This window comes from Flavobacterium xanthum (assembly GCF_900142695.1).
Taxonomy (GTDB): domain Bacteria; phylum Bacteroidota; class Bacteroidia; order Flavobacteriales; family Flavobacteriaceae; genus Flavobacterium; species Flavobacterium xanthum.
In genome coordinates this window covers 1-57,671 of record NZ_FRBU01000017.1, presented here as the reverse complement: position 1 = coordinate 57,671, position 57,671 = coordinate 1, and the positions used below count along the sequence as shown (strand labels likewise).

Sequence of the window (57,671 nt, the reverse complement as noted above, 5' to 3'; positions counted from 1 at the left end):
TTTTGCCATATTTGTTTCTAATAATGAAAATTATTCTGTTTTCAATAACATGACCTATCATTTTAATTTAACGATTCCAACAGAGTTAAATAAGGAAGGTGAAATTAAAGACAAAGTAGATTTTATCAAAAAACATCAGCGTACGATTCGGTTATTTCAATGGTTGAGTCCGTTGTTTATGATCAAATTTGGATCCTCTGACTTTTTATCCCATAATGACAGTAGCGTTAACTTAACCAAGGCATCACAACGTTGTGCTATGTCAAGGTATATAGGGATTGGAACGTATGACACTAATGTTATGAAAACTGGAAAAATAGTCCAAATGGATTTTGATGCGCATCCAATGCACGATAATCCGTTGTGGTGGGTGAATCGCTATTCTGAAATATCAGATTATGAGAAAATCGATAAAATTGGACTTGATGTAAATTTTCACAAACACAAAAATCACGGTATTGAGTTTCGAATATTTGATTATTTTAATGAAAAACACCTCAAGGAAGTTTTAAATTTTCTGATTTTCATTATGGATCATGCCATATTAAACGAAATCGAAAATCCGATTTGCGATTTAGAATGGAATAACTTTGTCTATGAATCTATTGTTCATGGAAAAGAAACGGCAGTCCCAGCAAACCTTATTTCCCTTTTAGAAAACATATTGTCTATAACAATAGAATCTAATGATCCTATCGCAATCTATAGTCAAATATATGCTAGTTTACATGATAGATATTATGAAAATGGTTTTTGTAGTTCCTTGCTAATCACTAAAATTGCAGTAGCAGTATAAAGGTTAATAGAAATTAAATATTACAAAAAAGACTTCTGCACCACTAGAGTACAGAAGTCTTTTTTATTTAAAATGCATTTGCTACTTAATCATGATAGTAAAAGATAGCAGATGAATATCCTTTTTCAGGATCTTTACTATCCCACCAATCCTTTCTAACTTCTGAAAAATAATTATAATTATCCATTCCTGCTTGAGATTGCAGCGGATAAATGACCTTGCCCTCTAACCGAAATGCCTTTTCAGTTTCGGTTTCTGGAACAACCACTACAACGTGCCCTGACTTATTTAATATGAATCGTTTAGCACAAATGACACCTACACCTCCATTAGCATTGACTTTCTTTTGGAGTACATCAACATCACTGACTCTTTCCCAACCAAAAGCATTAGCCGATTGCAAAAACCAGTCATAAATATAATTAGAATAAAAAGGCCTCACTGTTTCTCCAAAAACTAAGGGCACTTCGTTTCCGTTTTCAAGCGCTTCTATTGCTGTATCCGTCCATCTTAGTCTGGGAATATAGACTTTGGCAAAAAAGCAATAATCAAAGGTGTAGATATTACAGTAGGTATCAGAATCATCTTTTTCATATCTGTAATTTTTTGAGACATCGAGCGTTTCTATTATTTTTCGAATGGAAGATAGCTTGGATGCAACACTAGTTAAGTCTCTGAAAGGAATAGCTGGATCACCAAGCGGCTTGTAGGTTTCTAATTTGTTGTCCAGACTTCCTTTAGAACCTGGTTCAAAATTAGGCACTTCGATATCTGCAATTTCATCTGTCGTTTCATCTACATGTTCAATATCTTGCGAAAACACAAAACCTTCTTTGTCAGTATTCAAAAGCTTTACCTTCCACCAATCTGAGGTCGTTTTCTCAATTAATTTAACAGTATGTCTAAAAGGGATTTGTGTTAAAATTTTAGAATTATCATTCGCCGAAGGAAAATCCCTAAGATTTAATGACGAAGTTGCTACTCTATATTTCATATTAATCTAGTTTATTATCTAAAAATAATTAAATCGCAAAATACTAAAAACAACCAAGAAAGCATCAATAGAAACTACTATTTTACCATATTTTTAATAAAAAATCCAATTGCAAAAATTACTGGCATATTTACCTCAGCCTAATACAAGATCTTCCTTTTTTCCTCCAAGCCAAAATTGATGCTTTTTGGTACTTCTTTTTTTTAATACATTTTCAACAACCTCGTCGATTTAATTTCTATTAACAAGAAATTATTATGCTGTAATCTCGTCTGCTTTGTCAAAATGAACATTGTTATTAATCTTAGAAATTTTTAGTTTGCCATGCCCTCTTTCTTCTTTGCTGTTTTACTAATTTATTGACTACTTACCATTTCTTACTTTTAGGAAAAAAAATGGTAGTTCCAAATTAAAATAAAAGTCCAATCGTTGCTAAATAACTTCTTATTTATGAAAGGAAACACATCACTTGTTTTTATTGCCAATTAACTTTTCAAACTGTCTATTGTAGTATTAGCAATCACGGATTGATCCTGCAACAAAACGTCTTCCTCAGTTGCATATTCATCTTTTGCTTTTATCAGAAGCCACAAATTCTCTTTTTTAGCTTTCAATTTCACTAATACGAATTCCCCTTTCAGTTTTTTGCCCTCTATTATAAATCGGACCTGGCCTTTTTGCAAATAGGCATTTAGATTCCCATAATTTTCATCGTCAACTAGAATATAAGTTCCATTATCCCAAACTATAACGTTACCCGCACCGTAATTACCTTCAGGAATGATTCCTTCAAAATTACGATAATCATAAGGATGATCTTCCACCTGTATAGCTAGTCTTTTATGGGCAGGATTCATTGATGGACCTTTAGGTATCGCCCAACTTTTTAAAACTCCTTCACTTTCTAACCTAAAATCATAATGCAAGTGAGATGCAGCATGTTTTTGAACAACAAAAATCATTTCCGCCACTGATTTTTTTATTTTACCTTCTGGCTCAGCGGTGGATGCAAAATTGCGCTTTTGATTGTATTCATGTAAAGTCATTGCACTAGGATTCTAGTTTGTTTAAAAATGCAAGATTAAATCTTATCCCCTGTGTTCTCTTCTAAATCATTATGATTGTCGCCACCAATACTATAATGGTTATTTTCTTCATCCTCACTCCCTATTTTCTCTTGTTCATCATCTAATTCTGAACCGGGTATATCCAAGTCGGCTCCAGTCTTATCATCCTCAAAATCTTTTTCATTAAAATCCGTAACATTATTAATTTCAACAGGTATTTTCTTTTTAGAAATATCCTCTGGATTAATATCGCTTTCCTTGTGAAATTTATTGTAAATATCTTCACTTGGTGGATACAAAAGGGAATCTGGTACTTTGTTTTTATCTAATTTTTCTGACTTAGCTGCATTTGACTCTGATTTATCATTTTGATTTTCCATTAGACTATTTATTTAATTATTGATTACTAAGTTACTCATTTTTGTTCAAAAGTGTATTTTATTTAACTCTAAAAGTAGCAATTCCTAACAAAAACAAGAGACAAATCCTCCCTAGATTTATTAAATTAACATTAATTCCAAAAAAAATGAGGACAGAATCATTAGCCCATTCCTTTATCATTTCGAAAAAAGAAAGACGCTACATAATTTTGAAACATTTGCTTTAATCTTCATTTAATGACTTATATCATATAATAAGCAGTATTAATTAGCGACCTTTAGATTTATTAATTATTGATTTATAGCTAATTATATTTATTGTCGATTGACAACTAAATAAATTTTAATAGTGAACGAATTGAAAATTTAAAGCCTTACGATTAATTTAAAAATGATTTGGAACTATAACCTTTAATAAAAAATGAAAATGAAACAGACTAAAACAATGAAAGCACTTGTATATGATGGACCAGGTAAGATTGAATTAAAAGAGGTGCCATTTCCTAAAATTGAAAAAAGCACTGATGCAGTGGTAAAAATACTTAAAACGACTATTTGTGGTACAGACTTAGGTATATTACACGGAAAAACTCCATCGGTGAAACCGGGAACTACATTAGGTCATGAGGGAGTTGGTGTAATAGAAGAAATTGGTACTTCTGTCCGGAATTTTAAAAAAGGAGACCATGTCATAATCTCCTGTATCACATCAGATGGCAGTTGCGAATATTGTAAAAAACAAATGTACGCTCATTGTGAGGACGGCGGTTGGATTTTAGGGCATCTTATTAATGGCACACAGGCAGAATACGTTCGGATTCCACATGCTGATAACAGCCTCTATCTGATACCAGACGGATCTGATGAAGAAGCGCTGGTAATGCTGAGTGACATTTTACCTACAGGACATGAAATTGGTGTGATTAATGGCGGAGTAAAACCAGGAGACACCATTGCGATTGTAGGAGCCGGTCCTATAGGAATGTCAGCCTTACTGACAGCTCAGTTCTACTCTCCGGCAAAAATCTATATGATCGACATCGATGAAAATCGTTTGGAAATGGCTAAAAAATTTGGCGCTACGCATACCATTAATTCTACCAAAGAAGATGTCACAAAAAGAATTCAATCAGAAACAAAAGATGGTGTAGATGTGGCTATTGAAGCCGTTGGAGCGCCAGCTACCTTTGATATATGCCAAAAAATTGTTCGCCCCGGTGGACACATTGCCAATATCGGAGTGCATGGAAAGCCAGTAGAACTGCAAATTCAGGATTTATGGATCCAAAACATCACGATAACAATGGGATTAGTAAACACCAATACTACTCCAATGCTTTTAAAAACAGTTTCCTCCGGTAAATTAGAACCTTCTAAACTGATAACTCATCATTTTAAATTGAAAGAGGTCCTAGAAGCGTATGAAGTATTTGGCAATGCAGGGAAAGAGAAAGCAATGAAAGTAATTATTGAACCGTAAAAACGAGTAAAAATTTAAATTATTTTTTTTGTTATCATGCTCTGATGGGTAGCAATTATAAGATTTATTCTATCCCTAATGAATAAGTGAAAAGTAATGCAATCGAGAGGGATTCTCCATACTCCATCTCCTTTGCGGTACTTTTCATTTTATAATTACAAAATAATAAAACCACTAAACCCTCAAAACTTAATGCTAATTTAACACCAAAAGTAATCGTTGTTACCTAATTAATCGTAATATTGCAATATAAATATATTACGATGGGAGTAACTAAAACAGAACATTTTACGGAGGAGCAAAACGAACTGGCTGTACTTGCCAAAGCATTAGGTCATCCTGCTCGTATTGCCATAATTGAACATCTTATAAAAGTTGATAGTTGCATCTGTGGAGAACTTGTAAACGAATTGCCTTTAGCACAACCTACTGTTTCGCAACATTTGAAGGAACTAAAAAATGCCGGGTTAATCAAAGGAAATTTCGAAGGGGCTTCAATTTGTTATTGCTTGAACGAAGAAGGGTTTGAGAAAATAAAAAGTTTTTTTACCCTTATCAATACCTATTTAGAAAACAGGAAAGACCAATGTTGCTAATTTTTAAATTATAAAAAAATGAAACTATCAGAAATTAAAAAAGAATTGAACGCGTTAGAAAACGTTGCTTTTATATTACCAAACGGAACCTATGTTCCAGAACATTTTCACGTAACGGAAGTAGGCTTAAGTACCAGAAACTTCATTGATTGCGGCGGAAAAGTTCGAAAAGAGAACGTTGTGAATTTCCAGTTGTGGGATGCCAATGATTTTGATCACCGACTTAAACCAAAAAAATTATTGGATATCATTGAATTGTCTGAAAAAATTTTAGGAATTGAAGATCATGAAGTTGAAGTGGAATTTCAAGGAGAAACAATTGGTAAATACGACTTGGGTTTCAACGGAACGGACTTTACTTTAATCAACAAACAAACCGCTTGTTTGGCTGAAGACCAATGTGGCATTCCTGCTGATAAACAAAAAGTAAAATTGTCTGCAATCCCAACTCAAACGAATAGCTGCACGCCAGGTGGAGGCTGTTGCTAATTCTTAAAACTATAAAATGAGCCCAATTAAAACCATCTTCTTTTCAGAAATTGAACAAGTAATCCGTGCTTTTGATTACGAAAATATATCTTCAGAACGTAAGATTATTTTACAACCACTTCTTGATTTTATCCAAAATAAAGTTTCCAAAGAGCAAGAAATAAGGCTAAACTTTATTTGTACGCACAATTCCAGAAGAAGTCATTTGTCCCAAATTTGGGCACAGACGGCCGCGGGGTATTTCAATATTAAAAATGTTTTTTGTTATTCCGGTGGTACAGAATCTACTGCATTATCCCCTATGATTGCCACAACATTAAAGCAATCTGGATTTCAAATTAATACTATTTCTGAAGGAAATAACCCAATTTACACCATAAAATTTGGAAAGAATGAACCTCCAATTATTGGTTTTTCTAAAACCTATGACGATGATTTTAATCCAAAAAGTGAATTTGCAGCATTATTAACTTGCTCTCAAGCGGATGGCGGATGCCCTTTTATTGCTGGTGCAGAAGAAAGGATTCCTATCACATTTGAAGACCCGAAAGTTTTTGATAACACGCCACAACAACAGCAAAAATACAAAGAGCGCAGTTTACAAATTGCAACAGAAATGTGCTATGTATTCTCCCAAATAAAATTATAAAATGGCATTACATAAAAAAAGATTAAACTTTCTAGATAAGTACCTTACCCTTTGGATTTTCATAGCCATGATAATTGGCGTTTCCATTGGTTATTTTATTCCTTCAAGCGATGACTTTATCAATTCCTTCTCCAGCGGAACCACTAATATACCTTTAGCAATTGGACTAATTGTAATGATGTATCCACCATTGACCAAAATTGATTTCTCAAAAATTCCATTAATTCTTGACAAACCAAAATTATTGACAGCCTCTTTTTTAATTACGTGGATTGTAGGTCCTTTTTTAATGTTTTTATTAGCAACCTTCTTCTTGAAAGATTATCCTGAATATATGACAGGTTTAATTATAATAGGAATTGCGCCGTGCATAGCTATGGTAATTGTATGGAACGAATTAGCCGAAGGAAATAGAGAATTAACAGCCGGTTTAATTGGAATAAATAGTTTACTGCAAGTATTCTTTTTTAGTTTATATGCTTATTTCTATTTGGAAATCATGTTGCCATTATTTGGAATAAAAGGTTTAGAATTGAACATTTCTATAGCTGAGATTGCGATAACGGTTGGGATTTATTTAGGAATTCCATTTGCATTAGCGGTAATTAGTCGCTACACCATCAAGAAGTTCATTGGTGACAAATGGTTCAATCAAAAATTTATTCCTTTTGTATCGCCACTTACATTGATCGCTTTACTTTTTACAATTGTAGTTATGTTTAGTTTAAAAGGGGAAATGATAGTTGATTTGCCTATGGATGTGTTTCGAATTGCGATTCCACTTGTCATTTTCTTTACCATTATGTTTTTCCTGATGTTCTTTGTTTCAAAAAAGATTGGAGCAAATTATAGAGACGCTGTAGCGCTTTCCTTTACCGCATCTGGAAATAATTTCGAATTAGCAATTGCTGTTTCCATAGGGGTTTTCGGAATCAATAGTGGCCAGGCATTTGCGGGTGTTATTGGACCTTTGGTAGAAGTTCCTGCATTGATAATTTTAGTGAATGTCTCTTTTTGGTTGAAAAATAAATATTATTCAAAACCAGTAGTAGTCACAAAAACTGAAAATCCCTAATTGTATGAACAATTTATAGTTCTTAAGGTGTGTCCCAGATTCTCCTATTGGACGATATTAATAGTGAAGCTTCTTTGACGCGAAAAAACCAAAACAACATACAATTTAAACAGATTCAAACAAAATGAACAAAATTTTAGATGTCATAGTCGTTGGCGGCGGACAAAGTGGACTAGCTTGCGGGTACTATCTCCGGCGCCATAAAGTGAACTTCCTTCTCTTGGACAAAGAGGAAAAATGTGGTGGCGCTTGGCTTCATGCTTGGGATAGCCTAACCCTTTTTTCTCCTGCTGAACACAGTTCCTTACCGGGATGGCTCATGCCAAAATCTAAAAATCTATTTCCTCTAAAACAAGAAGTAATTGATTATTTATGCCAATACGAAAAGCGTTATGACTTGCCAATTGAGAGATCCGTAACTGTAGAAAGCGTGCTTTTAGAAAATAAAATTTTCAAAATACAAACCAATAAAGGAATGTATTTTTCCAAAGTTATTATTGCCGCAACAGGCACTTGGAGCAATCCTTTTATACCAAAAATAGCAGGAATAGATACCTTCAAAGGAATTCAGATCCATTCGGCACAGTACAAAAATTCAGAATCCTTTAAAAATTTAAAAGTCCTTGTTGTGGGCGAAGGCAATTCAGGCGCACAAATTGTAGCCGAAGTTTCTAAAGTTACCAATGTTAAATGGTCTACTAGCAAACCACCTCAATATTTACCAGACGAAGTAGATGGTTTTTATCTTTTTAACGTAGCAACTGCAAAATACAATGCGGAAAAAGAAGGAAAACCATTTAATGCAGCCAATTATGATTTAGGAACTATTGTAATGGTACCGCCAGTTAAAGAAGCTCGATCTAGAGGTGTTCTCCTCTCTAGCGGTGGTATTAAAAGTATTTATAAAGAGGGCGTGATTTGGAATGACGGAACTAAAGAAGATTTTGATGCTATAATCTGGTGTACGGGTTTTGGGTATGCCACGTCTTTTCTAAAAAATAGTGTTTCAACAGACGATAGAGGCATTGTAAAAGCAGAACAAAGCAAAGCAACAGAAGTTGATGGATTATGGTTAGCGGGTTATGGAAGCTGGACTGGTTATGCATCGGCAACACTTATAGGCACAAACAGAAATGCCAAACAAACTTGTAGCGAAATTTTAGCCTATTTGCACAACCAATAATTTAGTTTTTCTAATAAACGCTCCATTAGCGGCGCCTTAAATTAAATTATTGCCTTTTGAAAATTTCTACCGCATCAGTATTAAATTTATTTTTTAACCACGCAGTCAATTTCTTCTTTTCGATTGTGTCTAAATCATTTTTACTTTCATAAAGCACCACAGTAATCACTTTTCTATCTTCTTTATTCTCATTAAAAATATGATTTGCTATAGCAATATTGATAATTTCAGGAAACAAAATTCTAGTTTCCCCTAAAATGGCATTGTTATCAAATTTTAAAGAAACGATTTGGCTTTGCAACTTAGCTATAATCAAATCTTTCTCGCTCATGGTTTTGTTATTAAAAGTAATTTCATTTAAAATATCCTGTTTCAAATCAGTTGTATCTTGAATAATATTTAAAACAGTGTTATTTAACTCGTACGTTTTTAGTTTTACGTTAAGTTCTTTTATTTCATCCTTATCGAGTCTTCTTCTTAAAAAAGCAATATCTATTTTTTTTGGATTTGACGTAAATTGTGTTTTTTTATACAATACTGTGTATCCTTTATCTAAGAATTCCAATTTTAAAAATAATTCTACTTTTTGCTTGTATTTTTTTTCTTGAAAAAGTTGGTAGGCAAAAAAGACACTCGGTACAATCAAGGCTAAAGTCAGAAATGAAATCATATATTTCACTCTCTTCTCCGTTCTTAAATCAGTTTGTTTAACAATTGGATATTTTAAATATTTGACAATTATAAAGGTTGCAATGCAGATAAAAACGCAATTAATAGTGTACAAATACATTGCTCCAAAAAAGAATTTAAAATTCCCTAAAGCTAAACCATAACCTGCCGTACACAACGGTGGCATTAATGCAGTTGCAATGGCCACTCCAGGAATAGGATTTCCCTTCTCTACTCTTGTGATCGCTATAACTCCCACTAAACCTCCAAAGAAAGCAATGAAAATATCGTAAATATTAGGTGACGTCCTGGCTAAAAGTTCGGATTGGGTGTCTTTGAAGGGACTTAAGAAAAAGTAAATAGTAGATACTAATAAACTTACCACCGTAGCGATGAGTAAATTTTTAAGTGATCTTTTGAGCAAATTAAAATCATAAATTCCCAAGCCAAAACCAGCTCCAATAATTGGTCCCATCAAAGGAGAAATAAGCATTGCACCAATAATAACGGCAGTTGAATTTACATTCAAACCTACTGAAGCAACTACAATGGCACAAGCTAAAATCCATAGATTCGATCCTCTAAAAGAGATGTTTGATTTTACATTATCCAACACTTTCTTCTTGTTTTCTTCGCCGCTATGTAAGTCAATAAAATTTACTACTTTATTCATTTCCCTCGTTTATTTCTTAATTGAATAGCATCTCCAACCTCACCATTTTGCCTTTGCTGTTATCCGCCAAAGTAGCAAGATAACCATTTTTGAACTAATTGAAAACTTTCACTTTCAATCTTCTAATTGGCCACACAATTTAGCTGCTTCATTCATAGATTTGAAATAAGTTAAACTCATTCAATCTTAAAATTAGGAAAAAAAATTCAAGTAAAACAATCTCCATTTTAACATGATAAAAAACAGTAATAAGGAAAAGCCATTCGTAAAGCATTCACAAATTTAATTTGATAAACGTATATTATTATGAAATCTGTACTTTTATGTTAAAAAAACTAAATTATTGCTAATTAAACGGCAAAAAAACATTTTTAACACCTACAATACACCTTATTTAACATTTTATTTGGATATTTGAAGTAACTAATCTTAAATAATCCGAAAATGAGAATTAAATTCAAACATTTTTTGAGCGTCTTACTTGTACTTTTTGTGCAATTAATATATGCTCAAGAAAGTACCCTAACTGGTAAAGTTACCGATATGGGCGGTCTTCCAATTCCTGGAGCTAACATTATTGTTAAAGGAACTAACATTAGCGCGCAAACAAATTTTGATGGGGAGTTTACCATAAAAGCGCAAAGAGGACAAATTTTAGTAGTGAGCTTTGTAGGGATGAAAACGGTAGAGGTTGCTGCAGCTACCTCAATGCTGATAAAGCTCGGTGATGCCTCAAATCAACTAGAAACAGTTGTTGTAGTTGGGTATGGAACCCAAAGCAAAAAGAAATTGACGGATAATATTGCTCGTGTAACAGCAAAAGACATCCAACAAATTCCAGTATCCAATGTTCAAAATGCCTTAGTTGGTAAATTAGCAGGGGTACAAATTACGCAAACTAATGGTAAAGTAGATGGAGGAATAAACATTCGAGTACGAGGTGCAGCAAGTATTAGTGCAGGTACACAACCCCTTTATGTTTTGGACGGCATCCCTTTAGTGACTACTAATGAATCTAGTAATGGCGCACCAACCAATCCATTACTTACATTAAGCCCAAACGAAATCGAATCTATTGATGTTCTTAAAGATGCATCATCAGCAGCTATTTATGGCGCTAGAGGAGCAAATGGTGTGGTTTTGATTACTACAAAAAGAGGTAAAGAAGGGAAGGGAACATTCTCCATCAACCTTTCTCAAGGAGTTAGCCAAGCTACTAATAAAAGAAAATGGCTGAATGCAGATCAGTACATTGAATTGTTTACTGAGGCATCCATCAATGGACTTGGTGATGCTGCTGAGGCTGAAGATACTTTTGAGTTCTTAGCACAAGGAACAGACTGGAGAAACCGAGAAGTAGATACAGACTGGCAGGATACTGCTTTTCAAGATGGATATAATACCGATGCTGATTTTTCAGTATCTGGAGGAGATGCTAAGACAAGATATTTCTTTTCTGGTGCTTACAACAATACCACTGGTATTATAAATAGTAATGCATTAGAAAGAATAACAGCGAGAAGCAATGTGTCTCACAAAATATCAGACCGTTTTACAGCTGGTATGAATTTAAGTTTTTCAAGATCCCAAATTGATCGTGTGCAAGATGACAACTCTTTTACAACACCTTTACAAGCTGTTGCACAATCGCCGCTATCTCCTGCTCGTTTAGCAGACGGAACTGCTAATCCAAATACCTTATATGCGAATTACTTATTAGCCATTGATAATGCTTTTTGGAAAACACTTATGCGAAGAGTTACTGGTAAAGTATATGGAGAATTTAAAATCCTTCCCTCTTTAAAAGCCAATTCAGATTTTTCTTATGACCTATTATCACAAACAGAAGATGCTTGGTTTGGTAGAAATACGCCTTTCATGGCCACTGATGGAGAAGTTTTTGCAACTTCTGTAAATAATGAGACGTATATCTACAGTAACTATTTGACCTTTGATAAAACCTTTGGTGAAAAACACGATATTAATGCGGTAGCTGGTATAGAATTTAATAAATTCAATCGAAGATTTCAAAGTGTTACTAGTATTTACTTTCCAAACGACTCCTTTCAAACCGTTGATGGTGGTGCAGAAGTAAATGCAGGATCTGGAAATGAAACGGATTATACCTTCGTTTCTCAATTTGGTAGACTTACCTATTCATTTGCTGATAAGTATATTTTCAAAGCCAGTATTCGTCGTGATGGTTCTTCCCGTTTTGGTAAAAATGAGAGATTTGGTACCTTTCCCGCATTTTCAGCTGGTTGGATTATTTCAGAAGAGAGCTTCTTAAAAGATAATACTACGCTGACTTTCTTAAAACTAAAAGGAAGCTGGGGAAAATTAGGAAATGCTGAATTGGGTAATTTTGCTTCACGCCAATTGTTTGGATCAAATCCTTACAACCTAAAATCAGGACTTTCTTTTGCTCAAGCTGGAAATGATAATCTTACTTGGGAAAAATCAACTCAAATTGATTTCGGTGTTGAATTTGGTTTGCTGAATAGAATTAGTGTTGAAGCGGATTATTACAGAAAAAACACAAATGGATTACTTTTTAGTGTTCCGTTATCCATTAGTTCTGGAGCAACTTCAATCAACCAAAACATTGGTGAAGTACAAAGTAGTGGAGTAGAATTTACCCTGAATACAAAGAATATTGACTCTGACAATCTTAAATGGAATACAAGTTTCAACATTACAACTAATGAATCCGAAGTATTATCCATGCCTAATAACAATAAGGATATCGTAGGAACCTTCACTATTAACCGCGTAGGAGAAAATATTTCATCCTTTTATCTTGTAGAATATGCTGGAGTAGATCCTGCTAATGGAGATGCTTTATTTGTTAAAAACACGCTTAATACAGATGGCTCTTTAGACAAATCAACAACCAACAATTACGCTACAGCTAAAAGAGTGATATCAGGAAATCCTTTTCCTACCTTAATGGCTGGTTTAACCAATACAATCAACTACAAAGGAATTGATTTTTCTTTTACATTCCAGGGAGAATGGGGTGCTAGTATCTATAATTCTGCTGGTATTTATCAATCCGTTGCTGCAGATTATTTTGACAATCAAACAATTGATCAATTGGATCGCTGGCAAAATCCTGGAGATATTACCAATGTTCCCCAAGCCCGATTATACGGTAGTAATGGAACTGGAGCATCTACACGATTTTTAGATAAATCTGATTTTGTTCGTTTAAGAAACTTAACATTAGGCTACTCTTTATCTGGTAATGCTATAAAAGAACTTGGAATGACAAGCGTACGACTTTATGCAACAGGTGTTAACTTACTTACTTTTACAAACTATTCTGGTTATGATCCTGAAGCAAGAAGAGATGATACGGGTATTGGAGAAGAATTTTATTCTACACCACCTGCGAGAACAATTGCATTGGGAGTGAACATTAATTTTTAAAAATAAAAAAATGAAATCAAATAAATTAATCTTAATTATTCTTTTCGCTACTTTTTTCGCAAGTTGTGATAGTGAATTAGAAATTGATCCAAGACAAAATGAGGATGCAACAGTAACATTAAGTACTGAATCCGGCATTATGAATATCTTAATAGGTGCCTATGCTACAGCTGCAGATGGTGATGTTTATGGCGGTCGAATTTTGACTTCAGCAGATTTATTAGCGCAGACTGGAATCACTGCAACAACCGACTTTAGATGGAGAGGAACTTTTGCAGAATGCAGACAAATGTATTCCAAAACAATGTTAGTTAACAATGGTTTTGTTCAGCAAATTTACACTAGAAATTACCAAATCATTAATGCTGCCAATACCGTTATAGAGAACATAGATAAAGTACAGGATCCTGCTAAACGAGCAACCATGGTTGCTGAAGCAACTTTTTTGAAATCGTTAGCTTATTTTGATCTGGTTCGTTTTTACGCAAAACCTTATGAAGCAGGCCAAGCCAATAGTCAACTAGGTGTTGTCATCAGACCAAACGCCATCTATGATTTTACTACTGATTTAGCAAAAGAAAGAAGCACTGTAAGTGAAGTTTACGCACTAATCATTACAGGCTTAAACCTTGCTTATAATGATCTTCCAGAAGAAAATAGTTTTTATGCTGACAAGTATGCTGCCAAAGCTTTATTGGCCAGAGTGTATTTACAACAAGGAAATTATCCTGCTGCTAGAGATGCTGCTCATGATGTTATTGAAAATAGTGGTCGCACGCTATCCACTAAATATGCTAATGCTTTCAATCATGATGTGAATCAAAGTGAGGATATTTTTGCAATCCAAATCACAAAACAAACGGGAGAAAATGAAGTAACTAATTTATATGCTTCTGAAAATAATGGTGGTCGTGGTGGTGATATCGAAATTAGATCTAATTATCTGAATAAATTTACTGACCCTGCTGACGAAAGACGCAATTTCAATTACATCAATCCGGACAACGGAAGACGATTGACTTCTAAGTATACAAATCAGTTTGGTGATGTACAATTAATGCGTCTTGCTGAGATGTACTTGATTAGAGCTGAAGCAAATTTCAGAGAAGGTACGTTCCTTGGTAACACGCCATTGGCGGATATCAATTTACTTAGAACTCGCGCAAACGCTACAAACTTTTTGACCGTGAACTTAACTTCTATATTAAGAGAACGCGAGTTGGAATTAGCAATGGAAGGTTTTGCAATACATGATCTAAAAAGAACAAAAAGTTCTATTGATGTATTTGCCGATGGTTCTAAATTAATTCCTTACAATGACAATACTTTAGTATTTCCAATTCCTTTAAGAGAAATGGATACCAATAGTAAAATCACCCAAAATCCTGGTTACGGAAGTTAATAGAGTTTAGGACCACGCAGAGTAAAATACAATTCGTCTGGCCTATTTTCCAGAAATCATAAAAAATTAAAAGCCCGAAAATCAATTAAGATTTCGGGCTTTTATATTTAACAGCTCTTAAAATTATTCGATTGGCACACTAAGTTCGGATGTAATAGCCTCTAATACTTCAAAAGCAGTTTCAGCCATTTTATTTCCTTTAGTATCCAATAGCGGATTTATTTCTACAAATTCGATACAAACTACCTTTTTGGTTTGAATAATTTGATTAATTATGGCAATGATTTCGTACTGATCAAATCCTTTAGGAACTGGTGTTCCTGTTCCGTAGGAAATCATATCGCAATCCATAGAATCCACATCAAAAGAAATATATAAAACTTCACAATGAGCGACTTTGGTCAACGCCTCCGAAACACATTTTTGTAATCCTCTAAAGCGTACTTCGTCGACCTTATAATTTTTGATGTGCAGTTTTTCAATTTGCTTATTCTCTTCTTCCTCGGTATCGCGAACACCAAAATAGATTAGATTTTCAGCCAAAACTTTAGGTCCCTTGTACCCTATATTTTTCATATCTTCCCAATGCTGCTGCGTTTCTGGAGCAACATCATTATTCTGACAACTCAAATTATCATCAGCAAGAGCCGCAGACAAAGGCATTCCATGAATATTTCCTGATGGTGAAGTGTAAGGCGAATGTAAATCAGCATGAGCATCAATCCAAAACACACCGATATTTTGCTCTGGATACGCTGCTTTAATTCCACTTAAAGTTCCTAATGCCGAGGAATGATCTCCTGATAAAACTATTGGAAAATAATTTCCTTCTAGGTTTTTCTTTACTGCATTACAAACTCTGGTGCATTGCTCTACAACATGCTCAATTCGTTTAGCAGAGGAGCTTCTATTTTTGTCGTATATGGATTCGTTGTGTGTCCTTACATCTTCAAACTCAAATTGATTAAAATAATCACTATCCTGATTGATTGCTGCAATTTCGATAGCATCAATCCCTAAATCGGATCCTCGTGTACCAGCACCTATATCCGATCTATTTTTTATTAATTTTATCGTTTTTCCCATAATCTATAAATTATCTAAAATCGTTTAAGGCTCTTTCGATAATAGCCAAACATTCCTGTATCTGCGATTCAGTAATCACTAAAGGTGGGGCAAATCGAATTTTATTTCCGTGAGTTGGCTTAGCCAATAGACCATAATCTCTAAATTTCATGCAAATATCCCAGGCTAAATCAGATTCCTCACCACTATTAATCACAATAGCATTTAGTAATCCTTTGCCACGAACCAAGGTGATTATAGGATTTCTTGAAACAATCTCGTTAAGCCCAGTTCTTAAAACTTCTCCTAAGTGAGCGGCATTTTGCGCCAAATTTTCTTCTTTTACCACTTCAAGTGCAGCAATAGCGACAGCGGCAGCAACAGGATTCCCTCCAAAAGTGGAACCGTGTTGCCCTGGTTTAATAACATTCATGATGTGATCATTAGCTAAAACTGCTGAAACCGGATAAACACCACCTGAAATCGCTTTTCCTAAAATAAGAATATCTGGTTTTACTTCTGGTCTTGCTTCACAACCATTTTTACAATCACAATTCCCACAAGTTGCTAATAACCTTCCAGTACGAGCAATTCCGGTTTGTACTTCATCTGCAATAAATAATACATTATGTTGTTCACAAAGCGCTTTTGCTTTAGCTAAGTATCCTTCGGTAGGAACATAAACACCCGCTTCGCCTTGAATTGGTTCTACTAAAAACCCAGCAATATTTTTGGAAGATTGCAGTACGTTCTCCAAAGCCTCAACATCATCATAAGGTATTTTGATAAATCCAGCAGTAAAAGGGCCAAAGTTTTTACGGGCACTTTCATCATTTGAAAAGGAAATAATGGTTGTTGTTCTTCCGTGAAAATTATTTTCACATACAATGATTTGCGCTTGATTTTCAGAAATTCCTTTTACCTCATACGCCCATTTTCTGCATAATTTCAATGCCGTTTCCACTGCTTCTGCACCCGTGTTCATTGGCAATACCTTATCAAAATTAAAGTACTTAGTTACATATTCTTCAAACGGTCCTAATTGATCGTTATGAAAAGCACGAGAAGTCAACGTTAGTGTTTGTGCTTGTTTTACCATAGCACCTACAATTTTTGGATGACAATGTCCTTGATTCACAGCAGAGTATGCCGATAAAAAATCATAATATTTTTTCCCGTCCACATCCCAGACATGAACCCCTTCACCTCGCTCTAAAACTACTGGTAAAGGATGGTAATTATGAGCTCCATATTGATTCTCTTTTGCTATCAACGCTTCCGATTTTGAAGAAAGGTTTTGTTCTGTATGTGTCATGATGTTTTTATTTTAAAATAGTAATGCACAAAACTACTACTTTTTTTTAATTTAGCAATAAAAATAAATGTTTTGACTTTTAAAAAGATATTATTTGAAAATATTTCTTTAATTTACATTAAAATAAGTCATTATTTTAAACAAGCATTTCGATTTACAACTATTTTCGAAATAAATAAAATTAAGTACATTTATACTTCTACAAAACCTTCATCATTAATAGTAACAATAACATGGATATATTAGACGAATTCGATATCAAAATCATCAAAGAACTAGAAAAAGATGGAAGAATGGCCTATTCAGCCATTGCGACTCATTTAAAAATATCAAATACCATGGTGCACCAACGGATCAATAGATTAACTGAACAAGGAATTATTACTGGTATAAAACCAATAATCAATGAAAAAAAAGTGGGCTATGATTGGGGTTCTTTCACCGGAATCACCTTAAATAAGGATCAAGATTCAAATCGAATTATTGAGGAATTGAAAAAAATTCCAGAAATAACAGAATGTTATTATATCACGGGCTCATTTACTCTTTATGTAAAAATCATTGCCAAAGACCACGAACACATGCGCAGTGTCCTTTATGAAAAAATAGACACTATTCCTGGCATTGCCAAAACCGATTCCATAATTGAATTGGGTTGCGCTTTTAAAAGAAATGTATCGTTATAGCAAAGAATCTATTTGACTTTCGATTAAACAAATAAAATACTGATGAAAAAACATTTACATTCTTTTCTATCGCTTAAAGTTCGAATTAGCTTATTTGCTTTTTTGTGCAGCTTCACCATTCAGGCACAAAATACAAAAGGAAAACTATTCATCATTGGAGGCGGACACCGATCAGATGCGCTTATGACACAATTAATCAGCATTTCTGAGTTGAAGAAAAAAGATTATGTGGTTGTTTTGCCCATGTCAAGTGAAGAACCGGATAGTGCCTACATTTATTTTAAGGAACAATTCCAAAAACTGACATCAAATCCAATTATCATGCTGAATTTTGATACCACATCAACCAATAATAAAGTGCTGAACGATTCTTTACAAAACGCAAAACTAATTTTCATTAGTGGAGGAGATCAAACTCGTTTTATGGATGTGGTCAAAAATACGCCAACATATACCGCCATTCACCGAGCTTATGAAAATGGAAGTACAATAGCGGGAACCAGCGCTGGAGCTGCGGTTATGTGCGAGCACATGATTACAGGCAACCAAAAATTAGAACCTAAATACTCCGCTACTTTTGATAACATCAGGCACGGAAATCTAGAAACTTCCTTAGGTTTAGGTCTAATCAAAAACGTAATTATCGACCAGCATTTTCTAAAAAGGAGCCGTTACAATCGCTTACTTTCTGCTTTAGTTGAATTTCCAGAACACATAGGAATTGGTATTGATGAAAGCACTGCTCTGATTGTTCGTAATAAAGAAATCGAAATTGCTGGCGATAGCGAAGTAATTGTGTTCAAAAAACCGAAAGGAATAACCAAGTCCAAAAAGGCCAATTTGGTCAGCATCAAACGCCTAGAAATGGCTGTTTATATTCAAGGTCAAAAATTTAAAATCCAATAAAATGAAATATTTCAAGAATCATTTACCGCTGCTTATTTTAGTTTTTTGTTTTAGTTTTCCAATATTTTCACAAAACGTAACAACTAAAGAAGTAGCACGGCTAAAAAAACTCTCTCAACAAGTCACCATTATTAGAGATAATTGGGGAATTGCTCATGTATATGGTAAAACTGATGCTGATGCTGTCTTTGGTATGTTATATGCACAATGTGAAGATGATTTCAAGCGGGTCGAAATGAATTACATCGAAAAACTAGGACGCCTTTCCGAAATTAAAGGACAAGCTGTTTTGTACAATGATTTAGAAATTAAACTTTTAATCGATACCGAAGCAGCCAAAACCGATTATATAAAAGCCGCTCCTTGGTTGAAAAAACTATTAAACAGTTATGCTGATGGCATTAACTTTTACCTCTACAATCATCCCGAAGTAAAGCCCGCTTTATTAACTCATTTTGAACCTTGGTTTCCCTTGCTTTGGACTGATGGGAGCATTGGGGCTATTAGCACCGCTGGCCTTTCCACTGGAGAATTAAAAGCATTTTATTCTGGAAATACAGATAAAGTCGCTTATATCGAACGTGAAAAAGACGTGCAAACGGGTTCAAACGGATTTGCAATTGCACCTTCAAAAACAGCTTCTGGAAATGCTATTTTATACATTAATCCGCATACTACTTTTTATTTCAGACCAGAAATCCAGATGAGCAGCGAAGAAGGATTAAATGCTTATGGAGCTGTAACGTGGGGACAATTCTTTATTTACCAAGGATTTAATGAAAATTGTGGCTGGATGCACACCTCATCAAATGTAGATGTAGCCGATATGTACGCAGAAAAAATCACAACTAAAAAAAACAAACTGTTTTACGAATACGATAAGAAATTGTTACCCGTAATCGAAAAATGGATCACTATCAAATATCTAGAAAACGGAAAACTAATTCCAAAAACATTCAAAACTTATGCCACCAATAACGGTCCAATTATGGCCAAAAGAGATGGAAAATGGATTAGCTTAAAATCAAATAACCGCTCCATGAAAAGTCTAGAACAAAGTTGGGTGCGTACCAAAGCGAAAAGTTTTGAAGACTACAAAAAGGCAATGGATTTAAAAGCCAATACATCTAACAACACCGTTTATGCTGACAAAGAGGGAAACATTGCCTACTGGCATGGCAATTTTATTCCCATTCGCGATAAAAATTTAAACTGGTCAAAAGTGATGGACGGCACAACAAAAGCAACACAATGGAAGGGACTACATGACGTTTCAGAAACCGTTCATTCTTATAATCCTATAAACGGCTGGCTGCAAAACTGTAACTCTACCCCTTACACTGCAGCTGGAGACCATAGTCCAAAAAAAGAAAATTATCTTCCTTATATGGCGCCTGACGGAGAAAGCTTTAGAGGATTAAATGCGGTGCGATTATTAAGCAAAGGAACTAAATATACATTAGATAAAGTAATTGCTGACGGATACGATACTAAACTAACGGCATTCGAAGTTCTAATCCCCTCGTTAATCTCCAGTTTTGAAAAAAATATTAGTACAGAAGATGCACTATATAATGAATTAATTGAACCGATCAGCCAGTTAAAAAATTGGGATTATTATGCCAAAGAAAATTCTGTTGCAACCACATTAGCCATCGAATGGGGTTATAAATTGGATAAGATTATTCAAAAAGTATACATTGACGAAGGTGAAATGGACCAAGTAGAAAATACCCGTAATTTTGCAAAAAATGCACTTCCTGAACAATTGATTCCTCAACTAAAAATGGTTGTCGACGAACTGAAAATAAAATTTGGAAGCTGGCAGATCCCTTGGGGAGAAATGAATCGTTTCCAGAGAAGTTCGGGAGAAATAAATCTGATTTATAATGACGGTTTAGAAAGCCTACCCATTGCTTATGGCCCAGCAATTTGGGGGAGCTTACCTGCTTATAAAAGTTCCTACCAAGACACCAAAAAACGCTATGGATTTAACGGGAATAGTTTTGTATGCGCGGTAGAATTTGGACCAAAAGTAAAAGCCAAATCATTACTAGCAGGCGGAAATAGCGGTGATCCAAAATCAAAACATTTTTACGACCAAGCAGATCGGTATCGAAAAGGACAATTCAAAGAAGTATTGTTTTATAAAGACGAGGCACAAAAAAATGCCGAGCGAAGCTATCATCCTGGCGAATAAACATTCTGTTCTTCACTATAAGAATTCAAAATACAGTTATAAGATAAAAAAATTAAAGTCTTACTTTCATAACTGCTTAATTAAGAAATTTGTATCATTAAAAATAACAATTATGAAAAATACTCTTTTTATTCTTTTAGGATTATTATTGTTCTCCAATGGTGCATTTGCCCAACTTAAAGCAGTAAAATATACGGATGGAAATCAAAAATTAAATGGATTGTCAGTTGCTCCAAAGAAAGGAAACAAAACGAACCCTGGTATTCTAATTCTTCCCGCCTGGAAAGGGATCGATACGCATGCAAAAGAATCCGCAGCAAAGCTTTCTAAAATGGGATATTATGCCTTCGTCGCTGATATTTATGGTGAAGGAAATTATCCGACAATTACACAGGAAGCAGGAAAACAAGCTGGTTTTTACAAAAACAATGTTGCTGATTATCACAGACGCATCCAACTCGCATTAAATCAATTAGTAAAAGCAGGTGCTAATCCAGATAATATCGTTGTAATAGGCTATTGTTTTGGGGGAACAGGAGTACTTGAGGCAGCTAGAGCAGGAATGAAAATTCAAGGAGCCGTTTCTTTTCACGGTGGTTTAGGACGTGATGCTTCCCGAATTAACAAACCAATAACTGCACAAATTTTAGTTTTACATGGTGCAGATGACACCTACGTGCCAGCAACAGAGGTAGCCGCTTTTCAACAAGAAATGCGAGATACCAAAGCAGATTGGGAAATGATTTATTATGCTAATTCAGTTCATGCCTTTACAGATCCTGAAGCAGGAAACGACAATTCTAAAGGTGCTGCTTACAACGAAAAAGCAGCTAAGAGATCGTGGGAACGGATGAATTCTTTTTTAAAAGAAGTTTTAAAATAATTTAGTAAATATATTTTTTTCAAAAACAGGATAAGTTGTAGATTTTTGTTAGTTTTATAGTCTTGAATTTTTCGAAAATATAGAATTTATACTGTTTTTTTTTATGTCAAAAAGTAAGATCCGAAACGACAAAACCTGCCTTAATTGCAGATACGTGGTAGAAAATAAATTCTGTCCTAATTGTGGACAAGAAAATACCGATACCAGAAAGACGTTTCACCACCTCTTTATCCATTTTTTTGAGGATTTAACACATTATGATAATGCTTTTTGGCGCACTATAAAAAATCTTTTATTCAAACCTGCTGCGTTGACTAAAGAATACCTTTCTGGAAAACGACTTTCTTATTTAGCTCCCGTTCGACTTTACATTTTTATCAGCTTTATTACCTTTTTAATAATAGCCCTTTTTCCAAACAATAGTAATACAGCAGAGAAAAATATACAAAAAGAGCCTAGTATTACCACTAGAAATAAATCTTTTCAAAATATTATTTCCAAAAATGATTCAATTAAAAACACCCAAACTGCATCAAACGATGAAGATCAATTATTTAATGTGGGATATGAATCCGTAGCACAATTAGACTCAATCCAACAAAATGCCACTGAAGAAGAAAAACTTTCTGATTTCAACTATTGGATTATTAAAAAAATTCAAACTGTCAAAGAAGAAAACACTCAAGCAGAAATTATTAAAAAATTCATTAGTTCTTTCACGCACAACTTACCCAAAGTTCTTTTCATTTACATGCCGCTTTTTGCTCTTTTTCTTTTGTTATTCCAAAATAAAAAACAATGGTTTTATTTTGATCACGGCATTTTTACCTTACATTATTTCTCTTTCTTATTATTAATCCTATTACTATTGTTCCTGATTAACGAAGGACTATCCTTTTTTCAGAAATCCAATTTTGCTTCATTTCTACAAATAATTATTAATTTTATCGGAATTGGATGGATGGTTTACTATTTTTACCCTGCACATCACTGCTTTTATGGTGAAACAAGATTTATTTCGTTTCTAAAAAGCAGTGTATTATTCTTTATTAATATAGTTCTTATAATTATAATTTTAACACTTTTTGCCCTTTACACCTTTATCAATTTACATTAAAAAAATGAAAAAAATCTCTTTATTAAGTCTGTTCACCATTTTAACCTTAAGTTGTGCCTCACAAAAAAGCAGTTTCGCTCAGGTGGAACCAACAAAATACATGAATACAATTACTGCTGACGAATTAAAAACACATCTTTATATCGTGGCTTCCGATGAAATGGAAGGCCGTGAAACTGGATCTGCAGGACAGAAAAAAGCAGGTGTTTACCTCATCGATCAATACAAGAAAAACGACATAAGCTTCCCAACTGGCGCTTCAGACTTTTACCAAAAAATCCCTGCTGCTTTTCTGAATGCAAAACGCAACGAAAATTTAGCAGACTCCGAAAACGTTTGGGCCTACATTGAAGGATCTGAAAAATCGAATGAAGTGCTTGTAATTTCAGCGCACTACGATCACGTGGGAACAAAAAATGGAGAAATTTATAATGGTGCTGATGATGATGGATCAGGAACTGTTGCTTTACTTGAAATTGCGCAAGCATTCCAAATTGCTAAAAAAGCAGGGCATGGCCCAAAACGCTCTATCCTTTTTCTTCATGTTACCGGCGAAGAACACGGCTTGCACGGTTCCAGATATTACTCTGAAAATCCATTATTTCCCCTAGCAAGCACAATAACCGACATCAATATAGATATGATAGGCCGACGCGATGAAGCCCATGCAACCAGCAATAATTATGTTTATGTTATTGGAGCCAACCGATTGTCATCCGATTTAGACAACATTTGTACCATTGCAAACGCAAAATATACTCAATTGAATTTAGATTACAAATACAACGACCCAAAAGATCCAAACCATTTCTATGAGCGATCTGACCACTACAATTTTGCTAAAAACGGAGTTCCTTCTGTTTTTCTTTTCAATGGCGTACATGCGGACTATCATAAACCAACGGACAGTCCAGACAAAATTGAATATGATGCATTAGCCAAAAGAGCGCAGTTTGCCTTTGTTACCGCTTGGGAACTGGCAAACAGAGAAAACAGACCAGTTGTAGATAAAAAATAGAATGAATATTTGGGCATATCCTCGCTTTCACTGGCGTTACAGCGTGGTCGGGCTATCCATTACAATCTTTATTGTCTCGTTAAAAAACGAGACAATAAAGGATTTCCTTTACTATCCCTTATGCAAACAAAAGACCCATAAAAAAAAGCTTTGAATCACTTCAAAGCTTTTTTTTGTCACGTATGGATTAGACTCTTTCGTCAAATTCAATTTTGTCTGAACTGTTAATCTTAAATAAGGATTCCTCCAACGGCAGCGAAAAATAAAAAGAAGAACCAATTCCCTCCACACTTTCAACCCATATTTCGCCATCATTCTTTTCTAGAAATCCCTTGACCAATAACAAGCCTATTCCAGCACCTTTGTTATCTTTTCTTGCTTTTGAAAGTGTACTCATTTGAGGCGTAAAAAGTTTTTCTACTACCTCTTTAGACATTCCAATTCCGGAATCCTTTATCTGAATTATTACTTTTTCTGTTTCAATTTTCGCCAAAACGGTAATTTCCCCTCCAGGTAAAGAATGCTTGATGGCATTAGAAATTATATTTTGAAAAACAGAAAGTATCATTTTTCCATCTGCAAAAACACTAGTATCTGCTTCGATTTTATTGCAAAGAGTGATAGAATTCAAAGAGGCTGATTCTCGTAAAGAATCAAAAACCTTTTGTACATAAGTAAAAGGGGTAATTTTTGTTGGAGAAAACACTTCAGATGCATACTTTATTCTAGCCCATTCAACTAAATTATCTAGCATATTTAACTCATCGACTGCAGTTTTATGAAGTAAATCAAGCATTTCTTTTGCTTTCTTGGATTCTAATCGGTCAAAATTTGTTTTCAAATATTCTGCCGTTCCTATAATTCCAGATAATGGACTTCTTAAGTCGTGGGATACAATTGCAAGTACATTTTCTTTGTGTGCATTTAGATCTTCCAGTTCTTTTACATATTTCTTGATGGCATCTTCTGATTTCTTTCGTTCCGTCAGATCGCGCAGAATTTTAACAAATCCCAACCTTTCGCCGTCCACACCAATGAGTGGAAAAACCAAACCGTAAGCATAAAACACTTCTTTGTCTTTACAAATATGCCATCTATTGTCTGTAGCTCTCCCCTCTGATAGCGCAGCTTGAATTTCGGTTTGCGGAATACCATCTTTTATATCTTCTTCCGTGAAAATTATATCAAAACTTTCTCCTATAATTTCATCCGATTCATAACCGAAAATTTTTGCAGCTCCAGAACTCCAGCTATTTATTATAAATTCATTATCGAGAGTGAAAATCGAATAATCTTGTAAACTATCAATTATTTGGCTATAAAACTCAGCTGTTGGAATGTATTTCTTTTTAAGAATTTTAGCATTTATTTTCTCGTTTTCCATTGAATTATATAAATAATATTTTAAATTTTGAAAGCTTATTATCAATTGATTTGATTGTCTAGAGCGCTCAAAGATAAACAAAAGAAAATACGATTGCTTTAATACAAAGAATATAAAACCTAACGGGTCAATATAGACTGAAATAGCTATTCTATTAATCTAATGAATCATACAATTCAAAATAATTTAATTGATGTTAACATGATTTTATTCTCTTTTACTAGGTTCAAACCGATAGTGAATGAGCTACAATCTCACGAAACTTTAATCCACAAAAAAAGCCTCTCATTTCTGAGAGGCTTTTACCTTTTTGGGTGGGAGACGGGGCTCGAACCCGCGACCCTCGGTACCACAAACCGATGCTCTAACCAACTGAGCTACAACCACCATACTGCTTAGCGGTGGCAAATATACAACATAAGTTTACTTTTGCAAATAATTTTTTTAAAAATTTACATCTATTTTAGATCAAATCTCCTAAGCTATTGACTGCCAAATATCTTTCTACCGTAAAACCTTCTGCATGTTCTACTCCAGAAAGCCGTCCCAAATCTCTAGAACGGTAATTCAGGCTTTCCAAGAAGTTTTTACTCGTAATTGGAGACTCTGGCTCGTTCGAATTGGCAACATAAAACTGAGAACTGTAAGCCAAGATTGCTGCAATCTTTTTATCTGTAAAACCCGTAATGTCAACCACAAAATCAGGCTCTATATTTTTCCATTGAATGTAATGATATACAATTTTAGGTCTCCAGGCAGTCTGCTTCTCTCCCGCTACTGTGGTTTCTATTTTCATCAATCCAGATAAAAAACAAGCATCTGAAACTAGCTTGCTTCCTTTAGCATGATCAATATGTCGGTCATCAATTGCATTACACAAAACAATTTCAGGCTGGTATTTCCGAATCATTTTTATGATTTCCAATTGATGCTTTTCATCATTGACAAAAAACCCATCTCGCATTTCTAAATTTTCACGTACAGAAACTCCCAAAATTTTTGCAGCAGCATTAGCTTCCTGATCTCTTATGGCAGCAGATCCGCGAGTTCCTAATTCGCCACGGGTTAAATCAATTATTCCCACCGTTTTCCCCAACGAGATTTCTTTTAAAATGGTTCCTGCACAACCCAATTCCACATCATCAGGATGCGCACCAAAAGCCAATATATCTAATTTCATTTTATTTGTTTTTTTTTAATATAGAACCTTACTAATTATCTAAATGGAATCTACTACAACACTTGTTTCATTGTAGCAGATTTATTCACGCTTTCCTTCCATTCATTTTCTGGAACACTATCTTTTGTAATACCACAGCCTACATACAAATGCGCATGAGTGATTGCGCGTTTCGAATCCTCTTTGATTTGCATGCATCGCAAATTCACATACAAATCTGATTTTATTTCTCCAGTATTGAATCCTTTTTTGTTTAATTCACCTAAAAAACCGGTATAATATTCTCGGTCATAGCCTTCATTTTCCAAAATAAAATTTTTAGCGACTTCCTTAGGTAATCCACATACGGCAGGCGTTGGATGCAAAACAGAAACAACTTCTTTCAAGCTTGAATGCTCATTAATTACGCCTTCAATGTCTGTTTTAATGTGTGCTAAAGTTCCAGCTTGTGCAGTGTACGGACTAGATACAGCTACTTCTGATGTCAAATCCTTTAAATTATTCAAAATAAAATCAGTAACAAACTGCTGCTCTTCTATTTCCTTTTTTTCCCAAACTACTTCTTTTGAAGGCTGGATTTTTTGCGTACCTGCTAATGACATTGTATAAAAAGTATCTGAATTGGCCTTCAGTAATCGCTCCGGTGAAGCCCCCATCCATAAACCTATTTTGGGATGAAACCAGCAATAGCAAAAAGCAGTGGGATAATTTTGAATTAATTTTTCGAAAATTGAAACTAAATCAAAATTTGACACATTGACAATTTCTTCCCGAGACACTACTACTTTTTTCAAAGTCCCTTTTGCAATAGCGTCAATTCCCTTTTGCACCAGCCCTTCAAAATGTTCTTTGGCTTGAATATCTTTTGAATCTATGAAATCCAAGGCATTATTTTCATCAGAAGAAGGTACCAGTGTTTCCCATTTTACCGATTGATTTCTGGGAATCAATATCATTTGGCTTCCTTGAAAAGGAGCGAAAACAAATCCCGTCTCCTCAAAATTCTCGGCAAAATATAAGTGATCGTTATTTTGAAAAAAACCAATTAATTTGATATTATTTGGTTTCCGATACAATACAAAAGGCAAATTTTGAGCTTTTTGCTGTTTTACTTTTATAAAAAAATCAATCATTTCTACTATTTTAAAATATAAATTCTATTGAAAATAAGGGTTTTATCATCTGCCAGATTTTGTCAAAATCCTTTTTGTACTTTTCCTTACATTTCTTTTGGGCTTTAGTCACAAATAAAATGCTACTATTTATCTCCGCTTTTTCTTTTTGGCAAAATCATATTGGTTAATTTGCAAAGCGAAATTAAAGCATTCTTTTCATCTGTAATTCGTATTTCCCAAAGGTGAATACTTCTTCCTTTGTGGACAATCCTAGCGGTTGCCGTTACAATTCCGTCTCGTTTAGCTTTCAAATGATTGGCTGAAATTTCAATTCCGCGCACCTCGCTTAGTTCAGAATTTACATAAAGCATAGAAGCGGCACTGCCTACACTTTCTGCTAAAGCCACCGATGCTCCACCGTGCAATAATCCCATTGGCTGATGTACAGAAGGATTAACGGGCATTGTAGCTACTAAAAAATCTTCTCCTGCGTCAGTATATTCAATACCTAGTGTTTGCATTAAAGTATTTTTAGAAACGTGATTGCAATACTGCAGTATTTTTTCTTTGTCGAATGTCATGTTATTGGCTTTTAAAATGTAAAATTAATTAAAAGATAAGTCACAAAACAGTAAATACAATTGTTATTCTAATTTCGAAAATAGATTTTTCCTATTTTTACAAAAAATATAACGAGATGCGTCCTAGAATAATATTGTTTTTAATTGCAATTGTACTTGCGGTATGTTCCTGTCGCTCTGATTTTGAGACCGTAGCCAGCACCGGTGATTTAGAGTTTTCCAAAGACACAATTTACCTGGACACCGTATTCTCGAATATTGGTTCTAGCACGTACCGACTCAAAGTGTACAATAAAAGTAAGAATGACATTACTATCCCAAGTATTAGTTTAGGCAAAGGATTGAATTCTAAATACCGTATGTCCGTTGACGGAATGCAGGGAACAGAAGGGAAAATTTTTAACAACGTAGACCTTTTAGCCAAAGACAGTTTGTATATTTTTATAGAAACTACCGCTAATATTGCAGATGCAAATCCAACTGATTTTTTATATACGGATCAAATTCAGTTTGACAGTGGCGAAAACCTACAAAATGTAGAACTAGTAACACTGATTCAAGATGCCGTTTTCTTATACCCCAACCGTTTTGCCGATGGAACGACGGAAACACTTCCTATTGGTAACGAAAAAATAGATGGGTTTTATCTGGACGAAAATGATCCTGTGAATGGAAATGAATTGGAATTCACAAACGACAAACCGTATGTGATTTATGGGTATGCAGCCATTCCTTCGAATAAAACAGCCACTTTTGAAGCCGGAACTAGAGTGCATTTTCATGCTAATTCTGGACTTATTGTAGCCAATAAAGCTTCGATACAAGTCAATGGAGCACTTTCTACAACGGACAAGCTCGAAAACGAAGTTATTTTTGAAGGCGATCGTTTAGAACCTAATTTTTCAAACGTACCAGGACAATGGGGAACGATTTGGCTTACTGACGGCAACACCAATAACACAATAAAAAACCTCACCATAAAAAATGCGACCATTGGCTTGTTGATTCAAAATAATGATGGCACCACAGTATCAATCAAAAATACACAAATTTACAACTCAGCAAACTACGGAATTTTGGCGCAGACCGCAAATATCAATGCCGAAAACGTAGTCATTAACAATGCTGGACAAGCGAGTTTAGCTTGCACGTATGGAGGAAATTATAAATTCTCTCATTGTACTTTCAACAATAATTGGAATAGTTCGCAACAAGTGGCCGTTTTTATTAGCAACAATATTACGGGAGCAATTCCTGAAGCGCGAGATCTGACTGCTGCTACTTTTAATAATTGTATCATTTATGGCTCCTATTCAAATGAGATGATTTTGAATAAAAAAAGTGAAGCTACTTTTGAATACCAGTTCAACCATTGTCTCATCAAATTTGACAACGTGTCCAACCCATTTACCACCAATCTCAATTATCAATTTACTACGGACACAGCACATTATAATGGTATAATTTTGAATAAAGACCCTAAATTTTTGAGTGTTCCACAGCATAAATTGAACATTGATGCAACATCTTCTGCTTTCGCAAAAGGGAATTCGGTTTATTTGATTCCCTTAGATATTTTAGGAACTACTAGAACGCTACCCCCTGATTTAGGAGCGTATCAAAGCAAAGCCTTTCCCAAATAGAAAACAGTAATTATTAACTGCATATAAAAAAACACTTCATTTAATTAAACATCTAGTAACATGAATCTGTGATATAAATAGTAGTTTTGACCAAATTCCGATTACAACATAAAAATTCATTTTAAAACCAAATTAAACCAAGAATTAAACTATGAAACAAATCTACTCTTTACTCTTATTATTCATTTTTACAGCTGGTTTTGCACAAGCGCCAGATGGCTACTATGCAAATGCCACAGGAACAGGTTATACGTTGAAAACTCAATTGTACAATATTGTAAAAGACCATACGGTACAAACGTACGCAGGATTATATATTACCTATGAAACGTCAGATATTGATAATTTCTTTGAAAAAGATGGTTCGGTTTTAGACATGTATTCCGAGAATCCAGCGGGAACAGATCCATACACGTACAGCATTGCAACTGAACAGCGATGCGGATCTAGTGGTTACGCTAAAGAGGGAGATTGTTACAATCGAGAACACATTATTCCACAATCTATATTTAGCGAAGCATCACCAATGGTTTCGGATGCGCATTTTATTACTCCTACTGACGGAGAAGTGAACGGAATCCGATCCAATTATCCCCATTCTGTAGTAGCAACTGCAACTCAAACTACTCTTAACGGAAGTAAACTTGGAGCCAGTACAACTGCTGGTTATTCAGGTCTTGTTTTTGAACCCATTGATGAATTCAAAGGGGATATTGCCAGAATGTATTTCTATTTTGCCACTCGTTATGAAAATACAGTTGCCGGATACAATTACCCAATGTTCAATAATTCAACTAGTAAAGTATTTACCACAGCATTTCTAAATCAATTGTTGGCTTGGCACAATCAAGATCCAGTAAGTGCTAGAGAAATTACGCGTAACAACGCCATTTATGCACGTCAAAACAATAGGAATCCTTATATTGACAATCCAAGTTATGTAACAGCTGTTTGGACTACAGAACCTACAGATACAGAAGCTCCTACTGCTGCTACAAATTTAGCAGTGACTGACATTACTTCAAATTCAGCAAGATTAACTTGGTCTGCAGCCTCAGACAATATAGCTGTTAAAGGGTATGATATATATGTAAACGGCACTTTTAAATCCACTGAAACTGGATTAACCGCAACTGTTTCTGGTTTATTAGCTTCTACTACTTACAACTTTTATATCATTACGAGAGACGATGAGAGAAACTCATCTGTAGGGAGTGCAACAGTAACAGGAACAACTACTGCTACCCCAGCAGGAGGATCCGTAGCTACAGAGCTATTCTTTTCAGAATATGTTGAAGGAAGCAGTTTTAACAAAGCATTAGAAATTGCCAATTTTACTGGAGCTGCAGTTGACTTGACAGGGTACTCCATTAGAAAACAATCTAATGGTGCTGGAGCATGGAGCGCTGGATTAAGTTTGACTGGAACGCTTAACTCAGGAGCTGTATTCGTTTTAGTTGATCCACAAATTGCCGTTAGTTGTTATACAGCCTCTAGTGCCAACTTATCATCTGCTCAAGAAGCTTTTAACGGTAATGACCCAATGGGCTTGTTTAAAAATGGGATCCTAATCGATATTATTGGAACATTTAGCGGAGGAGCATCAAATTTTGCTGCTGATGAAACGCTAAGAAGAAAACCAAGTATTGTTGCACCAAACACAACTTTCAATAAAGCAACAGAATGGGATCTTTATGCCAAAGATACTTGTAATGGGATTGGAAGTCATTCCTTAGCTACTTTATCCAACGATGATTTTGAGGCTAGTGCTTTTACAATCTATCCAAATCCATCAAACGGTAACTTCAAAATAAATTTCGAAAATCCAAATGAAAACTACAACGTTCAAGTATTTTCAGTTTTAGGTCAAAAAGTTTTTGAAAAAGATTTTACTAACAGCTCGGCTATTACCGTAAACAATCTACAAAAAGGAGTATACGTGATTAAGATCACAAGCAACACGCAATCTAGTACTAAAAAACTAATTGTGAATTAATTAATAAAACAAATAATATGGGGGAAGCGGCATTTATTGCCGCTTTTTTTAGACCCAAAATACCGAATTTTAACTTCTTCATCTCTTGTCAATAATAGGCTTAGAAAACTAATCCGACTTTAGACCGTAATTTAAATTGCCATTTTCCAAAAAATATTAGTAAAATATATTTTATTTTAACGCTGCTATTTATGTTAAGAAAATCATAATAAAATTCATAATTCCTTAACATAAAACACAATAAAAGTTATAAATTTGCGCAACTTCAGTAAAATAAAAATTAAAAATAAAGCTTTATTGCCTGAAAGTAACCCCAAATTAACCAAATAAAATTACCCTATGAAAAAAATCTACTCTACATTATTACTTCTTGTTGTAACAGCAGCTATAGCGCAAATACCAAGCGGCTATTACGCCACTTCGACTGGAACCGGCTACACCTTGAAAACGCAATTATACAACATTATCAAAGGACATACTGACCCAGGATATGCAGGATTGTATACCACGTATCAAACATCAGATAGGGATTATTACTATGAAAATGACGGTACAATTTTAGACATGTATTCTGAAAAACCAACAGGAACAGATCCCTACTCGTATGGTGCAGGGACAACACAAAGATGCGGTACTTATAGCGTAGAAGGCGATTGTTACAATAGAGAACATATCATTCCGCAATCTACTTTTAATTCTGCTGCACCAATGGTTTCCGATGCGCATTTTATCACCCCTACAGATGGAAAAGTAAACGGGCAGCGTTCTAATTATCCACACGGACCGGTAACATCTGCAACTTGGACTTCTTTGAATGGAAGTAAACTTGGAGCAAGCACAACTTCTGGTTATTCCGGACCTATTTTTGAGCCAATTAGCGAATTCAAAGGGGATATTGCACGGATGTACTTTTATTTTGCAACCCGTTATGAAAATACTGTAGCTGGTTATTCTTATGCAATGTTTAATAACTCAAGTAACCAAGTATTTACTACAGCATTTTTAAATTTACTTATTTCTTGGCACAATCAAGATCCAGTTAGCGCGAGAGAAATAGCACGCAACAATGCTATATATGCAATCCAAAAAAATAGAAATCCTTTTATTGACCATCCGGAATATGTACAAGCAATATGGAACCCAACAGGTGATACACAAGTTCCAACTGCTCCAGCTAACCTAGTATCCACTACAAAAACAACGAACTCCATTTCATTAAATTGGTCAGGATCAACGGACAACACTGCTGTAACTGGCTATAATGTTTATATGAACAGCGCTTTAAAAGCAACGGTAACTGGACTTTCCACTACTATTACTGGATTAACAGCTTCAACAACTTACGCTTTCACTGTAAAGGCTAAAGATGCAGCAGGAAATATTTCTGCTTCAAGTAACACTATAAACGTTACAACAACTGCAAGCGGTTCTACTGCGACTGATTTGTTATTCTCAGAATATATTGAAGGTTCTTCGAATAATAAAGCATTGGAGATTTCAAATGCAACGGGTGCTGCAATTAATTTATCAATTTACAGTATCAAAAAACAAACGAATGGAGCCGGTGCTTGGAGTGCAGGATTAACATTAACTGGAACGTTAAATAACGGAAGTAAATTTACTATCGTAAACAGTTTAATGGCGTCCAGTTGTTATCCAATAAGCGCTGCAAACATCTCTACATCGGCAACTGAGATTGCTTTTAATGGAAATGATGCTATAGGTTTATTCAAAAATGGTATCTTAATTGACATCGTTGGAACTTTTAATGGCGGAACGGCAAACTTTGCAGCGGATCAAACCCTTCGAAGAAAAGCTACTGTTACTTCTCCTACAACTACTTTCAATAAAACAACCCAATGGGATTCTTACACTTCAGACACGTGTAACAATTTAGGAAGTCGCATCGTTGCAAAAGAGTCTAAAACAGAAACTATTTTAGATATGGATGCAATTGTTATTTATCCAAATCCATCGCATGGAACTTTCTCTGTCAATCATTCGAATAAAATGTATTCTATTGAAATTTATTCTATCATTGGCCAGAAAATTTACAGCGAAGAAAACAGCACCAAATCAGAAATTACGGTGCCGAACATTGCGAAAGGAACATACTTAGTTCGCGTTACTATCGATTCGGATTCAGTCATAAAAAAATTAATAATCAACTAATTCAAACAGCGGCAAATTTGCCGCTTTTTTTATAGCCAAAATTTAATCTTAATTGTTTAAATTTGCACCGCAATACAACAAACTACATAACAATGATCCATTTCTTTGAAAACCAAAGCAAAACTGTTTTTGCTGTACACACGCAAAACATATCGAGCGCAGACGAGATATCGGCTCAAGACATTTCAAAATTAAACTGGCTTTTTGCCAACTCCAATAAAATAGAAAAATCCGTATTGACGGATTTTTTTGTTGGTCCTCGGGCCACAATGATAACGCCTTGGAGTACCAATGCCGTTGAAATAACCCAAAACATGGGTATCACTGGAATCATTCGAATCGAAGAATTTCACAAAGTGACGGAAGATTTTGCGGATTTTGACCCGATGCTTTCCCAAAAATATACAGAATTAAATCAGGAAATTTTCACTATCCGCGTGCAACCGGAACCTATTCTGAATATTGAAGATATAAATGGCTACAACAAAAAAGAAGGCTTGGCATTAAGTCTTGAGGAAGTAGAATACCTAGATAATTTAGCTATAAAATTAAAAAGAAAACTAACCGATTCTGAGATATTTGGCTTCTCCCAAGCCAATTCAGAACACTGTCGCCATAAAATTTTTAACGGAACATTTGTGATTGATGGCGAAGAAAAGGAAACATCTCTTTTCAAATTAATCAAAAAAACATCTCAAGAAAACCCAAACGATATTGTTTCGGCATACAAAGATAATGTGGCTTTTGTAAAAGGGCCAAGAGTGCAACAATTTGCTCCAAAATCAGCTGATAAAGCTGACTTTTATGAAATAAAAGAATTTGATTCGGTTATTTCGTTAAAAGCAGAAACACATAATTTTCCAACCACCGTTGAGCCGTTCAATGGCGCTGCAACTGGTTCCGGAGGAGAAATTCGCGATCGTTTAGCAGGTGGACAAGGTTCATTACCATTAGCTGGAACTGCAGTTTACATGACTTCGTATTCTCGATTAGAAGATCAAGAAGCTTTTCAAGGCAAACCTTGGGAGCAAGGAATGGAAGAAAGAAAATGGTTGTATCAAACGCCAATGGACATTTTGATCAAAGCTTCAAATGGAGCTTCTGATTTTGGAAACAAATTTGGACAACCACTTATTACAGGTTCTGTTTTAACTTTCGAACATCAAGAAAACAATCGCAAAATTGGATACGATAAAGTAATCATGCAAGCGGGAGGAATTGGATACGGAAAATTAGACCAAGCCATTAAGAAAAAACCACAAGAAGGCGATAAAATCGTTATTCTAGGTGGAGAAAATTATAGAATTGGAATGGGTGGTGCTGCGGTTTCCTCTGCGGATACTGGCGCTTTTGGTTCCGGAATTGAGTTGAATGCGATTCAGCGTTCGAACCCAGAAATGCAAAAACGCGCTGCTAATGCCATTCGTGGTTTGGTAGAAAGTGACCATAACCCAATTGTTTCCATTCACGATCACGGCGCTGGTGGACATTTAAACTGTCTGTCGGAATTAGTAGAAGAAACCGGTGGATTAATCGATTTAGATAAATTGCCTGTAGGCGACCCTACCCTTTCGGCAAAAGAAATCATCGGTAACGAATCTCAAGAAAGAATGGGATTAGTTATTGGTCAAAAAGATATTGCTTTGTTACAAAGAGTGGCAGACAGAGAGCGTTCTCCTATGTACCAAGTAGGTGACGTAACAGGCGACCATCGTTTTACGTTTGAATCTAAATCAACAGGTGCTAAACCGATGGATTATGCTTTAGAAGATTTCTTTGGAAGTTCTCCAAAAACGGTAATGAATGATAAAACAATTGCTTACAATTATCCTGCTTTAGAATATGATGTCAAAAATATTTCTACCTATTTAGAGCAAGTTTTACAACTGGAAGCCGTAGCTTGTAAAGACTGGTTGACCAATAAAGTAGACCGTTGCGTAGGTGGTAAAGTAGCCAAACAACAAACAGCTGGACCCTTACAATTGCCTTTGAACAATTGTGGTGTAATGGCTTTAGATTATCAAGGAATTGAAGGCATCGCGACTTCTATAGGTCACGCTCCTATTTCAGCCTTGATTGATCCTATTGCAGGAAGTAGAAATGCAATTGCCGAATCATTATCAAATATTGTTTGGGCACCAATTAAAGGAGGCTTGGACGGTATTTCCCTTTCGGCTAACTGGATGTGGGCTTGTAAAAATGAAGGTGAAGACGCTCGTTTATACGCCGCTGTGCAAGGTTGTTCGGATTTTGCAATCGAATTGGGAATCAATATTCCAACCGGAAAAGATTCACTTTCAATGAAACAAAAATATCCAAATGAAGAAGTAATCGCACCGGGAACGGTAATTATTTCGGCAGGTGGGAACTGTATCGATATTAGAAAAGTAGTAGAACCTGTTCTTCAAAAAGACGGCGGTTCTATTTATTATATCAATTTATCGCAAGACGATTTCAAATTAGGAGGTTCTTCCTTTGCACAAACCTTGAACGCTATAGGAAATGAAACACCAACAATCAAAGATGCGGCTTTCTTTAAAAATGCATTCAACACCATCCAAGAGTTAATTTTAGACAATCAAATTCTTGCAGGACATGATGTAGGAAGTGGTGGTTTGATTACTACATTATTGGAAATGTGTTTTGCCGATGTGAATTTAGGTGCAAAAATAGATTGCTCTGTTTTTGAAGAAAAAGATAGTGTTAAATATTTATTTGCTGAGAATATCGGAATCGTTTTCCAAGCGAAAGATGATTCTACTATTGAAGCTAAATTAAACGCTAATGGAGTTGCTTTCTACAAATTAGGAAATGCTACAACCAATGCTACTCTGGATCTTGGATCTTACCAATTGGATATAGTAAAATACAGAGATATTTGGTTTAAAACTTCCTTTTTATTAGACCAAAAACAATCTAAAAACGGAATGGCTCAAGAGCGTTTCGATAACTATAAAAACCAACCATTACAGTTTACATTCCCTAAACACTTTACTGGTAAGTTACCTGTCACTTCGAGCGCAGTCGAGAAGCCTAAAGCAGCTATTATTCGTGAAAAAGGAAGTAATTCTGAGCGTGAAATGGCAAATGCAATGTACTTGGCTGGTTTTGATGTCAAAGACATTCACATGACTGATTTGATTTCAGGACGTGAAAACTTAGAAGACATTCAATTCATTGGAGCTGTGGGAGGATTCTCTAACTCTGATGTTTTAGGTTCAGCTAAAGGTTGGGCTGGAGCCTTCAAGTACAATGAAAAAGCAAATACTGCCTTGAAAAACTTTTTCAAAAGAGAAGACACTTTATCTGTGGGGATTTGTAACGGCTGTCAATTGTTTGTGGAATTAGAATTAATCCATTCAGAACACGAGCAAATGCCAAAAATGTTGCACAACGATAGTAACAAACACGAAAGTATATTTACCTCCGTAACAGTACAAGAAAACAAATCAGTGATGTTATCTAGCTTAGCTGGATCGACATTAGGCGTTTGGGTTTCGCATGGTGAAGGTAAATTTGAATTACCATTAGGCGAAGAACAGTACAATATAGTAGCGAAATATGCTTACGAAGGCTATCCAGCAAATCCGAATGGATCTCACTATGATGTAGCAATGCTTTGCGATGTGACAGGCCGTCATTTAGTGATGATGCCACACATTGAGCGTTCTACTTTTCAATGGAATTGGGCACATTATCCAAAGGATAGAAACGACGAAGTTTCACCTTGGCATGAAGCTTTTGTCAATGCTAAGAAATGGATTGATCAGAAATAATTTTTTATTAAAATACCAAAAGCGCTCTCTTTCGAGAGCGCTTTTTTTGTGGGATACTATTTAAATATTTAATGCGAGATAAACAATCTCACATTGAAAAACAGGAAACGCATATATGTTTTGAAAAGGATCTGTTGTATTTTGCAACACTAGGCGTTCAGTATAGCAATTGTGTTTCGGGAAATTTGGAAAAAAGTCCGAAGCAGTCCTGTAATTCAAAATGGACAACCATAAAACCGCACTAAATCAGACCGTCAATGTATCAACAATCGCGGAAACAGGTCGGATTGCAATCGTGTTTTCAATGGTAGGACCAGCCACCCAAACTGTTTTGTAAGTCACTTCGGTAGCTGCTTTGCTAACGGCATTTGATCCCAAAAGATAACGAATCATTTTTACCCATTTTTTCAGACTTTTATTCTTGCTCAAAGTTCTTTCAATCCAAGATTGCTTCGTTCCTACTTTTTGAACGTAAGGTGTTTTGATCACTGTGCAAGGCGTACCAGATATTTTCTCAGTTAGAACAATATCTTTAGCACCATAATCGACGCAAGCTTGTTTGTACTCTTCAGAAACGCCTGATTCGATTGAGGCTATAAATGGACTACCCACAGATACGCCAACGGCACCATAACCTAACATTGTATCTAAATCCGCTTTAGTACTCACGCCACCTGCAGAAATAACGGGCAATGTTGTGTTCACATTCAACTCTTTTATTAAATCTTCTGGCGAATGATCCCCTCTATGTCCTCCAGCCAAATTATTGACTGCAATCAGAGCATCGGCACCTAAACTTTCAACTTTTTTGGCGAAAGCCAAATCGGTAACGTCACAAAAAACTTTTATTCCTACTTTATGGGCGGCATTAATAGTTTCTTCGGGTGATCCTAAAGAAGTGATAATAAAATCTACTTTCTCGGCGCATAAAACAGCTAATTGATCTTTGTATTTTATATTTGATTTATTGACAATCAAATTATATCCAAAACTTCCTCCGGGAACTTTAGCAGCTCTAAGCTCCAGAATTGAAGCGCGTAATTCCTCTAAAGTTCTGTAGTTTAAGGCTGGTATGCAACCTGCCACACCTACTTTCATGCCTTCAATTACCATTTTAGTATTCGAAACCAAAAACATAGGCGCCATTATCAGCGGTCTATCGATGTTTAAAAGAGAGGTTAACGTGGGCTTTATCATTACATTAAGTTTTAATTGAAACAAATATAAGTAAACATACTATGCACGCCTACTATTTATAATGATATCATTCCAATGACGGACATACTAGTGCACAAAAATGAAATAGGTCTTGTTTTAAAAAAGGATTCGAAGCTATTTTATACTAGTAAAAACACTTAATAATTCTCATACCAATTGAATTTTTCTTTAACTATATTATCCTTTTCTTTATGCATATAATCCAAGAGCGCAGCAGCAACTGGACCATGTTTTTTTCCTTTCAGCCATATTAAACTCCAGGTTGTTTTAATTGGCAACCCTTTAAAAGGAATAATTTGCAGTTCCTGATTGGATAACTCATTTTTGATTCCAATTAAAGGCATAATAGAACATCCTAATCCTGCGATCACCGCTTGCTTGACTGCTTCATTAGAAGTAAGTTCCATTTTTTTTTGAATAATAACAGCATTTCGCTCGATAAAACGTTCCATTGTTTGGCGCGTGCCAGACCCTTTTTCCCTGTAAATTAGCGGAATTTCTTTGAATATCTCATTTAGATCTGTAGCGTCTTTAAAGTCTGTTTTAGAGTCACTGACCAAATATAATTTATTTTGAAGCAAATCTAATTTTTCAATATTTAAGGTCGTAGGTAAAACGGACACTAGGGCAAAATCCACTTCGTTTTTTTCCAAACTACTAATTACTCCACTTTTATTGGTTACGTCCATTTGCAATTCGATGCCGGAATGTTCTTTAATAAAATCTGCTAGGAAGAACGGCATAATATATTTACCTGTCGAAACAATAGAAATTTTTAATCGTCCAGTTAATTGCCCCTTGTACGCCATCGTTTTAAAATTAATGGCCTCGACTTGATTTATTATTTTTTCTGCTACCTCAGCAATTTCGTTTCCAAAATCGGTAACATACAATCTTCTACCTACCACTTCGGTTAAGGGAATGTCAAATTGATCTTGAAAATTTTTGAGTTGAATAGATACCGCAGGTTGAGTTAGGTGCAACACTTCGGACGCTTTTGTGACACTCTGCGTTTTGACAACCTTTAAAAATATCTGAAGCTGATGTAAAGTATAATTCATAAATTTATTTAATGATTACTATTGCAAATATAAATAAAAATTTATGAATAAAAACACTGAAATTTGCTGTTATATAAGTACCACCTCTTTTATTAAACAAAACAGAGTTTAAGTACGAGTATTTATGAAATGAAAAAACAAGAAAATGATAAAACAGGAATTGCCGCACATAGTCGTGCGCTTGGAATTTGCTCTATACCATTTACTTTTCTAATATTTTGAATTAGTAACCAAATAATAGGATATTATAGATGCATATAGATGCTTATGACATTCGCTTAACTTTTTGAGAAATTAGAAGTTAAGCGAAGTAATTCCACTTCAAAAAGCATAACAATCTTAAAAATTACAAATCATAAAATAAAAATAGTAGTACTGCTAATTCCACATAAAAAATGAGACTAACAAAACCAACTTTTAAAATAATCCTCTGGACTGCTGTTTTAATTTCAGCTTTAGTAATCACCATACTAATTGACGACTTACTATCTACGCAATTTTCCCAATCAAAAATTATTATTGCCCTGTAATTTTATTATCAATTCTATCCTTTAACAACAAATAAATCCCACGATAAAACATGAAACTAACACGATCTTTTTTGACGATAATGCTCTGGACTGCGATTTTAATTATAGCTATACTGAGCACAATTCAGTTTGACGATTTAATATTAAGCGAATTATCTTACGCAGTAATTTTAATTGCACTATTAAACCTTATTCGCTTACCAACCTGTAACACTATCAAACCAATTTTCACAAATGGAAAAAATACAAAAAATTCAATTGACTAAAGGGCCATTCACAAATGAAGAAGCCAAAGAAGTTTTATTCAATCTGATAAACACAAAAATTAATTTTCATAATCTTAAAAACTTTAGTTCTGATATACGATCAGGTAAAGCTGACGAAGCGGGTTTAAAAAGAGTAATAGAACTAACGGAAGCAAAAACAACTATTGATCAGATTATAAGTTACGCTAATAAAGAAAATCTAAAAATAAAAATAGATACTGATATCATGATTACAATTGAATAACACATGTTCGCAGAAAGAAAGTTACTCATTGCCACTAAGCACGAGAAAGAAAAAGTAATAGCTCCCCTTTTTGAAAAAGAACTAGGCGTCCACTGTTTTGTTATTCCAGAATTTGATTCGGATGTACTTGGAACATTCACCGGCGAAATAGAACGCAAGGACGATCCAATTACAACACTTAAAAATAAATGTTTAATGGCCTTAGCTCTCACAGATTGCGACATGGTAATCGCTAGCGAAGGTTCCTTTGGACCTCATCCCTCCCTTTTTTTTGCTCACGCCAATGATGAAATAGTACTACTCCTTGATAAAAAAAATAAGATAGAAATTATCGCCCGAGAATTGAGTCTAGAAACGAACTTTAATGGTGCTGAGATTAAAAATGAGTTACAATTAAGGGAATTTGCTGAAAAAGTAAATTTTCCTTCTCATGGTTTAATTGTAAAAAAAACAAAGGATGATTGTACTGAAGTTGAAAAAGGAATTACAGATTGGGACACCCTAAACATCATTTTTCAAAAATTCATACAGCAATTTGGCATGGCCTACGTTGAAACGGACATGCGGGCAATGTATAACCCAACCCGAATGAAAGTGATTGAGAAGGCTACCAAAAAACTCATCACAAAAATACAATCCTGTTGCCCTGCATGCTTTACACCAGGATTTGGAATTACCGATGCTAAACCAGGTTTACCCTGCAATTTATGCCACGGTCCCACTCGATCAACTTTAAGCTACATTTACACCTGTCAGAAATGCTCTTTTACCAAAGAAGACAAATTTCCAAATAAAAAATTAACTGAAGATCCCATGTATTGTGATTTTTGCAACCCTTAACAAATTATGATTAGTAATGCTATTGAACTCGCTGTAGAACTTTTAAAAAAGGAGGATATCATTGGTTTTCCCACAGAAACGGTTTACGGTTTAGCAGGAAATATTTATAGTGAGAAAGCAATTGATACCATTTACCGCACTAAGCAAAGACCGTCTTTTAATCCTTTGATTGTACACATTAAACAAATAGAGGATTTAAATAAAGTAGCCATAGAAATACCGGAATCTGCTAAAATTTTGGCCAAACTATTTTGGCCTGGACCACTAACCCTTTTACTAAAAAAGCATGCTTCGGTCCCAGATCGCATAACTGCTGGAAAACCAACAGTTGCCGTTAGAATCCCAAATCATCCTGTAGCATTATCCCTTTTGCACCAACTCGATTTTCCTTTGGCAGCACCTAGCGCAAACCCATTTAGTTCTATTAGTCCAACTTCAGCGGAACATGTTGAGAACTATTTTGGAGACAAACTGCCGATGGTTTTAGATGGCGGTGTATGTAAAGCAGGAATAGAGTCAACAATTGTTGGCTTTCATGACGATGAAATAATTATTTATCGTTTGGGAGCCATCTCAAAAGAAGAAATTGAAAAAATTGTAGGACCAGTATCTCTTTTGAATAAAAACGAAAACGCTCCTGAAGCACCTGGTATGTTATCAAGACATTATGCTCCTAAATCGACTTTATTTTTAACAACCAATGTTTTAGAACAGGTTAAGTTGTTTCCAAATAAAAAAATTGGATTATTACTATTTAAACAACCGGAAAAAGAGCAAGACGTTGCATGCCAAATTATTCTTTCTCCTTCTGGCAATTTACAAGAAGCAACTTCAAAATTATATGCTTCACTACATGAATTAGACAGCATGCAAATCGACATTATCCTTGCCGAACGCTTCCCTGATAATGGCCTAGGAAGAACAATTAATGATCGATTGGAAAGAGCTTCCAAAAACAGATAACCAATGAGGATTTTAATCAAAAATGCGACCGTAGTCAATGAAGGTCTAATGAAAATTACTGATGTTTTAATTGTTGGAGAGCGTATCGAAACCATATCAAATAACATTACAGATAATGAAGCACATATCATAGAAGCAGAAGGTTTGTATCTTTTGCCAGGTATCATTGATGATCAAGTTCATTTTAGAGAACCGGGGCTTACCAGCAAAGCAACGATTTACTCAGAATCTAAAGCAGCTGCAGCGGGCGGCATTACCTCTTATATGGAAATGCCAAACACGATACCAAATACTTTAACCCAACAATTACTTGAAGATAAATACACTATTGCTTCTCAGACTTCCTTAGTCAACTATTCCTTTTTTATGGGAATTAATAAAGACAATTTAGAAGAAGCCCTGAAAACGAACACTGAAAATGTCTGCGGTATTACTGATGATGGACTTTATTTTAATAATGATGAAGGCATTTTGGCAAATTATCCCGATTTTTTAGAAAAACTCTTTTCGAGATCAGAGACACTTATTGCCCTGCATAGTGAAGATGACGCAATCATCAAAAGAAATACAGAATGGTACCGGAAACAATATGGTGCAGACATTCCTTTTGATTGTCATCCCAAAATAAGAAGCGAGGGAGCGTGTGTGACCGCTACAAAACGAGTATTGCAAATTGCCCGAAAACACAACAATAGGCTGCACTTCTTTCATATTTCTACTTTGGCAGAAGCCTATTTATTTGATAATACAACCCCAATAAGTGAGAAGCGAATCACAGCGGAGGCCTGCATTCATCATCTTTGGTTTTCAGATCAAGATTATCAAAAATTAGGTTCTAAAATAAAATGGAATCCCGCTATAAAAACAGAACAAGACAAAAATGGTCTTTTACAATCGCTATTAGAAAATAGGTTAGACATCATTGCAACCGATCACGCACCTCATACTCTCAAAGAAAAGTCAGGCACCTATTTTGAGGCTATGTCTGGAGGACCATTAGTGCAACACGCTTTGCCTGTAATGCTTGAATTGTTTCATCAAGGAAAGATTAGCTTGGAAAAAATTGTAGAAAAAATGTGCCACAATGTTGCTCTTATTTATAAAATTAAAGAAAGAGGATACATTCGCGATGGCTATTTTGCTGATTTAGTTCTAGTAGACATCAATAAACCTTGGACAGTAACTCCCAATAATATTCTTTACAAATGCAAGTGGTCGCCTTTTGAAGATCAAGCATTTAAAAGTAAAATTATAAAAACAATAGTCAACGGAACAATTGTATTTAATAATGGAGCCTTTAATGAATCGAAAACTGGAATGAGATTAAAATTTTCTAAAATCAGATAGCGTTTTAAATATCTAAGTAGAATTAAACCCATAACAATTAAAAGTAGTAACAAAATCCAACGAATCAAAAAATATGAACCTTAATTTATTAATTGAAAATCTAACAAATCCAGCATTACTCTTTTTTGTACTCGGAATCATAGCAGTATATTTAAAAAGCGATTTGGAAATACCTCCTAATTCCTCTAAATTTATTTCTCTTTACCTACTCTTCTCCATAGGATTTAAAGGGGGTCAAGAATTGTCACATGAAGTATTCACGAGCGAAATTGTTTGGTCCATGCTGTTTGGAATTTTTATCTCCTCCACAATCCCGCTATACACTTTTTTTATTCTTAAACGAAAATTGAGTGTCTTTGATTCTGGTGCTATTGCTGCAGCTTATGGCTCCGTTAGTGCGGTAACTTTTGTCACGGCAGTTTCGTTTTTGGAGTCCCAGCAGCTAACGCTTCATGGTCACATGGTTGCCATTATGGCTTTAATGGAATCCCCTGCCATCATTATAGGGCTCGTTTTAATATCTTTTTTTAATAAAGATAAAACAACTACAATCGAAAAAAGTACCGTCATCAAACATTCTTTAACAAACGGAAGTGTGCTGCTTATCCTTGGTAGTTTGGTAATTGGTTTCCTGGCTAGCGAAAAACAAGCCCAAGGAATTGAACCCTTTACTAATGATCTTTTTAAAGGATTTCTGGCTATATTTCTATTAGATATGGGAATAACAAGTGGTCGAAAACTCAAATCATTCTTTTCCTTTGGATGGTTCCCCTTCCTTTTTGCGATTCTGATTCCTTTATTCAATGGCTGCCTATTTGCCGTACTAAGTTCGTTGGTGACAACGGACATAACCAATCGCTTTATTTTTGCAGTACTTGCCGCAAGTGCCTCGTATATTGCTGTTCCCGCCGCAATGAAAATTACTGTTCCTAAAGCAAACCCTGGACTCTTTTTACCTATGGCCTTAGCGGTAACTTTTCCAATAAATATCACGATCGGATTGCCTTTGTATTTTCTTGTCGTCCAAAATTTTTAAACCATTTATAGTACTATTCCTGTTCAAGTTATGATGTTTTACTAATTTTAGAATACGAAACGTTTTTACATTTAAAATCAACTTATTACGCCTGAAACTAAGAAAACGATTTCGTTGATTTTCAATAATCCATGAAATTTTTACGATATAAATTCTGATTTACTAAATTTATCCTTATTTTTTTTTTAATTTGCATCTAAATCCAATATTTTTATAATGACAAATATCACTCGCCTCTTTGATTTCCCTTATTATCAGCAAGAAAAGTACAATTCTATTCCAGATGCTTTAGTAAGCAAGCAGAATGGTGAATGGATAAAAACATCTACACAAGAATATATTGCCAAAGCCAATGCGGTATCGCGAGCACTATTAAGAATGGGAGTGCAAAAGGATGATAAAATTGCAATCATCTCCTCTAATAATAGAACGGAATGGAATATTATGGATATTGGCGTTTTGCAAATAGGAGCCCAAAACGTTCCTATTTATCCAACAATTTCTGAAGAAGATTATGAGTATATCCTTAATCATTCCGAAGCTGTTTATTGCTTCGTGTCAGATGCGGAAGTACTTCGAAAAGTAAATTTGATTAAGGACAAAGTGCCTTCTCTAAAAGATGTCTACTCATTCAATGAAATTGAAGGGTGTAAAAACTGGAATGATTTATTGATTCTAGGCGTTGATACCGGAAATCAAGATACCGTTGAAGAGCGAAAAAATAATGTAAAAACCGAAGATTTAGCAACCATTATCTATACCTCTGGAACAACAGGTAGGCCCAAAGGAGTCATGCTTTCTCATAAAAATATTGTATCAAATGTTTTGAATAGTGCGACTAGAATTCCATTTGAAGCAGGGAGAAGTCGTGCTTTGAGTTTCCTTCCTATTTGTCATATTTTTGAGAGAATGATTTTGTACTTATACCAATATTATGGCGTTTCAGTATACTTTGGAGAATCAATTGACAAGATTAGCGATAATTTAAAAGAAGTAAAACCAACAGTTATCACGGCAGTTCCTAGGCTTTTGGAAAAAGTGTACGATAAAATTTATGCTAAAGGAGGTGAATTAACTGGCATCAAGAAGAAACTCTTCTTTTGGGCGATTGACTTAGGTTTAATCTATGAGCCGTATGGTAAAAATGGGTTGTGGTATGAGTTCCAACTCAAAATTGCACGAAAACTGATTTTTAGTAAATGGAAAGAAGGCTTGGGTGGAAACCTTGATTTAATGGTTTCTGGAAGCGCGGCATTACAACCCAGATTAGCACGTATTTTTGCTGCGGCTGAAATCCCAGTTATGGAAGGATATGGTTTGACCGAAACTTCTCCCGTAATCTCCGTTAATGATCTAAGAAATCATGGTTTTAGAGTAGGAACAGTTGGGAAAGTTATTGATAATGTAGAAGTCTTAATAGCGGAAGATGGTGAAATTCTTTGTAAAGGTCCAAACGTTATGATGGGCTATTTTAAAGATGAAAAATTAACTAATGAAGTCATTACAGATGGTTATTTTCACACGGGAGACATCGGAATATTTGACCAAGATGGTTTTTTAAAAATCACGGATCGCAAAAAAGAAATGTTCAAAACTTCTGGAGGAAAATATATTGCGCCACAACTAATTGAAAATACAATGAAGCAATCTCGTTTTATTGAACAAATCATGGTGATTGGTGATGGACAAAAAATGCCCGCTGCATTTATTCAACCTAGTTTTGATTTTATCAAAGAATGGGCTGTTATTCACGGAATCAATATTGGAAAAAGCAATGAAGAAATAATTGTAAACGAAAAAGTAATTGAGCGCATCCAACTTGAAGTGGATAAGTTGAATGAAAAGTTTGGGAATTGGGAAAAAATAAAACGTTTTGAACTGACCCCAGATTTATGGTCTATAGAAGGCGGACAATTGACTCCAACACTAAAATTGAAACGAAAAATTGTAATGGAGAAATACATCGATTTGTTCCACAAAATCTACAACTAGTACACATAAAATCGTTCTGTTATGAAACTAAAAGTCCTACTTTTCGCCGCAATAAGTATGCTGTTACTGTCTAATTGTCAGCAAAAGCCAAAGGACGATTCTATAAAAGCAAATTATTTAGATTTCTCCAAACGAGACGACCAACTCACAGGTGGAATTAAAATGATCCCGATAAAAACACCAAAAGGGACTTTTAAGGTTTGGACGAAAACTGTGGGTAATAATCCAAAAATAAAAGTGCTGCTTTTACACGGCGGTCCTGGATTGACTCATGAATTATACGAAGCTTTCGACGGCTATTTTCCTAACGAAAGCATTGAATACATTTATTACGACCAACTCGGTTCATATTACAGCGATCAACCTGATGACAACAGTTTGTGGACTAACGCACGTTTTGTAGAGGAAGTTGAGCAAGTACGCATCGCATTAGGATTAGACAGTTCTAATTTTTACCTAATGGGGCAATCTTGGGGCGGCATTCTAGCTATGGAATACGCGTTGAAATACCAAAAAAACCTAAAAGGCTTGATTATCTCGAATATGATGGCAAGTGCTCCAGAATATAATGCGTACGCCAAAAATGTTCTAGCTCCACAAATGGATCCTAAAATCCTAAAACAATTACAGGATATGGAGAAAAACAATGATTTTGACAATCCAAAATACAGCGAATTACTCTTTGAATACTATTACACCGAACATGTTTTGAGAATGCCACAAGCGCAATGGCCTGAATCCATAACCCGATGTTTCAAGCACATTAATCCAAATGTATATGTGTATATGCAAGGCCATAGTGAATTTGGCATTACTGGAAATGCGACTCTTAAAAATTGGGATGTCAAAGCGAGATTAAAAACACTTACTGTACCTACGTTGAGTATTGGTTCTAAATACGACACCATGGATCCCGAACACATGAAATGGATTGCCAATGAAGTCCAAAACGGACGTTTCTTGTTCTGCCCTAACGGAAGTCATCTTTCTCAATACGATGATCCAAAAACCTATTTCCCAGGAGTTATTAAATTCTTGAAAGATGTGGATAATGGGGAGTTTAAGAAATCTTAAAAGACTATTTTAAATTGAAAACCATGAATAGCCTTCATGGTTTTCTTATTTAAATGCTTGGATAACAGTTATAAGAGTCCTTCCGAGAAAGAGCTGTATAACAAAGACTTTCCTTTTGTGAATAAAAAAAACAATTAGCGGCTGTAATTACTTTTATTCCAAAATAGTAAATGCTACTAAAAGACTATTATATCATACTTGATTTTCATAGTGCAGTCTGCACTATCGAAATATGAACCTATCCTTTATTTTGGTAACCACTGACCCTCTCTCCTCATTTCAGTAATTGATTTAACCAAACTATTGGTCCCCGACACAGCCGTTCTAGCGCAAATCCATAATATAGTATTATACCATAATAGTTTTAATTTCCTCGTAACTCGATTTGCGTAAGGGATGGAAGTGGCATCCTTTTATGAAACCCAATTTTTTGGGCTTCATAAAAGATACAACGGACAGCCCGACCCGCAGGGATACGCCCAAATAAAATAAATCTTCTTAAAAACGAGCATAATCTCCTGTATTTCAGCGGAGATTTTTTATATTTAATACTTTTTAACAAAAAAATAATTGAATATATTATGCGTGCATAGTATTTTTTATTATATTTGAAAACGATATAGTTACTTATGAAAGATAAAACAATAGATTATATTCTACGTGCCACGTGGCAAGCAGTTTCCAGAATGTACAACGAGGAAGCTTCTAAATATGGGGCAACCATGGCTACAGGGTTTGCTTTATTAAGCATGGATAAGGAAAAAGGAACGCCTTCCACGTCATTGGGTCCAAAAATGGGAATGGAGGCCACTAGCCTAACCAGAACCTTGAAATCCATGGAGGAAAAAGGCCTAATAATCCGGAAAAAAAATCCTGAAGATGGCCGTGGTGTATTGATTTACTTAACCGAATTTGGTAAAGAAAAAAGAGAATTATCAAAAAATACCGTGTTGAAATTCAATGATGCGGTCAAACAATCTATTCCAGAAGAAAAACTAATGCATTTTATAGAGGTGGCTGACATCATAAATGAATTAATTCTAGACAAAAATATTTTTAATCGAACGAGCGTCAACGAACTGACGGATCAATCTGAAAAGATAGAAAATGAAATCTCTAAGATTGTCAGTACTTCTTAAAATTCAGGCTATCTTTTTCTAACAAAAAAACAAATATAAACTAAGTATGAAACGCACAATTAAAAAAGTTGCAGTGATAGGATCCGGAATTATGGGTTCTGGAATTGCGTGCCATTTTGCCAACATTGGAGTTGAAGTTTTACTATTGGACATTGTTCCAAGAGAACTTACGGAAGCAGAAGCTAAAAAAGGACTCACTCTAGAAAGTAAAATAGTAAGAAACCGATTAGTGAATGAGCATTTAGCCAATTCCCTTAAATCGAAGCCCTCTCCTATTTACAGTCAGCAATTTGCAAGCAGAATCACAACTGGAAATACCACTGACGACATGGCAAAAATTGCTACTATGGATTGGATTATTGAAGTTGTAGTAGAACGTTTGGACATCAAGAAAATGGTTTTTGAACAGATTGAAAAATTCAGAAAACCGGGAACCTTAGTAACTTCAAATACGTCTGGAATTCCAATTCACTTTATGAGTGAAGGACGAAGCGAAGATTTTCAAAAACACTTCTGTGGGACCCACTTTTTTAATCCTGCGCGTTATTTGAAATTATTCGAAATCATTCCTGGCCCACGAACAGCAACTGAAGTTTTGGATTTCCTTACAGATTATGGTTCTCGCTTTTTGGGAAAAACTTCGGTTGTTGCCAAAGATACGCCTGCCTTTATTGGAAACCGAATCGGGATTTACGGGATTCAAAGTTTGTTCCATTTGGTAAAAGAAATGGGATTAACGATTGAAGAAGTAGATAAATTGACTGGTCCAGTTATTGGTCGACCAAAATCGGCTACTTTCAGAACGGTTGACGTAGTTGGATTAGATACTTTGGTACATGTTGCCAACGGAATTTACGAAAACTGTCCTAACGACGAACAACACGAATTGTTCAAATTACCAGATTTCGTCAACAAAATGATGGAAAACAAATGGTTGGGAAGCAAAACAGGTCAAGGTTTTTACAAAAAAGTAGACAAAGATATTTTATCTTTAGACTTAGATACATTAGAATACCGTCCGGCTAAAAAAGCGTCTTTCGCTACTTTGGAACTGACAAAAACGATAGATAAACCTATTGATCGTTTCAAGGTTTTGGTAAAAGGGAAAGACAAAGCAGGAGAATTTTATAGAAAGAGCTTTGCTGGAATGTTTGCTTATGTTTCGAATAGAATTCCTGAAATCTCAGATGAATTATACAAGATCGACGATGCAATGAAAGCTGGTTTTGGATGGGAAAATGGTCCATTCGAAATTTGGGATGCCATTGGTGTCGAAAAAGGAATCGACATCATGAAAGCAGAAGGTCTTGAACCAGCAGCTTGGGTAACTGAGATGCTAGCTTCTGGAAGTTCTAGTTTTTATTCTATAAAAGAAGGAGCAACTTTTTTCTACAATATCCCTACGAAGTCACAAAACAAAGTACCAGGTCAGGATGCTTTTATAATCCTGAATAACATTCGCGAAAGCAAAAAAGTGTGGAGTAATAGCGGAGCGATTATACAAGATTTAGGAGACGGAATCTTGAATTTAGAATTCCAATCCAAAATGAATACGATTGGTGGCGATGTTTTGGCCGCAATCAATAAAGCAATCGACTTATCTGAAAAAGAATACCATGGATTGGTTATTGGAAATCAAGCAGCGAATTTCTCTGTTGGTGCCAATATCGGGATGATATTCATGATGGCAGTTGAGCAAGAATATGATGAATTGAATATGGCGATCAAAATGTTTCAAGACACGATGATGCGCGTGCGCTACTCTGGAATTCCAGTGGTAGTTGCACCACACGGAATGACTTTTGGTGGTGGTTGCGAAATGAGTTTGCATGCGGACAAAGTAGTTGCTGCCGCAGAAACATATATGGGATTAGTTGAATTTGGCGTAGGGGTAATCCCAGGCGGTGGTGGTTCGAAAGAATTGGCTATGCGTGCTTCCGATTTATTCCATAAAAATGATGTCGAGCTGAATGTATTACAAGAATATTTCTTGACCATTGCCATGGCCAAAGTATCCACCTCAGGTTATGAAGCGTTTGACACTGGACTTTTACAAAAAGGTAAAGATATTATTGTGGTAAACAAAGACCGTCAAATTGCCGAAGCAAAGAAACATGCTTTACTAATGGCCGAAGCTGGTTACACTCAACCTATTCGCAGAACAGATGTAAAAGTACTAGGAAAACAAGCTTTAGGAATGTTCTTAGTAGGGACGGACCAAATGGAAGCTGGTAAATACATCTCTGAACATGATAAGAAAATAGCAAATAAATTAGCTTATGTAATGGCTGGTGGAGATTTATCGGAACCTACATTAGTGTCTGAACAATACTTATTAGACCTTGAAAGAGAAGCATTTTTATCACTTTGTACGGAAAGAAAAACATTGGAAAGAATCCAATTTATGTTAACCAAAGGAAAACCACTTCGTAATTAGAAAATAGAATAAAGAGGATAGAAGATAGATTCAACACATCGTTCAAAGTTTATTTTCTATTCTGCAAATTCTCTACTCTTAAAAATAAAAAATATGAAAACAGCATATATAGTTAAAGCTTATCGTACTGCGGTAGGTAAAGCACCAAAGGGAGTTTTTAGATTTAAAAGACCCGATGAGTTAGCAGCAGAAACGATTCAATTTATGATGAATGAATTGCCAGACTTTGATAAAACGCGTATTGATGATGTAATGGTAGGAAATGCCATGCCAGAAGCAGAACAAGGTCTTAATGTAGGACGTTTGATCTCTTTGATGGGATTAAAAATTGAAGATGTTCCAGGTGTAACGGTCAACCGGTATTGTGCATCAGGATTGGAAACTATTGGAATGGCAACTGCAAAAATCCAATCAGGAATGGCACATTGTATTATTGCTGGTGGTGCTGAAAGCATGAGTTTTATTCCGATGGGAGGGTACAAGCCCACGCCGGATTATGCTGTTGCAAAAGCAGGAAACGAAGACTACTACTGGGGAATGGGTTTAACAGCCGAAGCCGTTGCACAACAGTTTAAGGTATCTAGAGAAGACCAAGATGAATTTGCTTATCATTCTCACATGAAAGCTTTGAAAGCACAAGCCGAAGGTAAATTTGACAAACAAATTGTTCCTATTACCGTTGAACAAACGTTTATCAACGAAAACGGAAAAAAAGAAACTAAATCCTATATTGTTAATAAAGATGAAGGACCTAGAGCAGGAACTTCAAAGGAAGCGCTGGCTGGTTTACGACCGGTTTTTGAAGCTGGCGGAAGTGTAACAGCTGGTAACTCCTCACAAATGAGTGATGGTGCTGCTTTTGTGCTTGTTATGAGTGAAGAGATGGTAAAAGAATATAATCTTGAACCTATTGCACGATTAGTGAACTTTGCTTCAGCTGGTGTTGAACCTAGAATAATGGGAATAGGACCTGTAAAAGCAATACCAAAAGTATTGAAACAAGCAGGATTAACTATAAATGATATTGACTTAATTGAATTAAACGAAGCTTTTGCCTCACAATCGTTAGCAGTAATAAGAGAACTTAATTTAAACCCTGACATTATTAACGTTAATGGTGGTGCAATTGCAATGGGACACCCACTGGGATGTACTGGAGCTAAATTATCAGTTCAATTATTCGACGAAATGAAACGTCGTGGAAACAAATATGGTATTGTTACGATGTGTGTGGGAACAGGACAAGGTAGTGCTGGGGTTTACGAGCTTTTATAGTCCAACATTATCATTCGTTTTTTGAGGATGAAGATCATGAATAAAAAAACATATTAAAAAATAAAAAAATGGCAGATACAGTTGAAAAAAACGTAACCCGTGGCGGTCAGTTTTTGGTTAAAGAAACAAAGTGCGAGGACATCTTCACTCCAGAAGATTTTACAGAAGAACAATTAATGATGCGGGACTCCGTAAAAGAGTTCGTAGACAAAGAATTATGGGCAAACAAAGATCGTTTTGAGAAAAAGGATTATGCGTATACAGAAGAATGTATGAAAAAAGCAGGAGACTTAGGTCTTTTGGGAGTTGCTGTTCCTGAAGCTTACGGTGGATTGGGAATGGGATTTGTATCAACGATGCTGGTTTGTGATTATATTTCTGGAGCAACGGGATCATTCTCTACTGCTTTTGGAGCGCATACAGGAATTGGAACAATGCCAATTACTTTATACGGAACCGAAGAACAAAAACAAAAATACGTTCCTAAATTAGCTTCAGGCGAATGGTTTGGTGCTTATTGCTTGACAGAACCGGGTGCTGGATCTGATGCCAATTCTGGAAAAACGAAAGCAGTTTTATCTGAAGATGGGACACATTACAAAATCACTGGACAAAAAATGTGGATTTCAAACGCTGGTTTTTGCTCCTTATTTATCGTTTTTGCCCGTATTGGTGATGATAAAAACATTACTGGTTTTATCCTAGAAAACTCAAATGATAACGGAATTTCTATGGGTGAAGAAGAGCATAAATTAGGAATTCGTGCTTCCTCTACAAGGCAAGTTTTTTTCAACGAAACGAAAGTTCCCGTTGAAAACATGTTATCTGAAAGAGGAAATGGTTTTAAAATAGCAATGAATGCATTGAACGTAGGGCGTATTAAATTAGCCGCAGCTTGTTTAGATGCGCAGCGAAGAGTGATTTCTGGTTCTGTGCAGTATGCGAATGAAAGAATCCAATTCAACACTGCGATTTCTCAGTTTGGTGCTATCCGTTCTAAATTAGCCGAAATGGCAACCAGTTGTTATGCAGGTGAGAGTGCTTCTTACCGCGCAGCGAAAGATGTAGAAGATCGAATTTCAGCACGGGAAGCGGAAGGAATTTCACATCAAGAAGCGGAATTAAAAGGAGTTGAAGAATATGCTATTGAATGTTCTATATTGAAAGTAGCGGTTTCTGAAGATGTTCAAAATTGCGCGGATGAAGGTATTCAAATCTTTGGTGGAATGGGATTCTCTGAAGACACTCCAATGGAAAGTGCTTGGAGAGATGCACGTATCGCTCGTATCTATGAAGGTACTAACGAAATCAACAGAATGCTATCTGTAGGAATGTTGATCAAAAAAGCGATGAAAGGTCATGTCGATTTGTTAGGTCCAGCGATGAAAGTTACGGAAGAATTAATGGGAATTCCTTCTTTCGAAACACCTGATTACTCTGAACTTTTTGCAGAGGAAAAAGAAATGATTACCAAATTGAAAAAAGCATTCTTGATGGTTGCTGGTGGGGCAGTTCAAAAATATGGACCCGATTTAGATGCTCATCAACAACTGTTGATGGCAGCTTCTGACATCTTAATTGAAATTTATATGGCTGAAAGTACCATTCTTAGAACTGAAAAATTAGCCAAAAAAGAAGGAGAAGCTAAAGTACAAGAGCAAATTGCTATGGCCAAATTATACCTTTATAAAGCAGTGGACATTGTGACACAAAAAGGAAAAGAAAGTGTAATCTCTTTTGCTGAAGGTGATGAACAACGCATGATGCTAATGGGCTTAAGACGTTTTACTAAATATACCAATATGCCAAATATTGTTGGATTAAGAGAAACTATCACTACTAAGTTAGTAGCAGAAAACGCATATTGCTTCTAATTTAAAGATCATTTTTAGTATTTTTATTTGTCTAGAAAACCGCAACTGTTATAAACAGTGCGGTTTTTTTTATTGCTCTACTGCTTAAATTCAGGATCATTAAGCAACTAAACTTGGTTGGGCATTATAAATCTTTCTAAGTAGTATAAAAATTGTTGGTTAAGTCCTTTTTATTATCGCACTTAAATATCCTGTAAAATGACAGGACGTTATATTAACCATGATTTTCTACAACTTGCCTTTATATTGGCTCTAAATATTTAAAAATTAATTGTACTTTTCACAAAAATTGAATAGGTAAAAAGCCATTTTGTTTTTTTACTCGGTTTTTAACTCTACTGAAGTATTCATTAGCTTACTTATTTTTATATCCATTAAACTGGTGGTTTCATTACTTTCAGTTTAGTAAAAAAGTTAGTAATTTTAGTCACAAATTATTTATTAAAACGCTATTCGTCTTTTCTGTGTCAAAAATTAGCACCGTAAAAAAACAATAAAATTGTTAAGTTAAAAATGAAAAAAGAATTACACAAGAAATTAAACGAGTTACAAGCTACCGCAATATGCGGAAATGATATTAGCTCCTCCTGTTTGTATGTTTCTGCATTAACAATTATGTATGCGGGACAATTTGCATGGATTTCACTGTTAATAGTTGCCGTCGTACTTTTTTTATTCAGAAAAATATACGGGGAAGTAGTAGGTGCCATTCCGCTGAACGGCGGTGCTTATAATGTTTTATTAAATACTTCGACAAAAAGAATAGCTTCTGTCGCAGCCACATTAACCGTCTTGTCTTATATGGCTACTGCCGTGATTTCAGCTTCAGAAGGCATGCATTATTTGCATGGGATTTTTACGGGGTTTGATGTAACGATAGCTACAATTGTTGTCTTAGTAGCTTTCACTGGTTTGGCTATTTTGGGTATTGGCGAATCCGCTTTTGTGGCTGTAATTATTTTTATAATACATTTAATTACATTAAGCACGCTGGTTTTAGCTTCACTATGGTTCATTTCGAATAACGGTTTCCAAACTTTTTATATCAATTGGGAAGTACCAGTGTCCTCTGGCGGTGTCGTTACGGCCTTATTTTTAGGGTTTTCAGCTGCGATGCTTGGTATTTCAGGATTTGAAAGCTCAGCTAATTTTGTAGAGGAACAAGAGCATGGTATTTTTCCAAAAACATTGCGAAACATGTGGGCGATTGTTAGCTTTTTTAATCCAGTATTGGCACTATTGCTTATTTGCATTATTCCTCTTGCAGAGGTTGGAGATCACCGAGAGTCACTTCTTGCCTATTTAGGGCAAACTACGGGAGGTTCTTGGTTAGCTTATCTAATTTCCGTTGATGCGGTTTTAGTTCTTTGCGGTGCCGTATTAACTTCATTTGTTGGAGTTTCAGGATTATTAAACCGTATGACATTGGACCGGATTTTGCCTAATTATTTTTTAAAACAAAACAAACGCGGCTCTAATTATAGAATAATTATTAGTTTTCTAGTATTGTGTGTTTCTGTATTATTTGTTACTAAAGGCGATTTAGTATCGTTAGCTGGCGTATATACTTTTTCTTTTTTAGCTGTAATGGGCCTCTTTGGGATTGGAAATTTACTATTAAAATTCAAACGTAAAAAATTGCCTCGTCCAGAAAGAGCTAGGGGAATTTCAGTTGTGATCGCCATTACTTTTATAGCTATAGCTTTTGCAGGTAATCTCTATATGAATATTGAATCCTTCTATACCTTTATAAAATATCTTTTACCCGCTTTACTTTTCATAGCCATCATGCTCAATCGGACTATTTTAATACAATTATTAATTGATGCCTTGGAATATTTCTCTAAACCACTGCGGAAAATAGTTTTATTTAGCAATCGTTATTTAGTGAAATTAAATGTTAAAATTAATTCCCAGGAATTCGTTTTTTTCACAAAAGGAGATGACGTTGCCATTCTAAACAAGGTAATGCAATATGTAGAAGTCAATGAAACAACTAAAAAATTAAAAATTGTAAATATTAAGAAAGAAGGCGAATCAAATGATTTATTGATCAAAGATTTAGAAGTCCTCGATCGGGCTTATCCAGACATCGATATTGAATTCATAGAAATTAAAGGCACTTTTGGTCCTGAAATAATAGAAGAATTGTCAAAGAAATGGGATATTCCAAAAAACTTTATGTTTATCGGTTCTCCAGGAGATCGTTTTTCTTATAGAATTTCAGAACTGGGTGGTGTACGACTAATTATGTAGAGAAAAAACAGATAGAAATATGATTTTTTTTGCAAATAAAAAATTTATCAATAATGAAAGAAATATTGAACTACACCCTTCTTCTATTTGGAGATTTTAATCCTTGAATTCAATTAATAAATGCGAAAGTTAGGAATCTCAAAGAAAGATGAAATATTTTTTCAGAACAAAGAAAAGAAAATTAATTCTTTTCCCTG

At 35.1% G+C, this 57,671-nt stretch carries 44 protein-coding genes and 1 tRNA gene (1 of these 45 running past the window's edge); 32 read left to right on the top strand and 13 right to left on the bottom strand.

What is annotated here, in order from left to right; genetic code table 11:
* A protein-coding gene (locus BUC11_RS08895) for a hypothetical protein (protein ID WP_073353430.1) crosses the window boundary here: on the top strand, positions 1-796 show its 3' portion. Its footprint begins 629 nt before the window's first position; 796 of the gene's 1,425 nt are visible here — the last part of the coding sequence; the start codon falls outside the window, past its left edge; its stop codon occupies positions 794-796.
* Between the two features lie 85 nt (positions 797-881).
* Here the strand turns inward: BUC11_RS08895 and BUC11_RS08890 are convergent, their stop codons facing one another.
* From BUC11_RS08890 to BUC11_RS08880, 3 genes are all read right to left on the bottom strand, one after another.
* Positions 882-1,790 (bottom strand): SH3 domain-containing protein, encoded by a 909-nt coding sequence (locus BUC11_RS08890; protein WP_073353429.1) that lies wholly within the window; start codon positions 1,788-1,790, stop codon positions 882-884.
* A gap of 485 nt (positions 1,791-2,275) precedes the next feature.
* The gene (locus tag BUC11_RS08885; protein WP_073353426.1) at positions 2,276-2,836 is read right to left on the bottom strand and encodes a DNA polymerase ligase N-terminal domain-containing protein; all 561 of its coding nucleotides are present in this window, start codon (positions 2,834-2,836) and stop codon (positions 2,276-2,278) included.
* A gap of 35 nt (positions 2,837-2,871) precedes the next feature.
* Positions 2,872-3,237: a hypothetical protein gene (locus BUC11_RS08880; protein ID WP_073353425.1), complete on the bottom strand. Its 366-nt coding sequence runs from the start codon at positions 3,235-3,237 to the stop codon at positions 2,872-2,874.
* A 427-nt stretch (positions 3,238-3,664) separates the two neighbouring features.
* Here BUC11_RS08880 and BUC11_RS08875 point away from each other — a divergent pair, with 427 nt between their 5' ends.
* The 6 genes from BUC11_RS08875 to BUC11_RS08850 all read left to right on the top strand — a co-directional run bounded on the left by BUC11_RS08875 (position 3,665) and on the right by BUC11_RS08850 (position 8,709).
* Positions 3,665-4,717: a zinc-dependent alcohol dehydrogenase family protein gene (locus tag BUC11_RS08875; protein WP_231379846.1), complete on the top strand. Its 1,053-nt coding sequence runs from the start codon at positions 3,665-3,667 to the stop codon at positions 4,715-4,717.
* 263 nt (positions 4,718-4,980) lie between these two features.
* On the top strand, positions 4,981-5,313 hold the full coding sequence (locus tag BUC11_RS08870; RefSeq protein WP_073353423.1) for an ArsR/SmtB family transcription factor: 333 nt from the start codon (positions 4,981-4,983) through the stop codon (positions 5,311-5,313).
* An 18-nt stretch (positions 5,314-5,331) separates the two neighbouring features.
* Positions 5,332-5,802 (top strand): DUF6428 family protein, encoded by a 471-nt coding sequence (locus BUC11_RS08865; protein WP_073353422.1) that lies wholly within the window; start codon positions 5,332-5,334, stop codon positions 5,800-5,802.
* Positions 5,803-5,818: 16 nt separating this feature from the next.
* Complete coding sequence (locus BUC11_RS08860) at positions 5,819-6,451, top strand: arsenate-mycothiol transferase ArsC (protein WP_175547741.1); 633 nt, start codon at positions 5,819-5,821, stop codon at positions 6,449-6,451.
* A gap of 1 nt (position 6,452) precedes the next feature.
* Positions 6,453-7,526, top strand: coding sequence for an ACR3 family arsenite efflux transporter (arsB, locus tag BUC11_RS08855; RefSeq protein WP_073353420.1), 1,074 nt, complete (start codon positions 6,453-6,455; stop codon positions 7,524-7,526).
* A 124-nt stretch (positions 7,527-7,650) separates the two neighbouring features.
* Positions 7,651-8,709: an ArsO family NAD(P)H-dependent flavin-containing monooxygenase gene (locus BUC11_RS08850; protein ID WP_073353419.1), complete on the top strand. Its 1,059-nt coding sequence runs from the start codon at positions 7,651-7,653 to the stop codon at positions 8,707-8,709.
* A 46-nt stretch (positions 8,710-8,755) separates the two neighbouring features.
* Here BUC11_RS08850 and BUC11_RS08845 read toward each other — a convergent pair whose 3' ends face one another.
* On the bottom strand, positions 8,756-10,051 hold the full coding sequence (locus tag BUC11_RS08845; protein ID WP_073353417.1) for a TIGR00341 family protein: 1,296 nt from the start codon (positions 10,049-10,051) through the stop codon (positions 8,756-8,758).
* 444 nt (positions 10,052-10,495) lie between these two features.
* Here BUC11_RS08845 and BUC11_RS08840 point away from each other — a divergent pair, with 444 nt between their 5' ends.
* Complete coding sequence (locus BUC11_RS08840; protein ID WP_073353415.1) at positions 10,496-13,483, top strand: SusC/RagA family TonB-linked outer membrane protein; 2,988 nt, start codon at positions 10,496-10,498, stop codon at positions 13,481-13,483.
* Between the two features lie 10 nt (positions 13,484-13,493).
* The gene (locus BUC11_RS08835) at positions 13,494-14,885 is read left to right on the top strand and encodes a RagB/SusD family nutrient uptake outer membrane protein (protein WP_073353414.1); all 1,392 of its coding nucleotides are present in this window, start codon (positions 13,494-13,496) and stop codon (positions 14,883-14,885) included.
* Between the two features lie 123 nt (positions 14,886-15,008).
* On the opposite strand, the gene BUC11_RS08830 is transcribed toward BUC11_RS08835, so the two are convergent.
* Together BUC11_RS08830 and rocD are read right to left on the bottom strand one after the other, a co-directional pair.
* Positions 15,009-15,971, bottom strand: coding sequence for an arginase (locus BUC11_RS08830; RefSeq protein ID WP_073353412.1), 963 nt, complete (start codon positions 15,969-15,971; stop codon positions 15,009-15,011).
* Between the two features lie 10 nt (positions 15,972-15,981).
* Positions 15,982-17,265, bottom strand: coding sequence for an ornithine--oxo-acid transaminase (gene rocD / locus BUC11_RS08825; RefSeq protein WP_073353410.1), 1,284 nt, complete (start codon positions 17,263-17,265; stop codon positions 15,982-15,984).
* Between the two features lie 233 nt (positions 17,266-17,498).
* Here rocD and BUC11_RS08820 point away from each other — a divergent pair, with 233 nt between their 5' ends.
* From BUC11_RS08820 to BUC11_RS08795, 6 genes are all read left to right on the top strand, one after another.
* Positions 17,499-17,951 carry an Lrp/AsnC family transcriptional regulator gene (locus tag BUC11_RS08820; RefSeq protein ID WP_073353409.1) on the top strand — a complete coding sequence of 151 codons (453 nt, stop codon included), beginning with the start codon at positions 17,499-17,501 and terminating at the stop codon, positions 17,949-17,951.
* 42 nt (positions 17,952-17,993) lie between these two features.
* Positions 17,994-18,857: a cyanophycinase gene (locus BUC11_RS08815; protein ID WP_073353407.1), complete on the top strand. Its 864-nt coding sequence runs from the start codon at positions 17,994-17,996 to the stop codon at positions 18,855-18,857.
* Between the two features lies 1 nt (position 18,858).
* Entirely contained in the window at positions 18,859-21,057 is a 2,199-nt protein-coding gene (locus BUC11_RS08810; protein WP_073353405.1) for a penicillin acylase family protein, read from the top strand.
* A gap of 112 nt (positions 21,058-21,169) precedes the next feature.
* Complete coding sequence (locus tag BUC11_RS08805) at positions 21,170-21,940, top strand: dienelactone hydrolase family protein (RefSeq protein ID WP_073353403.1); 771 nt, start codon at positions 21,170-21,172, stop codon at positions 21,938-21,940.
* A gap of 103 nt (positions 21,941-22,043) precedes the next feature.
* Positions 22,044-23,057 carry a DUF3667 domain-containing protein gene (locus BUC11_RS08800; RefSeq protein ID WP_073353402.1) on the top strand — a complete coding sequence of 338 codons (1,014 nt, stop codon included), beginning with the start codon at positions 22,044-22,046 and terminating at the stop codon, positions 23,055-23,057.
* 4 nt (positions 23,058-23,061) lie between these two features.
* On the top strand, positions 23,062-24,075 hold the full coding sequence (locus BUC11_RS08795) for a M28 family metallopeptidase (RefSeq protein WP_073353400.1): 1,014 nt from the start codon (positions 23,062-23,064) through the stop codon (positions 24,073-24,075).
* Between the two features lie 187 nt (positions 24,076-24,262).
* Here BUC11_RS08795 and BUC11_RS08790 read toward each other — a convergent pair whose 3' ends face one another.
* The 5 genes from BUC11_RS08790 to BUC11_RS08770 all read right to left on the bottom strand — a co-directional run bounded on the left by BUC11_RS08790 (position 24,263) and on the right by BUC11_RS08770 (position 28,335).
* On the bottom strand, positions 24,263-25,459 hold the full coding sequence (locus BUC11_RS08790; protein WP_073353399.1) for a PAS domain-containing sensor histidine kinase: 1,197 nt from the start codon (positions 25,457-25,459) through the stop codon (positions 24,263-24,265).
* Positions 25,460-25,771: 312 nt separating this feature from the next.
* Positions 25,772-25,847 (bottom strand) — tRNA-His (locus tag BUC11_RS08785).
* Between the two features lie 75 nt (positions 25,848-25,922).
* A complete protein-coding gene (bshB1, locus tag BUC11_RS08780; RefSeq protein WP_073353397.1) occupies positions 25,923-26,639 on the bottom strand; it encodes a bacillithiol biosynthesis deacetylase BshB1 in 717 nt (238 codons plus the stop codon).
* A 53-nt stretch (positions 26,640-26,692) separates the two neighbouring features.
* Entirely contained in the window at positions 26,693-27,772 is a 1,080-nt protein-coding gene (locus BUC11_RS08775) for an isochorismate synthase (RefSeq protein ID WP_073353396.1), read from the bottom strand.
* A 125-nt stretch (positions 27,773-27,897) separates the two neighbouring features.
* Positions 27,898-28,335, bottom strand: a complete 438-nt coding sequence (locus tag BUC11_RS08770) for a PaaI family thioesterase (protein ID WP_073353394.1) — start codon at positions 28,333-28,335, stop codon at positions 27,898-27,900.
* 116 nt (positions 28,336-28,451) lie between these two features.
* Between BUC11_RS08770 and BUC11_RS08765 the strand changes: the two genes are divergently transcribed.
* From BUC11_RS08765 to purL, 4 genes are all read left to right on the top strand, one after another.
* A complete protein-coding gene (locus tag BUC11_RS08765) occupies positions 28,452-29,978 on the top strand; it encodes a right-handed parallel beta-helix repeat-containing protein (RefSeq protein WP_073353393.1) in 1,527 nt (508 codons plus the stop codon).
* Between the two features lie 151 nt (positions 29,979-30,129).
* On the top strand, positions 30,130-31,974 hold the full coding sequence (locus tag BUC11_RS08760) for an endonuclease (protein WP_073353391.1): 1,845 nt from the start codon (positions 30,130-30,132) through the stop codon (positions 31,972-31,974).
* Between the two features lie 339 nt (positions 31,975-32,313).
* Positions 32,314-34,146, top strand: coding sequence for an endonuclease (locus tag BUC11_RS08755; RefSeq protein WP_073353390.1), 1,833 nt, complete (start codon positions 32,314-32,316; stop codon positions 34,144-34,146).
* A 92-nt stretch (positions 34,147-34,238) separates the two neighbouring features.
* Positions 34,239-37,922, top strand: coding sequence for a phosphoribosylformylglycinamidine synthase (gene purL, locus BUC11_RS08750; RefSeq protein WP_073353388.1), 3,684 nt, complete (start codon positions 34,239-34,241; stop codon positions 37,920-37,922).
* A gap of 246 nt (positions 37,923-38,168) precedes the next feature.
* On the opposite strand, the gene BUC11_RS08745 is transcribed toward purL, so the two are convergent.
* Positions 38,169-39,119, bottom strand: coding sequence for an NAD(P)H-dependent flavin oxidoreductase (locus tag BUC11_RS08745; protein ID WP_073353387.1), 951 nt, complete (start codon positions 39,117-39,119; stop codon positions 38,169-38,171).
* Between the two features lie 158 nt (positions 39,120-39,277).
* A complete protein-coding gene (locus tag BUC11_RS08740) occupies positions 39,278-40,201 on the bottom strand; it encodes a LysR family transcriptional regulator (protein ID WP_073353384.1) in 924 nt (307 codons plus the stop codon).
* A 395-nt stretch (positions 40,202-40,596) separates the two neighbouring features.
* Between BUC11_RS08740 and BUC11_RS17270 the strand changes: the two genes are divergently transcribed.
* The 13 genes from BUC11_RS17270 to BUC11_RS08675 all read left to right on the top strand — a co-directional run bounded on the left by BUC11_RS17270 (position 40,597) and on the right by BUC11_RS08675 (position 57,474).
* Positions 40,597-40,731 carry a hypothetical protein gene (locus BUC11_RS17270; RefSeq protein ID WP_262487737.1) on the top strand — a complete coding sequence of 45 codons (135 nt, stop codon included), beginning with the start codon at positions 40,597-40,599 and terminating at the stop codon, positions 40,729-40,731.
* Positions 40,732-40,965: 234 nt separating this feature from the next.
* Entirely contained in the window at positions 40,966-41,241 is a 276-nt protein-coding gene (locus BUC11_RS08730; protein ID WP_073353381.1) for a hypothetical protein, read from the top strand.
* 3 nt (positions 41,242-41,244) lie between these two features.
* Positions 41,245-42,081, top strand: coding sequence for a DUF6671 family protein (locus BUC11_RS08725; RefSeq protein WP_073353380.1), 837 nt, complete (start codon positions 41,245-41,247; stop codon positions 42,079-42,081).
* A 6-nt stretch (positions 42,082-42,087) separates the two neighbouring features.
* Positions 42,088-43,044 (top strand): L-threonylcarbamoyladenylate synthase, encoded by a 957-nt coding sequence (locus tag BUC11_RS08720; protein WP_073353378.1) that lies wholly within the window; start codon positions 42,088-42,090, stop codon positions 43,042-43,044.
* A 3-nt stretch (positions 43,045-43,047) separates the two neighbouring features.
* Positions 43,048-44,391: a dihydroorotase gene (locus BUC11_RS08715; RefSeq protein ID WP_073353377.1), complete on the top strand. Its 1,344-nt coding sequence runs from the start codon at positions 43,048-43,050 to the stop codon at positions 44,389-44,391.
* A 73-nt stretch (positions 44,392-44,464) separates the two neighbouring features.
* Entirely contained in the window at positions 44,465-45,427 is a 963-nt protein-coding gene (locus tag BUC11_RS08710) for a sodium-dependent bicarbonate transport family permease (RefSeq protein WP_073353376.1), read from the top strand.
* Between the two features lie 216 nt (positions 45,428-45,643).
* Complete coding sequence (locus tag BUC11_RS08705) at positions 45,644-47,419, top strand: AMP-dependent synthetase/ligase (RefSeq protein ID WP_073353373.1); 1,776 nt, start codon at positions 45,644-45,646, stop codon at positions 47,417-47,419.
* A 21-nt stretch (positions 47,420-47,440) separates the two neighbouring features.
* Positions 47,441-48,493, top strand: a complete 1,053-nt coding sequence (locus BUC11_RS08700) for a proline iminopeptidase-family hydrolase (protein WP_073353372.1) — start codon at positions 47,441-47,443, stop codon at positions 48,491-48,493.
* Between the two features lie 629 nt (positions 48,494-49,122).
* On the top strand, positions 49,123-49,632 hold the full coding sequence (locus tag BUC11_RS08695; RefSeq protein WP_073353370.1) for a MarR family winged helix-turn-helix transcriptional regulator: 510 nt from the start codon (positions 49,123-49,125) through the stop codon (positions 49,630-49,632).
* 46 nt (positions 49,633-49,678) lie between these two features.
* The gene (locus tag BUC11_RS08690; RefSeq protein WP_073353369.1) at positions 49,679-52,069 is read left to right on the top strand and encodes a 3-hydroxyacyl-CoA dehydrogenase/enoyl-CoA hydratase family protein; all 2,391 of its coding nucleotides are present in this window, start codon (positions 49,679-49,681) and stop codon (positions 52,067-52,069) included.
* A gap of 93 nt (positions 52,070-52,162) precedes the next feature.
* On the top strand, positions 52,163-53,344 hold the full coding sequence (locus BUC11_RS08685; protein ID WP_073353367.1) for an acetyl-CoA C-acyltransferase: 1,182 nt from the start codon (positions 52,163-52,165) through the stop codon (positions 53,342-53,344).
* 68 nt (positions 53,345-53,412) lie between these two features.
* Complete coding sequence (locus BUC11_RS08680; protein WP_073353366.1) at positions 53,413-55,218, top strand: acyl-CoA dehydrogenase family protein; 1,806 nt, start codon at positions 53,413-53,415, stop codon at positions 55,216-55,218.
* Between the two features lie 513 nt (positions 55,219-55,731).
* Positions 55,732-57,474, top strand: a complete 1,743-nt coding sequence (locus BUC11_RS08675; protein WP_073353364.1) for an APC family permease — start codon at positions 55,732-55,734, stop codon at positions 57,472-57,474.
* Positions 57,475-57,671: the final 197 nt, after the last annotated feature.

Bases quoted from the DNA above. Each gene is read 5' to 3' on its own strand.
- BUC11_RS08740 (WP_073353384.1), bottom strand. From the start codon at position 40,201: ATGAATTATACTTTACATCAGCTTCAGATATTTTTAAAGGTTGTCAAA.
- BUC11_RS08770 (WP_073353394.1), bottom strand. From the start codon at position 28,335: ATGACATTCGACAAAGAAAAAATACTGCAGTATTGCAATCACGTTTCT.
- BUC11_RS08715 (WP_073353377.1), top strand. From the start codon at position 43,048: ATGAGGATTTTAATCAAAAATGCGACCGTAGTCAATGAAGGTCTAATG.
- BUC11_RS08810 (WP_073353405.1), top strand. From the start codon at position 18,859: ATGAAATATTTCAAGAATCATTTACCGCTGCTTATTTTAGTTTTTTGT.
- BUC11_RS08775 (WP_073353396.1), bottom strand. From the start codon at position 27,772: ATGATTGATTTTTTTATAAAAGTAAAACAGCAAAAAGCTCAAAATTTG.
- BUC11_RS08705 (WP_073353373.1), top strand. From the start codon at position 45,644: ATGACAAATATCACTCGCCTCTTTGATTTCCCTTATTATCAGCAAGAA.
- BUC11_RS08695 (WP_073353370.1), top strand. From the start codon at position 49,123: ATGAAAGATAAAACAATAGATTATATTCTACGTGCCACGTGGCAAGCA.
- BUC11_RS08755 (WP_073353390.1), top strand. From the start codon at position 32,314: ATGAAAAAAATCTACTCTACATTATTACTTCTTGTTGTAACAGCAGCT.
- BUC11_RS08675 (WP_073353364.1), top strand. From the start codon at position 55,732: ATGAAAAAAGAATTACACAAGAAATTAAACGAGTTACAAGCTACCGCA.
- BUC11_RS08720 (WP_073353378.1), top strand. From the start codon at position 42,088: ATGATTAGTAATGCTATTGAACTCGCTGTAGAACTTTTAAAAAAGGAG.
- BUC11_RS08845 (WP_073353417.1), bottom strand. From the start codon at position 10,051: ATGAATAAAGTAGTAAATTTTATTGACTTACATAGCGGCGAAGAAAAC.
- BUC11_RS08760 (WP_073353391.1), top strand. From the start codon at position 30,130: ATGAAACAAATCTACTCTTTACTCTTATTATTCATTTTTACAGCTGGT.
- BUC11_RS08685 (WP_073353367.1), top strand. From the start codon at position 52,163: ATGAAAACAGCATATATAGTTAAAGCTTATCGTACTGCGGTAGGTAAA.
- BUC11_RS08800 (WP_073353402.1), top strand. From the start codon at position 22,044: ATGTCAAAAAGTAAGATCCGAAACGACAAAACCTGCCTTAATTGCAGA.
- BUC11_RS08765 (WP_073353393.1), top strand. From the start codon at position 28,452: ATGCGTCCTAGAATAATATTGTTTTTAATTGCAATTGTACTTGCGGTA.
- BUC11_RS08700 (WP_073353372.1), top strand. From the start codon at position 47,441: ATGAAACTAAAAGTCCTACTTTTCGCCGCAATAAGTATGCTGTTACTG.
- BUC11_RS08875 (WP_231379846.1), top strand. From the start codon at position 3,665: ATGAAACAGACTAAAACAATGAAAGCACTTGTATATGATGGACCAGGT.
- BUC11_RS08710 (WP_073353376.1), top strand. From the start codon at position 44,465: ATGAACCTTAATTTATTAATTGAAAATCTAACAAATCCAGCATTACTC.
- BUC11_RS08790 (WP_073353399.1), bottom strand. From the start codon at position 25,459: ATGGAAAACGAGAAAATAAATGCTAAAATTCTTAAAAAGAAATACATT.
- rocD (WP_073353410.1), bottom strand. From the start codon at position 17,265: ATGACACATACAGAACAAAACCTTTCTTCAAAATCGGAAGCGTTGATA.
- BUC11_RS08795 (WP_073353400.1), top strand. From the start codon at position 23,062: ATGAAAAAAATCTCTTTATTAAGTCTGTTCACCATTTTAACCTTAAGT.
- BUC11_RS08815 (WP_073353407.1), top strand. From the start codon at position 17,994: ATGAAAAAACATTTACATTCTTTTCTATCGCTTAAAGTTCGAATTAGC.
- BUC11_RS08835 (WP_073353414.1), top strand. From the start codon at position 13,494: ATGAAATCAAATAAATTAATCTTAATTATTCTTTTCGCTACTTTTTTC.
- BUC11_RS08830 (WP_073353412.1), bottom strand. From the start codon at position 15,971: ATGGGAAAAACGATAAAATTAATAAAAAATAGATCGGATATAGGTGCT.
- BUC11_RS08880 (WP_073353425.1), bottom strand. From the start codon at position 3,237: ATGGAAAATCAAAATGATAAATCAGAGTCAAATGCAGCTAAGTCAGAA.
- BUC11_RS08890 (WP_073353429.1), bottom strand. From the start codon at position 1,790: ATGAAATATAGAGTAGCAACTTCGTCATTAAATCTTAGGGATTTTCCT.
- BUC11_RS08885 (WP_073353426.1), bottom strand. From the start codon at position 2,836: ATGACTTTACATGAATACAATCAAAAGCGCAATTTTGCATCCACCGCT.
- BUC11_RS08820 (WP_073353409.1), top strand. From the start codon at position 17,499: ATGGATATATTAGACGAATTCGATATCAAAATCATCAAAGAACTAGAA.
- arsB (WP_073353420.1), top strand. From the start codon at position 6,453: ATGGCATTACATAAAAAAAGATTAAACTTTCTAGATAAGTACCTTACC.
- BUC11_RS08745 (WP_073353387.1), bottom strand. From the start codon at position 39,119: ATGATAAAGCCCACGTTAACCTCTCTTTTAAACATCGATAGACCGCTG.
- BUC11_RS08860 (WP_175547741.1), top strand. From the start codon at position 5,819: ATGAGCCCAATTAAAACCATCTTCTTTTCAGAAATTGAACAAGTAATC.
- BUC11_RS08690 (WP_073353369.1), top strand. From the start codon at position 49,679: ATGAAACGCACAATTAAAAAAGTTGCAGTGATAGGATCCGGAATTATG.
- BUC11_RS08730 (WP_073353381.1), top strand. From the start codon at position 40,966: ATGGAAAAAATACAAAAAATTCAATTGACTAAAGGGCCATTCACAAAT.
- purL (WP_073353388.1), top strand. From the start codon at position 34,239: ATGATCCATTTCTTTGAAAACCAAAGCAAAACTGTTTTTGCTGTACAC.
- BUC11_RS08805 (WP_073353403.1), top strand. From the start codon at position 21,170: ATGAAAAATACTCTTTTTATTCTTTTAGGATTATTATTGTTCTCCAAT.
- BUC11_RS08870 (WP_073353423.1), top strand. From the start codon at position 4,981: ATGGGAGTAACTAAAACAGAACATTTTACGGAGGAGCAAAACGAACTG.
- BUC11_RS08725 (WP_073353380.1), top strand. From the start codon at position 41,245: ATGTTCGCAGAAAGAAAGTTACTCATTGCCACTAAGCACGAGAAAGAA.
- BUC11_RS08680 (WP_073353366.1), top strand. From the start codon at position 53,413: ATGGCAGATACAGTTGAAAAAAACGTAACCCGTGGCGGTCAGTTTTTG.
- BUC11_RS08865 (WP_073353422.1), top strand. From the start codon at position 5,332: ATGAAACTATCAGAAATTAAAAAAGAATTGAACGCGTTAGAAAACGTT.
- bshB1 (WP_073353397.1), bottom strand. From the start codon at position 26,639: ATGAAATTAGATATATTGGCTTTTGGTGCGCATCCTGATGATGTGGAA.
- BUC11_RS17270 (WP_262487737.1), top strand. From the start codon at position 40,597: ATGAGACTAACAAAACCAACTTTTAAAATAATCCTCTGGACTGCTGTT.
- BUC11_RS08850 (WP_073353419.1), top strand. From the start codon at position 7,651: ATGAACAAAATTTTAGATGTCATAGTCGTTGGCGGCGGACAAAGTGGA.
- BUC11_RS08840 (WP_073353415.1), top strand. From the start codon at position 10,496: ATGAGAATTAAATTCAAACATTTTTTGAGCGTCTTACTTGTACTTTTT.